We start from the raw sequence: 56387 nt of genomic DNA, 5'->3' as shown, positions 1-56387 counted from the left end.
AAAAGAAGCATTGAAAAAATCAGAAGAAGCTGTGAAAGAGTCTCAGGCTGCAGTTATGCAGGCTCAGGATGCTGCAAAAAAAGCTCAGGCTGCAGCAGAAACATCTAAAAAAGCTTTTGAATTACAACAAAAAAAGTAAATTTGACATTTTAACTTAATAAGTATTAAATTTTTTGATTGTGAAAAATCAGTTTATCCATTCCCTATGGATAGGAGTTCTTGCTGGCTGTTTTGGCGGACTTGTTGGACTTGGTGGCGGAGTGGTTATGATTCCACTAATGGTGGCTGTGCTTAAGATTACCCAGCACAAAGCACATGGAACAAGTTTATTCGCTCTTGTATTTACAGGTATCACAGGTGCTGTTACTTACGGAATGAAGGGTTCTGTAGATGTTGTTGCTTCTTTGATCCTTGCAGTAACAGCGATTTTTACTGCCCGGGCAGGTGCACGATTTGCACACAGTCTTGCAGAATGGAAACTTAAAAGAGCCTTCGGTGCTTTTTTAATTTTTGCTGCCCTAATTCTTGTTGCAAAACCTTATCTTACTGAGCTGTATCATCTTGAAATTGAAGGAATTGCGAAGATTATCACACTTCTTATAATAGGTATTTTTGCAGGTTTTCTGGCTGGAATGATGGGCATAGGTGGAGGCACTGTTATGGTTCCTGCCCTTGTTATTATATTAAATTATGGTCAGCACATAGCACAGGGCACATCTCTATTATGCATGGTTCCTGCTGGCGCAGTTGGTGCTTATACACATTTAAGGCTTGGTAATGTCATTAAAGGTCTCCTTCCCGGATTGATTTCTGGTATTATTGTTGGAACTTACATTGGCTCTAACATTGCCCATGTTCTTAGTGATGCTTATTTGAGAGTAATATTTGCCTTGATTATAATATGGACAGGAATAAGATTCTTAAAAACACCAAAACCTGTTAAATGATTAAAAAAACTGTATTTATAATTTTAGTTTTGTCTATTTTATCAACAGCCTTAGCTCAGGAGACTGCTCAAAAAATAGTTTTAAAATACGGAAAACATCAGGATTTTTATAGATTTGTCCTGGTATGCGAAACAATTGAGACTGCACATTCAATAAATGTAAAATTGCTGAATGATGGTAAATTAAAATTAAGCTTTCTAAATTCATTTGAAATTGAATTTGAAGGAAAAGTTTTATCCGATCAAGATAAAGTAAATAATCTAAAAATTTTTAAAAGTGATAGTAGTCTAATTATCAGCACTTCAAACATTAATAAAATAAAAATTTCAAGACTTGAATCCCCACCAAGACTTGTAATAGATGCATTTTTTGAATCGCCTCCACAGGAAGAAAAATTTAAATCAGCATCAATACTCCTTGATCCAGGACATGGCGGGCTGGATTCAGGAATAAAGGAAAAAGATAGCAGTGAAAAAGAGCTTGTGCTGTATATCTCCAAGGAAATAGCATCAAGGCTTGCACAAAAAGGAATAAAAACATCACTTACAAGAGCTACTGATGAAAATTTATCCCTTAAAGAAAGGTCAAAAATTGCAAATACCTTAAAACCTTCTGTTTTGTTAAGTATTCATCTTTCAAGCGAAGAAAGTTTCATTATTTATACATCTCCAAAGAAAATAAACATATCAAAAGATGATCCATCAAAGATTTTTCTTAAAGAAGACAGTTTAGTAAAAATTTTTGTAAAAAAAATAAAAGAGAAATTTTCAGAACCTGTTTATACAGAAAAACTGCCTGCCACTCTTCTTAAAGAAGCTTGTCAACCAGCTTTGATGATTGAAATTCCTAAAAGAGCTTTATTTTCTGAGAAAAGTTATGTAAACAAAATTATAGATGTCCTTGTTCAGGGAATTCTGGAAAACTTTAAAACAAAAGTGCAAAAAACAAACGATGAATAAAAAATTAATTACAATTTCAGCTTTAATACTGGTTGCAATATTAACGACTATAGTTTATTTCACTTTATTTAAACACGAGAAAAAAACTTTTGAAAAATTTCAAACAGAGCAAGCCATGGTAAACTTTAAAATATACCTGCCTTCTTCAAATTCTATAGTTATAAAAGAAATATATCTCGAGAAAGAAAGCTCAGAGTTAAAAAATATTGAAAGAATTCTTGAAATTTTTTTATCAGAACTACCTTCAAAAGAAACGAAAATTCTTGGCATATACAGAGACAAAGAAAATGTCGTTTATATAGATTTATCAAAAAATTTTGCCATACCTCAAAGTATGCTTGAGGAGTATTTTTTGCTCAAATCCCTCTATAAAACATTAAAAGAGAACTTTCCGTGGATAAAAGATATTAAAATATTGATAGAAAGCCGAGAAATTGAAACTATATCAGGACATATCTCAATTGCATCATCTTTAAAAGAAGCAGTGGAGGAAAATTAATGCAAGAAAAACCGATAGGTATTTTTGACTCTGGAATTGGAGGCTTAACAGTTTTAAAAGAAATTGCAAAGCTACTTCCAAATGAAAACCTCATGTATCTTGGTGATACTGCACGAGTTCCCTATGGAATTCGTTCTGCTGAAACTGTTATTAAATATTCTCTTGAATGTGCAAGCTTTCTTTTTAAAAAAGAGATTAAAATGCTTGTCGTGGCTTGTAATACCTCTTCATCTGTAAGCCTTGAAATTCTGAGAGAAAAATTACCAGTACCTGTTATTGGTGTTATTGAACCCGGAGTTAGGGCAGCATTAAAAGTTACAAAAAACGGCAAAATCGGCATAATTGGAACAGAAGCAACTATTCAGAGTGAAGCCTATCCTAAAAAAATTAAGACACTAAAACCCGATACAGAGGTTATTTCAAAAGCCTGTCCTTTATTCGTTCCATTAGTGGAAGAAGGAATTTTAGAGGGAAGCATTGCAGAACTGGTAGTTGAAAAATATCTTAAAGATTTGAAACACAGTGGAATTGACACTTTAATTCTCGGTTGCACCCATTATCCTTTGCTAAAAAAAACTATTCAGAAATATATGGAAGGAATAAGGCTTGTGGATTCCGCTCAGGAAATTGCTCTGGAAGTAAAAAATCTACTTATCCATCAAGAGCTTATAAATAAAAGCTCTGAGCATGGTTTAAAAACCTTTTATGTAACTGATTCACCAGAGAGATTTAAAAAGATAGGTGAAATATTTTTAAACTATGAAATTAACAATATTTTTAAAGTATCTCTTGAGGAGGAAAAGTAAATGAGGCCTGATGGACGAAAAAATGATGAACTCAGAAGTTTAAAAATTGAAAAGAACTTTATTAAAAACGCTGATGGTTCAGTTTTAATTGAACTTGGTAATACAAGAGTAATATGCACAGCATCAATAGAAAATAAAGTTCCACCTTTTTTAAAGGATCAGAAAAAAGGATGGATCACAGCTGAGTACGGAATGCTTCCTCGGTCAACTCCAGTAAGAATGTTAAGAGAGTCCACTGCTGGCAGAGTTGGTGGAAGAACTCATGAAATTCAAAGACTCATTGGAAGATCATTGAGAGCAGTTGTTGACCTTGAAAAACTTGGAGAAAGAACAATATGGATTGACTGCGATGTTATTGAAGCTGATGGAGGAACCCGAACAGCCTCAATAACTGGTGGGTATTTAGCTTTAAGAGAAGCTATTAAAAAAGCAATGAATGCTGGAATGATTACTGAAGATCCTTTGAAAGACAGTGTTGCTGCTATAAGTGTTGGAATAGTCTCAGGTGAACCCCGCCTTGACCTCTGCTATCAGGAAGACTCTCAGGCAGAGGTTGACATGAATATAGTGATGACAGGGTCTGGAAAGTTTGTAGAAATTCAGGGAACAGCAGAATTAATGCCTTTTTCTAAGGAAAATCTGCTTCAACTAATTTCTCTGGCAGAAAAAGGAATAAGGGAGTTATTGAGGCTTATAAATGCTCTTGATTGAGTATGTATCATGTATTGATACTGCATTTTGATGATACATACTTTTATCAGCGCAATTTAAGAAAAAAAGCTTTTGCAGAGATAGATCTGCGCTCTCTTAAAGAGACAAAATTCATGTGTCCTGAAGATCGTCTGAAACTTATTGAAAAAAGAATTCCTCTACATCAGTCTTTAATAACTTTTATCGGTAAAGGAGATTATCATTACATCTCCTTTCTTTTTCTTAAAAGAATAAAAGAACACTTTGCCCTTTTAGTCATTGATAATCATCTTGATATGAGAGCCTTTAATGGAGATATTATAAGATGTGATTCATGGATTTACAGGGCAGGTTTTCTTAAAAATCTTAAAGAAATCTTTTACATAAACTCTTCAAACATTGGAAAAATCTTTGAAGTAAAACTTCCAATTTATTTGAGCATAGACAAGGACATAATTGATAAAAAACATTTAAATACAAGATGGACACAAGGCAGTATATCTCCACAACAACTTTTTAATTTTTTATTTAACCTTCTTTCTAATAACAAAATAATTGCTGCAGATATCTGTGGAGAACCAGAGCTTGATATAGGAGAATTAAGAAAAAGTGAAAAAATTAATCTCAAGATTGTTGAAATTTTACAATCATTAAAAATGAAAAAATCCGCATAATTTACTAAAATTAACTTAATCATATATAATACTCAACATGAAGGTTGCGATTGGGTCTGATCATGCAGGTTTTGAATTAAAAGAAACTGTCTCCCATATGCTGAAAAACATAGGATACGAAGTTGTTGATATGGGCACAGGCTCCTCATGCTCTGTTGATTATCCAGACTATGCAGAGGCTGTTGCAAAAGCTGTATCTGAGGGTGCTGTTGAAAGGGGAATTCTGATATGTGGCACTGGTATAGGCATGTCAATTGTTGCAAATAAGTTTAAAAATGTCCGAGCAGCTCTCTGTAACGATCTTTTTACAGCAAAGATGTCAAGACTTCACAATGATGCCAACATTCTCTGCATTGGCGGAAGAGTTGTAGGAAAAGACCTTGCAATGGAAATAGTAAATGTCTGGTTTAACACTTCTTTTGAAGGTGGAAGACACATAAGAAGGCTTGAAAAAATAAATCTTATAGAAAGGAAGGTTCTTGATAAATGAAATGGAAATCTTTAAAAGACACTGATCCCGAAATTTATTCATTAATACTTAAGGAAAAAAAGAGAGAAAACAACAAAATCCTTATGATTGCTTCAGAAAATTATGCAAGTAAAGCGGTTATGGAAGCTCAGGGCTGTCTTTTTACAAATAAATATGCTGAAGGATATCCTGGCAGAAGATATTATGGAGGTTGCGAATATGCTGATGAGGTTGAAAGACTTGCTCAAGAAAGATGTAAGCAACTTTTTAATGCTCAGCATGTAAATGTTCAACCCCACTCTGGCACACAGGCAAACATGGCTGTTTATTTTGCTATGCTTCAACCTGGAGACACAATAATGGGAATGAGTCTTCCTCATGGTGGACATTTATCCCATGGTTCAGCTGTAAATTTTACAGGAAAACTTTATAAAACCGTATTTTATGGAGTAAATAAAGACACTGGTTACATTGACATGGAGGAAGTTCGCAAACTTGCTCATGAACATAAACCTAAAATAATTATCACTGGTGCGAGTGCATATCCAAGAATTATTGATTTTAAAGCATTTGCTGAAATAGCAAAAGAAGTGAATGCCTACTTGATGGCAGACATTGCTCATATAGCTGGACTGGTTGCTACAGGAATTCATCCTTCTCCTGTTCCCTATTCTGATTTTATAACAACAACAACTCATAAAACTCTTAGAGGACCAAGAGGCGGTATTGTTATGTGTAAAGCTGATTATGCAAAAGCTATTGATAAAGCAGTTTTCCCAGGGATTCAGGGTGGTCCCCTTGTTCATGTAATTGCAGCTAAAGCTGTTGCCTTTAAAGAAGCTCTAACAGAGGAATTTAAAGAATATCAGAAAAAAGTTGTAAAAAATGCAAAAACCCTTGCAGAGGCATTAAAAAGAAGAGATTTTAAATTAGTCTCTGATGGAACAGACAACCATTTGATGCTTGTTGACCTTACTAATTTTAACATTACAGGGAAAGAAGCTGAAGAAGCTCTTGATAAAGCTGGTATAACTGTAAATAAGAACACCATTCCCTTTGACACAAAGCCTCCAACAGTTACTTCTGGTATAAGAATAGGCACTCCATGTGTAACAACAAGAGGAATGGGAGAAGAAGAAATGGAAGAAATTGCTGAAATTATTGAAAAAATCATAAAAAACATCAAGAATGAATCAGTAATAAAAGACATGAAAAAAAGGGTAGAGAGGCTCTGTAAAAGATTTCCAATTTATTGATTTCTCAATTCCTTAAAAAATCTCTGCAAAACAGCACGGCATTCTTCTTCAAGAATGCCTGATGTGATTTCAACCTGATGATTTAGTCTTGGATCCTGAAGAATTCTGTATAAACTTACGGCTCCTCCACCTTTTGGATCACTACATCCATAGACAACTCTTTTTATTCTTGCATGAACTATAGCACCAGAACACATTATACATGGCTCTTTTGTTACATAAAGAGTTGCCTCTGTAAGTCTCCATGCACCAAAAACATTTGCTGCCTGCTTGATTGCCAGCATTTCTGCATGGGCAGTAGGATCATGGGTTGTTTCTTTTATGTTATGAGCTCTTGCAACAATTTCACCATTCAAAACAATAACAGCACCAACAGGAACTTCACCTAATGCATATGCCTTTTCCGCTTCTTTTAACGCTTCCTTCATGAAATATTCGTCAGAAGCCAGTTCGTCCACTCATCAATACCCTGCCCTGTTTTGCATGATACTTCAAATATCTTTATATTTGGATTGAGAAATTGGGCATCCTTTTTGATTTTATCAATGCTTACATCAAGTAAATCTCTGAGGTCAATTTTGTTAATAATCAAAACAGAGGATTCCTGAAACATGAGAGGATATTTAAGAGGTTTGTCATCTCCCTCAGTAAGACTCAAAATCATTACTTTAACATCTTCTCCAACTTTAAATTCTGCAGGACATACGAGATTTCCCACATTTTCAATAAATAAAACATCCAGATCTTTAAGTGGTAGCTCTTTAGCTGCATCAGCTATCATGTTTGCATCAAGATGGCACGCACCTTCTGTATTGATTTGAACAACAGGAACACCAAGGCGATCAATTCTTTCAGCATCTCGAGTTCCTGTTATATCACCTTCAATAACACCAACTCTTACTTTATCCTTGATTGCTGCAATTGTTCTCTCAAGTAAAGAAGTTTTCCCCGCACCAGGAGAACTCATGAGATTTATTACATAAACCCCTGCTTCTTTAAACATTTTTTTGTTTTCTTCTGCTATTCTCTCATTTGCATCAAGAATTTTTGTTGTCAACTTAACTTTCATCACTGACCTCCATTTCAGTTATATTAAGTTCTTTACCTGAAATCAAATTTATTGAGAAACTGCCACAGTATGGGCATTCAAAAATAATATAATTTTCGTTACTTTCAAACTCTTTCCCACAGTCCTTACAAACTCCTCTCACAGGAAGTTCCTCAATTATCAGTGTGGCATTCTTTGCAATTGTGTCTTCTTTTAGGACATTAAAGGCGAAAAGCAGAGCATCAGTCATTACGCCTGTTGCTCTGCCTACTACAACTTTTATTGTCTCTATCTTACTGTATCCATTTTTAGAACACTCATTCACTGCAATATTGAGCAATTCATAGGCAATGGATGCCTCATGCATCAGCTTTCTTGCTCCTTATCTTTGGAAAGTTCCTTTTCATAAACTTCTTTCCCTGCTTCAACTGCTTTTGTAATAGCTGATTTTTTCTCTTCAAGAGTTTCTTTAGCTTTATCAAGAGTTGAAGCTATCTTTTCTTTGGCTTCCTTTATATAGGAAGTTGCCTTTTCCTTTACATCTTCTGCTGTCTCTTTAATCTTAGTTCTTGTTTCCCTTCCTGACTGTGGAGCTAAAATCAAAGCCAGGCCTGCTCCTACAATACCACCAAGCAAAAAGGATAAAAATACTGATTTTGCACTAAAACCTCTTTCCTCATCCATTTTTATTTACCTCCTTTCTTTAAGTTTTCTAAAAAAACATTAGCTGCCACAGTTGCTGCTGTTTTCAATGCACTGGTTCTTAAAGAAACCGAACTCTTTAGCTTTTGAACAGTTGTTAAAACTTCAGAAATAATAAAACTCAATTTTTCTATAGCTTCTGAAAGTTCTCTCACCTTGCGGGTCACTTCATTTACATCATCAACAGAACTCTTTACACCCTGAATAATCTTCTCAGTCTCTAAAATTGCAGGATCTAACTTCGTTTTTGTTGAATTGATAAATTCTTTGATAGCATTTATACCTCTTCTTAATTCAATTGCTACCACAATAAGAAAAATAAGTGCAGAAATCAGACTCACTGTAGCAAGAAAATATCCAATGCTCAACAGAATTATTAGAGTCTCATTCATTTTTCCCTCCTTTTTTAAAGGATAACATTTTAGCCATTACTGGAGCAAATTTTTAATCTGCTTTCTGGCATAAAAAATTCTTTGAATTACTGTTATCCAGCTAAGAATTGTAAGAATAACCAATACAGGATAAAGCAAGCCTGTTAAACATCCAAAAGCGAGGGAAATCAGTCTTTCAGGCCTTTCTATTATGCCTACACTGCAGCATGCTCCTACTGCCTCTGCCCTTGCTCGGACATATGATATTAAAAAAGAGGCTATCATACATAATACAGTAACAATAAAAGCAACCTCGTCATTAAGTCTGAAAAAATACCACGATATTCCGAGAAATATAAATCCATCGGCAATTCTATCAAAGGTAGAGTCAAGAAGTGCACCAAATCTGGTTGCTCTTCCATTAACTCTGGCAACTATTCCATCAATAAGGTCAAAGGCTCCTCCAGCAAGTATAAAAATTCCTCCCAGAAAGAGATTAAAGGGGATTATAAATCCTGATGATGATGTAATAAGCATTCCTATAAAAGTAATAACATTTGGATTAACAGGTAAGGCTTTTGCTAAAGGTGTTAATGGTTTGTCTAAAAAATGACTGAATTTTTCACTGAGCAAGTTATCGTTCCCTCTTGCCTTCTATAAACTCCTCCAACATAGTTCTTGCCACTTCGTCAGGATATTGAACTCTTGGATGTTTCATAAAGTAAGCAGATGCTGATATGAGCAACCCACCAATTTTTCTATCAAGGGCTAATTTACAGCATCTTATTGCATCAATTACAACACCTGCACTGTTAGGAGAATCCTCTACAGAAAGCCTTAATTCAAGATTAATCGGAACATTTCCAAAAATTTCACCTTCAATTCTTAAAAAGCATATTTTATTGTCATTTAACCATGGAATATAATCAGAAGGTCCAATGTGAACATGCTCATTGGTAATCTCGTGAGAAATCTGACTTGTTACAGCCTCTGTTTTTGAAATCTTTTTTGAAGCAAGCCTTTCTCTGTTAAGCATATTGAGAAAATCAGTGTTACCCCCAACATTAAGTTGGTAGGTATTTGTTATTTTTACTCCTCTGTCCATGCATAGCTTTGTAAGGACTCTATGAACAATTGTTGCACCAATCTGGCTTTTTATGTCATCACCAATTATTGGAATATTTTTGCTTTCAAATTTTTTGATCCATTCATCATCAGAGGCAATAAAAACAGGAATGCAGTTTATAAAAGCAATGCCTGCATCCAGAGCTGCCTGAGCATAAAAACAAGTTGCCTTTTCTGAGCCAACAGGTAAATAACTTACCATTATCTCAGCACCTGATTGTTTCAGAACCTTAACAACATCTACTGGTTCTGCTTTTGCTGGAATAAATCTTTTTTCTTCTGGATAATTATTCATGTGTTCAGCAACTCCATCAAGAACAGGACCCATACATACTTTTACAGGATAATCAGGCAGGTCTGGATAAAATATTTTTGTGCAATTTGGCTTAGCAAATACAGCTTCCCTGAGAGGTTTATTTACCTTTCTTTCATCTATATCAAATGCTGCTACAACTTCTATATCTCCTGGGACATAACCTCCTAAATTAAAATGCATAAGACCGGGAACATCAGTTCCAGAATATGTTTTATAGTATTCAATTCCTTGAATTAAAGCACTTGCACAATTACCTACTCCAACAATAGCAATTTTTATTTTACCCATTTCAATCTCCTGTCTTTAACTTGTAAAAAAAATGTTAAAACAAATTTTTATAAACTAATAAATGCCTTTATGTCAAGAATTAAACTGTTGATTTAATTTATCATTGGATTTTACAATATTTTTTAAATGATGAATAAAACCGAATCTTGCATAAATGATTTTTTAAATTATATAAGACTTCAAAAAGGAGACTCTATCCATACCATCAGAGCTTACAAAAAGGATTTGGAAGAGTTTTTTAACTTTGCTAAGACAGAGCCTGAGCAGGTTGAACCCGTTACAATCAGAGGTTTTATTTCAGAGCAGATATTAAAAGGCAGATCAAAAACAACGGTAGCAAGAAAACTTTCCACATTGAGATCATTTTTTTCTTATCTTTACTCTGAAGGAATAATAAAAATCAATCCTGCAAGAGTTGTTCCCTCAGTTAAAACAAAAAGAGCTCTACCAAAATTTCTCACAGTTGATGATGCTTTTAAGCTTGTTGAAGCACCTCAGGAAGACAAATTTATATCGCAAAGAGACAGAGCAATCCTTGAACTTTTTTATGGAAGTGGAATAAGAGTAAGCGAGCTTTGCGGATTAAACATAGAGGATATAGATTTAAAAGAAGGATTAATAAAAGTAAGGGGAAAAGGAAAGAAAGAAAGAATTGTCCCTGTTGGACAGAAAGCAAAGGAAGCATTGAAAAAATATCTTGCAATGAGACAAATTTTACGAATTAAGAAAAAGCTTTCAGCTGAGGAAGCTCCACTTTTTATAAACAATCGGGGTAAAAGAATTTCTGACAGGCAGGTAAGAAGAATTGTTGAAAAATATGCAAAAATCATAGGAGTTCTTGAAAAAATTGGGCCTCATACATTAAGACATACCTTTGCAAGCCATCTCTTAATGGAAGGTGCTGACTTAAGAGTAATACAAGAATTACTTGGTCATGCATCTCTTTCAACAACCCAGATTTATACCCATGTTGATCTAAAACATCTGATGGATGTATATGATAAAGCTCACCCACTTTCAAAAAAGGAGGAATAAATGAATTTACATGGAACAACAGTATTATGCATAAGAAAGAATGACTCAGTTGTTATTGCCTCTGATGGACAGGTTACAATGGGAAATACTGTACTAAAACATAATGCAAAAAAAATAAGAAAACTATACAATGGTCAGGTTCTCACAGGTTTTGCAGGCTCAACTGCAGATGCTTTCACACTTTTTGAGAGATTTGAAGGCAAGCTTGAAACATACAAAGGGAATCTGCTAAGGGCTGCTGTTGAGCTTGCAAAGGACTGGAGAACTGATAGGATCCTTAGAAGGCTTGAAGCATTGTTAATTGTAGCAGACAGACAGCACATCCTAATTATTTCCGGAAATGGCGATGTTATAGAACCAGAAGACCCTGTAGCAGCCATAGGCTCTGGAGGTCCCTATGCTTACGCAGCAGCAAAGGCACTTTATGAGAATACTGAACTTAATGCAAAGGAAATTGCTATAAAAGCAATGGAAATTGCTTCAAAAATCTGCATTTATACAAACAATCAAATCATAATGGAGGAATTAAGCTGATGGAAAATCTTACGCCTAAGAAAATAGTTGAAGAGCTTGATAAATTCATTATTGGACAAGTTGAGGCAAAAAAAGCTGTTGCAATTGCCTTAAGAAACAGATTTCGCAGACAAAGGCTTCCAAAGGAGCTGAGAGATGAAGTTTTGCCCAAAAACATTCTCATGATAGGACCTACAGGAGTTGGAAAAACTGAAATTGCAAGAAGACTTGCAAGACTTGTAAATGCTCCATTTATAAAGGTTGAGGCATCAAAATTTACAGAAGTAGGATATGTGGGAAGAGATGTTGAATCAATAATCAGAGATCTTACAGAAGTTGCAATGAACATGGTAAAACAGGAACACACACAAAGAGTTCAAGAAAAAGCTAAACAGATGGCAGAAGAAAGAGTTCTTGATATACTTTTACCTCAGCCAAGATACTCAAGAGAGATGAATGAAGCAGCAGAAGAAAAAACAAGGTATAAAGAAACAAGGGAAAAACTAAGAAAACAACTGAGAGAAGGAGTTCTTGATGACCGTTACATTGAGATTGATTTAAAAGAGAAAGTTGTGCCTTTCGGCATTATATCAAATGTTGCTATGGAAGAGATAGAAATAAACCTTAAAGAAATGCTTGGCAGTTTTCTTCCAGAGCGTGTAAAAAGAAAGAAGGTAAAAATTTCAGAAGCCCTTCATTTATTCACTCAGGAAGAGGCAAATAAACTTATTGATATGGAGAAGGTAACAAAGGAGGCAATTGAAAGAGTTGAACAAACAGGAATCGTCTTTATTGATGAAATTGACAAAATTGCATCTCGTGGAAGCTCCTATGGTCCTGATGTATCCAGGGAAGGTGTTCAAAGAGACCTTCTTCCAATTGTTGAAGGTTCCACAGTCACAACAAAATATGGACCTGTAAAAACAGACCATATTCTTTTTATTGCAGCTGGAGCTTTCCATGTGGCAAAACCATCTGACCTTATACCTGAATTGCAGGGAAGATTTCCAATAAGGGTTGAGCTCAGCTCTCTTGGTAAAGAGGAATTTGTAAGAATTCTTACAGAACCTGACAATGCACTTATAAAGCAATACATTGCCCTTTTGGCAACAGAAAATGTGCATCTTGAGTTTACCAGTGATGGAATTGAAGAAATTGCAGAAATAGCCCAGCAGGTAAATGAAAAAACAGAAAACATTGGAGCAAGAAGGCTTCATACTGTAATGGAAAAACTTCTTGAAGATATATCTTTTAATGCTTCAGAACTTAGCGGGCAGAAAATCGTGATTGATGCAAAATTTGTTAGAGAAAAACTGAGTGAAATAATCAAAAGTGAAGACCTCAGCAGATACATATTATAAGTTAAAAATATTAATGCTGTTACTGATACTGTGTTCATGCGCTCCTCAAAAGCCTCCTCAAATAGAGTATGTTCCAGAGGGAACACGGAAAGTAGTTGCATCCTGGTATGGAGCAGAGTTTCACGGAAGACCAACAGCATCAGGACAAATATACAACATGTATGATTACACCTGTGCACATAGAGAATATCCTTTTGGAACAAGGCTGAGAGTTGTAAACCTTCAAAACAGTAAAGAAGTTGTGTGCACTGTTAATGATAGAGGACCTTTTATCCCGGGAAGAGACCTTGACTTGTCCTATGCATCGGCAAAAAAAGTTGGTTTAATCGGACCAGGCACAGCAGAAGTCTTAATACAACCTGTTGGAAGAGACATGAGCTATGTAAGATATGTAAAATATACTCCTGTTTATGGAACATTAACAATTCAGGTAGGTGCTTTTCGTGAAATTGAAAATGCAATGAGATTAAAGCAGGCTTTGAACCTTAAATATCAAAATGTTTATATAAATAAAGTAGTGCTAAGAGGAGAAACCTTTTATAGAGTCAGAGTTGGAAAGTTTACAAACTATGATGAAGCATACAATTTAGCAAAATTAATGGGACAAGAAGGATATAAGGTGATTATCACCAATTTTACAGGAGGAAAAGATGAAATTTGAAGATGTAGTAAAATTTCACGGACATAGCTGCCCCGGGCTTGCCCTTGGATATAGAGTTGCCACTGCAGCGCTGGAAGAACTCGGAGTCCAAGACCGCTCACATGATGAAGAAATTGTATGCATTGTGGAAAATGATTCCTGTGCTGTTGATGCCATTCAAGTTATTACAGGATGCACCTTTGGTAAAGGAAATCTCATATTCAGAGATTATGGGAAACAGGTTTACACATTTTTTGACAGAAAAACAGGCAAAGCTGTAAGAATCTCAATTGATTTTGAATTCAAGGAAACTGAAAATGAAAAAGCACTATGGCAGAGATTTATGCAGGGAGACAGCTCCACTGAGGTTGTTGAATTCATCAATAAAAGAAAGGCAGAGAAAATAAAACAGATTCTCAATGCAAAAAAAGAGGAAATTCTTAAAATTACCTATCCAAAGATTAATCCACCAAAGCAGGCAAGAATTTTTAAAAGTTTGAGATGTGCAAACTGTGGAGAAAAAGTTGCAGAGGCAAAAGCAAGAATACTTAATGGGAAAATTCTCTGCATCCCCTGCTTTGAGGAGATGTTATGAAGGAGATAGAAATTCATCTTACTGGAATCGCCCATCTTGGTGAAGCAATTGGTAAGTATGATGGCAAAGTGGTATTTGTTCCATATGGAATTCCTGGAGAAACTGTAAAAGCAAAGATAATAAAAGATGAAGGTGATTATCTAAGAGCAGAGATTGTTGATTTAGTTGAACCTTCATTTTTTAGAGAAGACCCTCCGTGTAAACTTTTTGGAGTGTGTGGCGGCTGTAGTTTTCAGCATGTGACATACAGCTATCAAATAAAATTGAAAGAAATTGTTGTGATGGAGCAGCTTAAAAGAATTGGAGGTTTTGAAAATCCTGAAGAATTCACCCTTCTCACAATAAAAGCAGACTATCCCTATAATTACCGTAACAGAGCTGATTTCTCAATAAATAGGCAAAAACTCCTGGGATTTAAAATGCGAGCAAGTCATAAATTTATTCATGTAGATTACTGTCACCTGATGCATCAAAAAATAAATGAAATTCTTAATGTTCTTCAGGGTAAAACACCAAAGAGGAAAACCCATAATGTTACAATACGATATGGAGTAAACACTGGGCAGTGGCTTGTTCAACCTGAAATGGATACTGAAGAAATTGAAACAGGACAGAAAAATTATACTGAAAAACTTTTGGGGCATGAATTTCTCATATCAGCACCTTCATTCTTTCAGGTAAATACCTACCAGGCTGAAAAACTTATTGAAACAGTCCTAAAATACATAGATGGAGATGACAGAGTAATCATAGATGCTTACGCTGGAGTTGGCACATTTACTGTGTTTTTAGCAAAAAAAGCAAAAAGAGTGATTGCCATTGAAGAGAGTCGGTCTGCATGTAAAGATGCTCAGATAAACATTAAAAACTTTGACAACATCATATATCTGTGCAAAAAAACTGAAGAAGCTTTATATGAACACAGCATTGATGCAGATGCTATAGTTCTTGATCCACCAAGAGTTGGATGTATGAAAGAAGTCCTTGAAGCCATTTCGGAAAAAAGAATTAAAAAAATAATCTATGTATCCTGCGAACCTTCCACCCTTGCAAGAGACTTGAAATATTTAGGACAAAAGGGATACAAACTTATAGAAGTTCAACCAGTTGACATGTTTCCCCAGACATATCATATTGAAAATGTAGCTTTAATGAAAATTGAATAAAGGAGGAATTTGGTATGGCATTAAAAATCAATTTAAGTGAAGTTCAGATGAATCCCCATCCTAAATTTAATGGAGTAAAAGTTGGTTATGTAGTTACAAAGGACAAACACCCTGAATTAAGCATCATAATACTTGAACTCGATTCAGGAGTTGAAATCCCTTTGCACACACATGAAAAAGAAGTAGACAGCATCTTTATAATTGAGGGTGAAGGCCAGATGTATATAAACAATGCATGGCAAGCAGTAAGAAAAGATGATATCATAGCCATTGGCAGTAAGGAACTGCACGGACTTAAGGCTAAAACACCCTTAAAATGCTATGTTGTTCACGCTCCGGGCTTATGGTAGAATTTTAACACCGGAATTATTTAAGAAGCTTTAGTATTGCTATTGCAAAAGCTTCTGCTGCATGAGGACCGGATGCAGTAACAATTTTCCCATCTACTGTAACATCCTGTCCTGTATATATTGCTCCTTTTGCTTTTAAAGCAGAAGCCTCTGAACTCCAGACAGTAGCTTTTCTATTTTGAAGAACACCTGCTTCAGCTAAGATTCTTGGTGCAATGCATATAGCTGCTACTACTTTGTTTTGTTTTACCGCTTCCTGAGCAATTTTTAATGCTACAGAATTATTGAAATATTCAGTTGCACCTGTTCCACCAACAAATACAACTGCATCATAATTTTTAATATTCACATTATTAATCAATAAATCTGGTTTAACTTTTGCTCCAAGCATTCCTGTAGCAGTATGCAAGGAAGACGAAGCGATTGTAACTTTAAATCCTTTTTTTTCAAAAATTTCCTTGGGCTTTAAAAGTTCTTCATCTCTGAAGTTTTGTGAGGCAATAATCATAAGAATAATTTTACTCTTTTCAGCTAAAGCGAGATTAATTAGAATGCAGAGAAGTAAAAATCCTATAAAAAATTTTTTCATTATTGATAAAGAATATCAAAATTTAATGGACTCTGTCAATTACCTGAAATCTCCTTAAGTTTTTTATTTCTTTATATTTTCTTAGCCTGTTGGCTTAAAAAGGTATGTTGAAAACTTTCATCAAAACAGAGACAATCTTAGAAACTTTACTGAAATGTTATAATTTTGCTACATTAAATAAAGAAGAATGAACACTGATGGAGGACTCTTAAAAGATGGATAGAATTCCTATGACCCCTGAGGGTTATGAAAAACTGAAAAGTGAGCTTGACAGACTAATAAAAATTGAGCGTCCTGCAATAATAAAGGCAATTGCAGAAGCCCGTGCTCACGGCGATTTATCAGAAAATGCTGAGTATCATGCTGCTCGTGAAAAGCAATCATTTATTGAAGGAAGAATTCAAGAACTTCAGGCAAAGCTTTCCCGTGCCTATGTAATTGAGCCAGCAAAGATAAATCAAAACAAAGTTGCCTTTGGTGCAAAAGTAAAAGTGGTTGATCTTGATACAGATGAAGAAAAAGAGTTTCATCTTGTTGGTCCTGATGAAGCAGATGTAAAAAACGGAAAAATTTCAATTACTTCACCTGTAGGAAAAGCTTTAATAGGGAAGGAAGTTGGCGATCAGGTTACCATAAAGGCTCCTGCAAGAACAATTAATTATGAAATTATCTCTATAAGCTTTGAATAAGCTATTTAAGTCAAAAATAATAAGTAACGAAGCACTTACAGAGGAAATTTATTTACTATCCCTTGAATTTCCTGAGAGTATTGAAACAAAACCAGGACAGTTCTGCATTCTTAGATTAAATGAGAGACTTGATCCCCTTCTTGGAAGACCTTTTAGCATTTTTGACCATGTACCGGGTGAAATCAAATTTTTATACAGAGTAAAAGGAAAGGGAACAAAGATACTGAGTCAACTTAAAAAAGACCAGCTAACTATTACAGGTCCGTTTGGAAAATGGTATCCTTTCCCTCAGGGAGATTTTATAGTAATTGCAGGAGGAATCGGGCTTGCTTCAGTTTATTATCTGATTAAAAAATTTCCTAAAAAGGCACATCTTTTTTACGGAGTAAGAAATGAAAATGAGATACTCTTTTATGAAGAGTTAAAGGAGTTTGCAAAGCATGTTTATATTTCAACTGAAAAAGAAACATCATATACATACAGAGGTGTTGTTACAGAGCTATTTAAAGAAAAAGGCAAAAATTTATCCTTACCCATTTATGCCTGCGGACCTATGGTAATGATAAAAGAACTTAAAAAGATAGTTAACGAAGCCCAACCATGTTATGTAGCTACAGAGGAGAGAATGGCTTGCGGAGTTGGTGCATGCCTTGGCTGTGTAATAGCAACAAAGCAGGGATTTAAAAGAGTTTGCACGGATGGACCTGTTTTTGAGATTAAGGAGCTTTTGTTATGATGCCATCCTTAGAGGTTAAAATAGGTAATGTTACTTTTAAAAATCCTGTTTTAACAGCTTCTGGCACCTTTGGATACGGACTTGAGTATTCTCAGTTTGTCGATCTCAATCTTTTAGGCGGAATTGTTGTAAAAGGGCTTTCACTACAGCCAAAACAGGGAAATCCTCCCCCAAGAATTTATGAGACTGCATGCGGAATGATTAACTCAATCGGGCTACAAAACATAGGCTTTGAAGCATTTAAGAAAGAAAAACTTCCATTTTTGAAAAAGTTTAATACTAACATAATAGTTAATTTTTTCGGTGAAGATCTTAATGAATACATTGAAATGGCTCGTTTACTTGATTCCCTGGAAGAGATTAATGCTCTTGAGATGAATGTTTCATGCCCTAACAAAGACAGTAAATGGAGAAGAATGGGACTGGAACCACAGCTGTTGAAAAAAGCTGTAAAGGAAGTTAGAGCCAGTACAAAAAAAACACTAATTGTAAAACTCAGTCCTCAAGGAGATGTTGCTTTAATGGCAAAAATCTGTGAGGATGAAGGTGCAGATGCTGTTTCTCTGATTAATACATTTCCTGCAATGGTTATTGATATAAAAACACGTAGAAGTATGTTAGGAACCTCTACAGGAGGTCTTTCAGGTCCTGCAATAAAGCCCATAGCATTAAGAGCAGTATGGGAAGCTTCACAGGCTATTAAAATTCCAGTAATTGGAATAGGAGGAATTGTTACTGCAGAGGATGCATTACAGTTTTTAATTGTAGGAGCAAGAGCTATTCAAGTGGGAACAGCTAATTTTATAAATCCTCAGTCAACAATAGAAATAATTGAAGGAATTAAACAATTTTTGATTGCAGAAAAAATAAAAGATATAAATGAAATCATCGGAAGCTTTATCCAGTAAAATAATTACGCTTTTAACAGATTTTGCTCTAAAAGATCCTTTTGTCGGTCAGATGAAGGGAGTTATTTTAAGTATAAATCCCCATGCAAAAATAGTTGATATTACTCATGAAATTGAACCTCAGGCAGTTGAAGATGCTGCTTTTGTTCTGTATGAAAGTTTCCATTATTTCCCTGAAGGAAGCATTCACATAGCAGTTGTTGATCCAGAAGTTGGCTCGCAGAGAAAAGCTTTAATAGTGAAATCACAGGGGCACTATTTTGTTGCACCTGATAATGGTATTCTCAGTTATGTTTTAAAAGAGCCTTTTTATGCCGTGTGCATTGAAAATGAAAGGTATTTTTTAAGAAAAAGTCCTACTTTTCAGGGTAGAGATGTTTTTGCCCCGACTGCTGCATGGCTTTCAAAGGGTATTGAAATAAATGAATTTGGAAGCCCTGCAAAGGATATTAAAGTCTTCAAAACTCTTTATGATACTGAAAAATCTGATGATAAAATTGTCGGTAAAATAGTTTATATTGACAGATTCGGTAATGCGATAACCAATATAAAACCAGAAGGTAAAAAAATAAGACAAATAAAAATTAAGGAGTTAATACTTCCAGTGGTAAGCTTTTATTCACAGTATCCCCATAAACCTGCAGCTGTTATAAACAGTGATGGATTTATTGAGATATTCATTTACATGGGTAATGCTAAAGAAACTCTAAACTTAGAGAAAAAACAGACTGTGGAGGCTTTTTTAGATGGATGAAGTTGTAAAGGGATTAATAAAGGATGAGCATGTTTTAGTTGTAGCAACGATCTGCACAGAAACAGTTGAGTATGCAAGAAAAATTCATGATACCTGGCCCACAGCAACTGCAGCTATGGGAAGGGTTATTGCGGGAAGTCTTCTTTTAGCATCAACACTTAAGGACAGACAAAAAGTAATGATTCAGATAAAGGGTGACGGACCGCTTAAAGAGGTTGTTGCTGAGGCAGACTTTCTTTACAGAGTTCGTGCCTATGTTAAAAGACCTCATATTTATATGGGATTGAAAAATGAAAAAATTGATGTGGGAAGAGCAATAGGTAAAGGTTTTTTAAATGTAATAAGAGACCTCGGGTTAAGAGAATACTACCAAAGCAGTGTGGCACTTCAAACAGGTGAGATTGCAAGAGACCTTGCCTATTATTTGAATGTTTCTGAACAGATTCCTTCAGCAGTCTCTCTTGGAGTTTATGTAGAACCAGACAATTCAGTTAAGGCTGCAGGTGGATTTATGATTCAGACAATGCCTGAAACAAAAGTTGAGATAATTGATTTTCTTGAAAGAAAGCTTTCTCAAACTCCATCAGTTTCATCAATGATACTGCAGGGAATGGATTGTCTAAAAATTCTTGAAGAAGCCGTAGGACTTCCCATTGAGGTTATTCATAGAGGCACTGTGGCATACTTCTGTCCATGTACAAAAGATAGAGTTATCAGTGCAATTGTTACTCTTGGAAGAGAAGAAATTCAAAAAATGATTGATGAAGGTGAAACAGTTGAGGTTGAATGCTATTTCTGTAAGAAAAAATATAAGGTAACAGTAGAGGAATTACAGAGTCTTCTCAGGGAGATTTAAGTTTCAGTTTAAAATTATAATCAGCAAATCTGTCCTTTTTCTTAATAAAAAGCCACTCATCTGATTTTCCTTTAAGTTTCACCAGAACAAAGTTTCCTTTTAGAATCTCACCTTCCATAAAAATCTCCCACTGCCCCTCTTCAGGAGAGCCTTTTACAGTGCTGTAACTGCCTTTATCCCAGATATAGACTTCTCCAGCTCCATACTGCCCTTCAGGAATAACACCTTCAAAATTACCATACTCCAGTGGATGATCTTCCACCTGAATTGCAAGACGCTTCTGCTGAGGATTCATTGAAGGACCTTTTGGAATTGCCCATGATTTGAGTACTCCATCCTTTTCAAGTCTTAAATCAAAGTGAAGCTTTTTTGCATGATGCTCATGGACAACAAAATAAGGCATGCCCCCTCCTATTTCTTCGCAAAAATTCTTTTAATAACCATTGTGGCATAGGAGCCTCTTGGAAGAATAAATCCGAGAATGAGTTTCTTTTTACCTTGGTAAACTTCATCATCTTCAATTTTATACTGTATCTTCGGAATAACAAGAACTACTCTGAGAACTGATTTAAAAAATGACTGCCTTATTTTTTTAAGATTAAACTGTGCAGGTCTTATCTGCCTTTCTGAAAGTATCTCATTGTATATTTCTTTAACAACAGTATCTGATATTTCTGTTTTTGAAGAAGCTAAAGGAATTTCCAGGTTCTTAAAATATTCGAAATTTTTGTCATCAATTTCATCAAAAAATATGTATTTTCCCGCGATTCCTTTATGATAAAGGAGATTCTCCGGAGGTAATAACCTTTTTATAAGCCTTCTTACTGTTTCATTCCAGATAAAGCTTTGATAGGCAGCAAAAAACATTGACATTTCTTCTTTTGGAATTTTTTGCAAGGGCAAAATATAATCCTTTGGATGCTCTTTAAGATATGTGAATGTAAATTTTTCAAACTTTGTTTTTGCTAAGCTCAGGCAGATACTCCAGTTTCCCCAGTTTTCAAAAATCTTTCTTTTTCTTTCCTTTGCTAATTTTTTATCTTCAGGATATATGTGAGTAAGATAAATTTTGAGTGCACCATTGTAGTGACCTTTAACGATTTTTTCAGCAATAAATCCCTGATCTGGATCATAGCTTCCAAAACGCTGATCATCAAAGTAGTTTATAAATCCTTGTGTTTTAACTTTTTCTATGCGTGGGATGATAAGATCAATCATTTTTTCTGATATTGCTCTTACAGTTAGTTTAAACACATTGTAATCAATCAGCAGTGGAGTCATTGGTTGGTCTGAAAATCCAACATGTTTGAGTTCAAAATGGTCTTCTTTTAAATCAATTTTACGAGGCAGATTCTTTATTGTTATAAACTGTTCTGTAATGCCGTGTCTGTCTTTTTTACCACCATAGGAGATGTTGTCCAGGGGAATTTTCAACTTTCGTGCAATTTTTTTTAATAGATCAAAGGTATTCCATCCTATCTTCTTTAAAATAAAAACATTGTATGGACCTTCTTCTTTCAATGGTATTGAACTTATCTCTTTTACAATGAAGTCTTCAGGTTTTACTTTAATTTTATACGTCATTTTTTAATTTTATTTTTGAGCCTTTTTGTTTAACCCAGCTTTCTTTTTTAATTCCTCTATTTCCTCTTTTGTCAATGCCCGGTACTCACCTGGTTTAAGTTCTCCTAATTTAATACCGTCAATGGAAATTCTTATAAGTCTTATCACAGGATGTCCTACTCTTTCAAGCATTTTACGAATCTGTCTTTTTCTTCCTTCATGAAGTGTGATTTTAATCCAGGAGTTTGCCTTAAGTTTTTTGATAAAATTGACACTCACAGGAATTGCAAGTTTTCCCTCAATTTTTATACCTTTTCTCAGTTTTTCAATTGTTTCAGGTTCAATTATTCCATCAACTTTTACCAGATAGGTTTTTTCAATCTCTGAACTTGGATGCATTACACGATATGCAAGCTCTCCATCATTGGTAAGAATTAGTAAACCTTCAGAGTCATAGTCAAGCCTTCCAACTGGATAAACCTTGAATTTAATACCTTTTAAAAAATTTTTTATTGTTAGTCTTCCCTGGGGATCAATTAGTGAAGTTATTACTTTTCTCGGCTTGTAAAAGGCATAATAAACTTTTGGCTCAGGTCTTATGAGAAGTTTTCCATCAACCTTTATGTAGTCTTTTTCAGGATCTGCCTTCTGTCCAAGTTGAGCAATCTGACCATTTACAGTAACTCTTCCTTCTTTAATTAATTCTTCTGCTTTTCTTCTGGAGGCAATTCCAAAGTCAGAAAGAATTTTTTGCAATCGCTGCATCATAGACTAATCCATAATTTCAATATAAGCTCTCTGACGAAGTCCTCTTATCCAGAGTTTATATTCCTTTTTGAATTTTTCATCTTCTAAAAGATTTCTTACATAATTTACAAGCTCTTGCGAGCCTTTGCTGAAACAGACTCCATCAAGCTTAAAAATAAAAACTCCATGCTCTGTCATCATTGGTTCGCTTATCTGCCCTACGCTCATTTTTGAAAAAAGGTTCGAAAGTTCTGGGGCAATTTCATTTTTTTTCAAAAGACCGATTGCTCCTCCTAATTTGGCTGATACATCCTCACTCAGCTGAGAGGCAACTTTGCTAAAGGATTCTCCCTGAATAAGTCTTTTAAAAATTTCATTGATTTTTGCCTTCAATTCCTCTGTATTTTCTCTTTTTTTGATAACTATCTGACTAACATAGTATCCATCATCAACACAACTTAATTCAGGATGAGCTTTGATGTATCCATTTATCTCAGCATCAGTAACAACGATTTTGCTCCTTACAAGAGAGTTCAATGCTCGCCCAATTATTATCTGTTCCTTAAGCATCTTTTTGTAATCATTAAGGGTCATACCTTCCTTTTTAAGGGTTTCTATGAAACCTTCATCAGTGAGATTGTATTTTTTCTTTATATCATTTATTGCTCCCTCTATCTCACTATCACTAACAAAAATTCCATATCTTTCTGCTTCCTCAATCTGAAGTTTTGTATCAATAAGTTTTTCAAGGAATTCTTCCTCATGAGCTTTGAAGTATTTGAATTTTTCATCGGGATTTAATGCTTTAAAATCATCCTTTGCATTGAACTCCATAAATTTGTAAAGTTCACTCCATGTAATAACTTCTTTATTAACCACAGCTACTATTTTGTCAACAAAAAATTTATTTTCCTCTGCCCAGCCTGATTCAATTAAGAAAATCAGTGATAAAATAAAAAAAACAAAAAATTTGAGCAATTTTAACTCCTCCTTAACCCTTAAATTTAACATATTCTTGGTAATTGCTCTCCCGGAAGCATATCAACTATTCTTGTGCCTCCAATGGATGTTTTAAGTAAGACTTTACCACTCTCACCAGTCACCTCTCCAATTATAGCAGATTCCTCTCCGAAAGAGTGAGATTTCATTAATTCAATTATTTTATCAGCCACACTGGATTTCACAATAGCTATAAAAATTCCTTCATTTGCCACATAGAGAGGGTCAAGCCCTAATAGTTCACAGGCTCCTTTAACAGTATCATAAAGGGGAATCATATTTTCATAAATTAAGATGTCTTTACTTGATTCAAGAGCCAATTCTTTAAGTGTTGTTGCCACTCCTCCACGGGTTGGATCACGCATTACTTTAATATAGGGAGCAAATTCTTTTAAAATTTCTGATATTAATCCATTTAAAGCCCTTGAGTCGCTTAGCACAGGAGGATCAAAAACAAAGCCGTTCCTTTCAGTCATCACAGCAATTCCGTGATTTCCAATAGAGCCACTTATTATGACTTTATCTCCAACTTCTATTTTAAGAGGTGAAAGCTCAATTCCTTCTGGAACTATGCCAATGCCTGAGGTGTTTATAAAAATTCCATCACCCTTTCCTTTGTCAACTACCTTTGTATCTCCTGCAACTATTTTTACCCCTGCTTTTTTGGCTGCATTTGAGATGCTATTTAAAACTCTTTCAAAATCCGATATTGGGAAGCCTTCTTCAAGAATAAAACCAACAGTAAGATAAAGAGGAATAGCACCAACAACAGCAAGGTCATTTACTGTTCCATTAATTGCAAGGTCTCCAATGTCTCCACCAGGGAAAAATATGGGAGAGACTGTGTAGGAGTCAGTTGTTATTGCCAGTTTTCCTGAGTGATTAATGGAGACTATAGCAGAATCCATTAAAGAATGTAGCTCAAATACAGGAGCAATATATTTTTTTATAAGCTCATGCATAAGCTTTCCACCACTTCCATGTCCAAGAAGAATTCTATCCATTTGGCACCTCCACTTTTATTTCAATAGGTTCGCTTTCCTTAAAAGGACCTGCTGAAGAAATTCTATAAAAAACAGGTGATTTCAAATTATTAATATTATACTGCACATCAAAAAACAATGGAATCATAGTCTCACCAATCAGGATAAAGTCTGAATCAGTAGCTGTTTTACGATAAACCTTGTATCCCTTAATCCATTTTTCAGGAACTTCTTTCCAAGAAATATAAACACCATTTTCATTGATTGTCCAAAAAACCTCTTGAGGTTTTGATGGAAGGAAATCTTTCAAAGGAACTTTTACTTCGCTTCCTTTTCCTTCAATGTAAACATTGGGTTCAGATACATAAGGAGTAACCAGATAAGTTAAAAATTGAGATGTAAGATCATCTTTAAATCTCTCTTCAATCAAGAAATAGTTTTTTTCTGTAGAGCCTATTTTTTGTATCTGACCGCTCTGTATCCTATAAATGTTGTACATAACTGAATCATTTGAATCCCATGAAAGTAACACTCCTTGTTCTGTAATTTTATATTTTAACCCTTTAATTTCTGGTAGTTTTTTCAGAGTTATCTGACTTTCTATAGGTTTACTATAAATCCCTTTTTTATTTATGGCAAAAATTCTATATTTGTATCTCTGCCCGAAAATAAAATCTTTGTCTTCCAATGAAGCTGTCTCAGGGCTAAAAAATCCCAAGGTTTTTATTCCTCCAACACTTTCTCTTTCCAGGAGAAAACTGCTCAATTTTGCTTTATTTTTTTCTGGATAGCTCCATGAAATCACAATTTTATCATAATAGGCTGTTAAATTTAACCCAGTTGCAGGCTCTGGCTGAAGATAATCCTCAAGTGTAGGGTCCATCTTTCTTCCACAACCTGTGAGGAGAAAAATCAATGATATAAAAATTACTAAAAAGGATGAGATCCCTCGCTTCGCCTGGGATGATCTCTTTTTTGTCATTCCCTCGATACCCCTCTTCATTCCCTCAATCTCTTTTTCAACAGCTTTATCTGCTCCTTTACACTCTTTTTTGAACTGCTTCCGTAGGAGATTTTTGCCTCAATTGAACCTTCCGAAGTCAGTATTTCGTAAACATCTCTGTCAATTTTGCTGGAAAACTTTTTAAATTCCTCCATACTTAAGTCTGTGAGGTTCTTTCCCTCTTCAATGCAGTAAAGCACAATTTTTCCTGTTATTTCATGAGCATTTCTGAAGGGAACCCCCTTTTTTACAAGATACTCTGCAAGGTCTGTAGCAGTGGTAAAGCCTTTCTCTGAAGCCTCTTTCATCTTATCTTTAATGAACTTTATCTCAGGAAGCATCTCATTGACTATTTTAAGGCTCATGCTCACTGTTTCAACTGTATCAAAAACAGGTTCTTTGTCTTCCTGCATGTCTCTGTTGTATGTAAGTGGAAGTCCTTTCATTGTTGTAAAAAGAGAAAGCAGATTTCCATAAACTCTGCCTGTTTTACCTCTAATTAATTCTGCGGGGTCTGGATTTTTCTTCTGAGGCATCATGCTTGAACCAGTTGAGAATCTATCGGGAAGCTCTATGAATTTGAACTCATCCGTTGCCCAAAGTATTAGCTCTTCAGCAAACCTGCTTAAATGCATCATGACCATTGCTCCACAGTATAAAACATCAAGGACAAAATCTCTATCTGAGACAGCATCAATGCTGTTTGGAATAACTCCTTCAAATTCAAGCTCTCTTGCAGTGAATTCCCTATCAATTGGAAGGCTGCTACCAGCTATTGCACAGGCACCAAGGGGACACTGATTTATTCTTTTTAATGCTTCTTTAAGTCTTTCACGGTCTCTTTCAAACATCCATGCATAGGCGAGAAGATGATGAGCAAGAAGCACTGGCTGAGCCTTCTGAAGATGGGTGTAGCCAGGCATAATTGTATCTATATGTTTTTCAGCAATGGATATGAAGGTTTTCTCAATTTCTGTGAGTTGTTCAATAAGTTTAGAAACTTTTTTCCTGAGATAGAGTCTCAGGTCTGTTGCTACCTGATCATTCCTTGACCGTGCGGTATGAAGCTTTGCACCTGCAGAGCCAATCTTTTCAATAAGAGCTCTTTCAATGTTCATATGAACATCTTCAAGCTCCTCTTTGAATTGAAATTTACCCTGCTCAATTTCTTTAGCAATCTCTTTAAGTCCCCGAAGTATCTGCTCAAGCTCAAAGGCATTAATAATACCCTGTTTATGGAGCATCTTTGCATGAGCAATGCTTCCATCAATGTCCTCTCTCCAGAGTTTATGGTCAAAAGAGATGGACTGGGAAAACTCTTCAAGAGTCTTTGCTGTCCCTTCCTTAAACCTTCCACCCCACGGCTTTTTCATTTATTTATCCTTACTCCTCTGCCTTTGCTTGACGCTCTTTCTGCCTCTCAGCAATTATTTTCTGTGCAATATGAGAAGGAACTTCTTCATAATGAGAAAACTCCATTGAATAAATTCCTCTTCCAGATGTCATGCTGTGAAGCTGATTGGCGTATGTAAGCATCTCTGCCATTGGAACAAGAGCAATTATTTTTTGATTTCCTCCTGCCTGAGGTTCAACCCCCTGAACCTTTCCTCTTCGGGCATTGAGATCTCCAATTATTGTGCCAAGAGTTTCATCAGGAACAATAATTTCAGCTTTCATAATTGGCTCAAGAAGTACAGGCTTTGCCTCCATAAAAGCTTTTTTTAGAGCAAGGGCTCCAGCAATTTTAAATGCCATTTCTGATGAATCCACAGGATGATAGGAACCATCATAAAGGGTTACTTTTATGTCAATGATTGGATAATAGGCAAGAATTCCCTCTTTCATTGTTTCAATAATTCCCTTCTCAACTGCAGGACGATACTGCTGGGGAATTACTCCACCAACAATTTTGTCAACAAACTCATAGCCTTTGCCTCTTTCCAGTGGTTCAATCTGAATCCAGCAGTCTCCATACTGCCCACGGCCACCTGACTGCTTCTTATACTTACCCTGTGCTTTTGCAGAGGCTTTTATTGTCTCTCTATAGGGAACCTTTGGTGCCATAAGATTAACTTCAACTCCAAATTTTCTTTTTAATTTCTCAAGAGCTACTTCAATGTGAACCTGTCCCATTCCACTGAGAATCATGTCCTTTGATTCTTCATCTCTGGAAAATCTCAGTGTCGGGTCTTCTTCAAGAAGCTTATGAAGTCCTGCACTAACTTTTTCCTCATCTCCACGAGTTTTTGGTGCAATTGCATAAGATATGATTGGTTCAGCAAATCTAACTTCAGGTAGCTGAACTGGATTGTTTTCATCGCATAGAGTATGCCCTGTAAGTGTATCCTTAAGTTTAACTGTTGCCACAATCTCTCCAGGACCTGCTTTCTGACAGGGTATTTGAGATTTCCCGAGAATATAATAAATCTGACCAATTCTTTCCTTTGTCCCTGTATTTGGATTAAGCACCGTTGAGTCAGCCTTGAGCAAACCAGAAAAAACTCTTATGTAGGAAATTTTTCCAGCAAAGGGGTCAATCGTGGTTTTGAAAACATAGGCAGCAAGTGGTTCAGTTTCAGAGGGCTGTCTTATGACTTCACTTCCATCCTTTGGATTGATACCTTTTATAGGATATATATTTGCTCTTTCCTTTGGGTCAGGTAGAGCAAGTATGATGCTGTCAAGTAATGCTTCTATGCCAACTCCAACAAGTGCTGAACCTGCCAGTACAGGGATGAATCTTCTTGCTAAAGATGCATCATGCAATCCCTTCCTTAACTCTTCTTCAGTAAGCTCACCACCTTCAAGATATTTTTCAAGAAGGCTGTCATCAAGCTCTGCAATCTTTTCTACAAACTTTTTTCTATATTCTTCAACAGTTGAGGAAAGATACTCTGGAATGGATGCCTCCTTTAGTGAGTTTCCTTCATAAATGTAGGCTTTTAATGAAATCAGATCAACAAATCCGTTTAATCCTGGACCTTCACCAATTGGAAGTGTCAGAGGTATTGCTTCCTGTCCGAAGACTTTTTCAATCTCAGCAACAGCTCTATCAAAGGAAGCATTTTCTTTGTCAAGTTTGTTTACAAAAACAACTCTTGGAAGGTCATACTCATCGCAGTATTTCCAGATTCTCTCAGTTTCAGCTTTTACTCCTGAAATTGCACTTACAATAACTACAGCACCATCAACAACTCTAAGAACTCCTTTTGTATCTTCAAGAAAGTTTACAAAACCTGGAGTGTCTATTATGTTGATCCTATAATCTTTGTAGTCGCAATACACAGCTTTGGAGCTTAATGTCATGTTTCTTGCAAGCTCTTCTGGTTCATAATCAATTACCTTGCCTGTTGTCTCTCCAGTTGTAACCCTGTCAATCTGCCCTGTTTTAAAAAGGATTTGCTCCGCAAGCTTTGTGTTACCTGCACCTGCATGGGCAACGATTGCAATATTTCTGATTTTACTGATATCTCTGCTCATACTCCGCCTCCTTTTTTTATTTTTTAAATTTTCCTTCGGCTAAAATTAATTTCCCATCTTACTTACCTTTAGTTTTAATCTTCATCTCCAAAAACTCTTTTGTAAATAAATTCTATATTTCTTGTGTAATAGTTTAGCTCAAAAATGCTCTTTATTTCACCTTCAGTGAGATATTTTCTCACCTCACTATCATTAAGCAAAAGATCCATGAAAGGCTTGCTGTCTTTCCAGCTCTGCATGGCATTTGATTGAACAATTCTGTATGCTTCCTCCCTTGTAAGTCCTTTTTCAATCAATGCAAGAAGAACACGCTGAGAATTATAAAGTCCAAAACTTAGTTCAATATTTTTAAGCATTCTTTCAGGATAAACTCGCAAATCTTTAATTATTTCATAAAGTCTGTTTAGCATATAATCAACCAAAATGCAGTTGTCAGGGATTATAACTCTTTCCACTGAAGAATGAGATATATCTCTGTCATGCCATAAAGCAATATTTTCAAAGCTTGCGAAGGCATTTGAACGAACCAGCCTTGCAAGCCCGCTAAGATTTTCACAACCCACTGGATTTCTTTTATGTGGCATTGCTGATGAGCCTTTCTGTCCAGCAGTAAAGGGTTCTTCTGCCTCCAGCACCTCTGTTCTCTGAAGGTGTCTTATCTCAACAGCAACCTTTTCAATCATTGCAGCAATCAATGCAAGAACACTTAAAAATTCAGCATGTCTGTCCCTCTGGACTACCTGAGTTGCCACAGGCTCTGGTTTAAGCCCAAGTTTTCTTAGCGCAATTTCTTCAATTTGTGGTGGAATATTTGAAAATGTTCCAACAGCACCTGAGATTTTACCCACAGAGATTCTATCAATTGCTGAGACAAGCCTGTCAATGTTTCTTTTTGCCTCTTCATACCACAGAGCAAATCTCAATCCAAAAGAAGTTGGCTCAGCATGAACTCCATGACTGCGCCCCATGCATATTGTGTCTTTGTATTGAAATGCTTTTTCACGGAAAAGCTCTTTGATTTTCTCCAGATCGTTCATTATTAGTTCTGCTGCCTGCCTCATCTGCAAAGCCAGTGCAGTATCAACAACATCAGATGATGTAAGCCCCATGTGAATGTAACGTGATACTGGTCCAACCTTTTCAGCTACAGCAGTTAAAAAAGCTATTACATCGTGTTTGACAGTTGCTTCAATTTCATCAATTCTTTTGAGGTCAAAGTCAGCTTTCTCTTTTATTTCCTTTAAAGCATCTTTGGGAATTTTTCCAAGCTCTGCCCATGCCTCGCAAACAGCAATCTCAACTTCAAGCCATTTTCTGAATTTGTTTTCAGGACTCCAGATTTCACCCATTTGTTGTCTTGTGTATCTTTGTATCATAAATCCTCCTCCCATATAATTCTTTCTGGTTTTATGATTACGCCATTACCAAAGCCTATTCCAAGTATTTTCCCTGTTTTATCCTTAACCTTTACCCATCCTGCAGGAACAATGCCTGAGAGAATTTTTATAGAGTTGCCATTAATAAATCTTTTAACCAGCCTATCATCTACTGTCACAGATGGGATAAAATATAAAGCCCTGTCAATATTTAATATTGATGAAACTGAACTATCTAACCCTTTTTCATATAGGGCTTTCAATCCATCAATATCAGTTGAATTTTCAATCTTAAACTGTCCCACCCTTGTTCTCTCAAGTTCTACTATGTGAGCACCCATTCCCAGTTGTTCACCGATGTCATGACACAGAGCCCTGACATATGTGCCTTTGCTGCATACCACCCTGAATGTGACAAATGGAAGAGCAAATTCTTCAATATTAAATGAGTGGATGAAAACCTTTTTTGGTTTTCTTTCTATCTCAATTCCTTTCCTTGCAAGTTTATGAAGAGGCTGTCCTTCCACTTTAACTGCTGAATACATTGGCGGAGTCTGCATTATTTCACCTTTGTATTTTCGAATTATTTTTTCTAATTCTGTTCTATTAAGTTCAAAATTATCAACCTCTTTTATAACTTTTCCTTCAGCATCATGAGTATCCGTTGAAATCCCGAATCTTGCTTTAAAAATATATTCCTTTTCAAGTTCCATAAGAAGCGGCGCTATTTTGGTTGCCTCATTAAGACATACAAGCAAAACTCCCGTTGCCATTGGATCAAGTGCACCAGCATGTCCTGCTTTTTTAGCTTTTAAAATCTTTTTTACTTTTGTAACAGCATCCTGACTTGTAAATCCCTTTGATTTATTAAGAACTACCACTGCGTTCATAAATCCTTATTGGACCTATTCCCTTTAATTCAAAAATTATAAGGAAGCTGAATTCAGAGGTTTTTCTTCCCTGTATTTCCACAGGTCTTCTTGTTATTGAAATATTCGCTGCCCAGCAAGACTCAGCATATCTTATATTTAATGAACTATCTCTTAATCCAGCTCCTTTAGCATCATAGTTTACATTTGCTGTAAATGACCATTTTTCTGACAGTTTTTTCACTACTGTCATTGCATAGGTTTTTATTTTTCCCTCTTTTTCCTGAACATTGTACTGATCCCTTAATGTAGGAGACCACAGATAGGCAGGAGAAAGTGCTTCATTTCTTGTATATCGCTCACTTAATGATAGAGATGTTGTTTCATCCGGAGAAAAGCTTATATAACTGTTAAATCTTTCAATTCTTTTTTTCGATATATTCTGATATGTATCAAATCCAAGACTTATTTTCCAAAATGAGATTCTTCCTTCCAGAAGAACAGGATAAAGTTTATCCCATTCATTTTTTGCCCTAAAGTCATATACCTGCGTAATTCTTGCCTCAGCATTAAAGCTTTTCAGGTTTAATTTATTATAAACTCCAGCCCTTAAAAGTGCTGTATCATCAATTATCTCAGAACTCTTTAAAATTGGCGGCTTACCATTGACTCCAATAAAAATTCCTTCTACAAAAGGTTCAATGAGATGAGTAAAACTTTGCTGTGTTTTGTAAATTTTCATAAAGACTTTTGCATTATACTGAATCATTTCCCTGTGAGAAGTATTCTCATAGGGAGAGGTTTTTTCAAGATTGTAAAAGATTTCATTTAATCCGAGCGTTTGCGTTAATTTAATAGCATCTCCCATTGTATGACTTATTTGAGGAGCTATCTCAAATCTCTGTCCTTTAAGTCCATCTTCTTTATAAAACTCAGCCACATTGGTGTTAAAATTTACATTAAATTGTCCAAGCCTGTATGGATAGACCACATATCCAAGCTCTGTTTTTACTGGAGGACTTGTGCTTCCCTCTTTTAGATCCTTCCATCCCTGTCCAAGTAAATAAAATCTTGATTGAACTCCAGGAACAGAAAGCTCTACAGAGGACTGTAAAAATCTATCATATCTTGCTGAAAGGTCTTTGCCGTATTCTTTAAAAAGAAATGTATTGGAAGCTGAACGAACATCCCCGTATTCCCTGTAAAAGTCATTTTTATTAACATAGTTTAAATCTACAAGCAAGTCAAAGTTTTTAAATCTTTGAAGATGAATTCCTCTTAATTCAATATAATCTTTGTTAAGTTTTCTATCTTTAATCTGATAGGCATACCACATTCCTTTTGTGTCAAAGTCAAGGTATCTGTATTCAATTGCCTTGCCAACCCCGATTTTTGAAAAATAGTCAATATAAAATGTTGCATCTTTATTGCTGTCAATTACAAGATAATAAGCAGGACTGAAACGAAATCCACGAGTATTTGAGTTTCCGAATTTTAATGGTAAAAAACCTGACTTTTTAGTTTTTCCTCCTGGTCCCCAAAACACTGGAGTAAAAAGAATGGGCACATCTTTTACTTTAAAAGTTGTGATTTTTGATGTTAATGAATCATCAACTATAAGGTCAACAAACTCTCCTGTAAAACACCATGGTTGAGCACTGTCTGGCTCTGGTTCACATGTGGAGAATGTAGCTTTTTTTGCCTTATATTTTATTTCACTTAATCTTTCAATTTCTTTAGCTTTTATCCACATATCCTGTTTTTTTATGTGAAGAAGGGCATTTTTTAAAAAACCTGTTTTTTTGTCTCTGTTAAATTTTCCTTCCTCTGCCCAGGTAGTAATTTCATCGTCATCATAATAAAGGTCTCCATAGGCTTCTATATCAGCAGTGTTTTCATAATAAATTACTTTCTGAGCTTTAAGATCAAAAGTTCCATCACTCATATAAACATCGCCGATTGCAATGATTTTTTTGTCTTTTTCAAATCGTTCCAGTGTGTCAGAGATTATCTCCATAGCGAATAAAGCAGAAACATTTAAAAAAATGGTTAAAGCGATCAATAAACTCATTATTAACCAGCTTTTGAATCTGCCTGTGTTATATTTCATGTAAGCTCTCCAAGTCTTCTATGCAATGTTTTCTCACCAAGATACTCTTTCAGTTCACCTATTAAATAAGTTGAGCCTGTGCAAAGAAGGAACTTATGGTTATTTTTACATATGGAAAGCCCCTTTTTAAAAGCTTCTGTCGGGTTAGGCACAAAGAAATCAATCATTGAAGTACAATTTTGATTTAATTCTTCATATGTGATAGCTCTTTCATAGTGAGGCACTGTAAAGATTATTTTATGAGCATAAGTTTTAAAACAATCAATAAATCCTGATACATCTTTATCTCGCATCATCCCAAAAACTATCACAGGTCTTTCATCTGTAAGAGCTTTTAGTGATTTTACTAAAGCCTCCGCAGCAGGTGGATTATGGGCTATGTCAAAGATTATAAGAGGTTGCTTTGATACAACTTCAAGTCTTCCCTGTAATCTGACATTTTTAAGTCCTTCTTTAATAAAATTTTCATTCCATTGAGGATATACGCTCATAAAAGCTTTTAATCCTACAGAGGCATTTTCAAGTTGATGAGGTCCTGTAAGAGGTAAAAATAAGGCTAAAGGCTGAATCTTGAAGCCTGAAGCCTGAAAAACAAAGCTAATTCCATCTAAATCAATTGATTTAAGCTCAGCTGAAAACTCTTTCCCATATGTAAAGACTGAACAGCCGAGTTCACTGGCTTTTTTATAAATCTCTTGTTCTGCATAAGGATTTTGCTTTGATGTAACAACAGGAACTCCTTTTTTTATAATCCCTGCCTTTTCTCTTGCAATAGAGCTTATATCAGCTCCGAGAAAATCCTGATGATCAAGTCCAATACTGGTAATTACAGAAATAACAGGTGTTACCACATTTGTAGCATCAAGCCTTCCTCCCATACCTGTCTCAAGGACTGCGTATTCAATGTTTTTTTCTTTAAAGTAAAGAAAAGCCATTATAGTAACATATTCAAAAAAAGTAAGCTCCTCTGCAAAAGGTTTAATTTTTTCAATTAATCTTACAACTTCATCTTCAGAAATTTCTCTATCATTAACAATTATTCTCTCTGTAAATCTTGTAAGATGCGGAGAAGTGAAAAGTCCTGTATTTAATCCGTGCGTCCTTAAAAGAGTGTAAATTATTTTAGAAACAGAGCCTTTTCCATTTGTACCTGCAATATGAATTGATTTAAAACTTTGATGGGGATTGCCAAGCTTTTCCAACACTGAGAAGACTCTTTCAAGACCAAACTTTATGCCATTTGTTCTTTTTCTATAAAGTTCGTTTATCAATTCTTTATATTTCTTTGTCTCTGTCATACTTCAGAAACACTGTCCTGAGGAAGGTTAGACGAATTATTAAGATTATAGGAGCTTGATGCTGGCATAATAATTTCAATTAGCTTATAAATAGTACTTTTTAATTCTTTTCTTTCTACAACAATATCAACCATTCCGTGTTCAAGCAAAAACTCGGCTCTCTGAAATCCTTCGGGAAGTTGCTGTTTTATTGTTTCTTGAATAACCCTCGGTCCTGCAAAGCCTATAAGACTGCGGGGCTCTGCAATGATTATGTCACCAAGCATAGCAAAAGATGCAGTTACACCTCCAAAAGTGGGATCAGCTAATACAGAAATATAAAGTATGCCTGCTTCTTTAAGTTTACCTATTGCCTGTGCTGTTTTAGCCATCTGCATCAATGAAAACATTCCTTCCTGCATTCTTGCTCCACCAGATGAAGATACGATAATTAAAGGAACTCTTCGCTCCAATGCTCTCTCAGCAGCTCTTGTTACTTTTTCTCCAACAACTGTTCCCATGCTTCCACCCATGAAGGAAAAATCAAGAACAGCGATTACTACATCTCTTCCATTGATTTTTGCATCACCATAAATGGCTGCTTCTTTGAGCCCTGTCTTTTTTTCATTTTCAATAAGCCTTCCTTTATATGGCATCGTATCTTTAAAGTCAAGAGGATCAGGACTTTTAAGTTCAGGGTCTAATTCTATAAAGGTTCCGTTGTCTGTTATAAGGGAAATTCTTTCTTTTGCTGAAATTCTAAAGTGATACTGACATTTAGGGCAAACCTTAAAATTGTTCTCAAGCTCTTTGCGATAAATTATTTCTTTACAGTTTTCACATTTTACCCACAATCCTTCAGGAATTTTTACCTTTTTCTCTATTTTTGGTTCTTTTCTTTTAAACCATGCCATTTATTGCCTCTCTGAGTGATTTAATAAAATCATAAGCCTTTTCAGGCACTTCATGAAAAATCTTTACAATGGCACTTCCCACAATTACTCCATCAGCGAATTGGGCTACATATTTAGCCTGCTGAGGTTCACTGACTCCAAAACCTACGCAAACAGGTTTTCTAAAACTTTTAACGAAATTTATATGCTCAGTGAAAGTGTTGTCAAGTCTGAGTTCAGTGCCTGTTATGCCTGTTATTGACACATAGTAAACAAACCCAGTTGAAGCTTTTACAACTTTTTTAACTCTTTCTGGAGTTGATGTGGGTGCTACGAGGAAAATTGTATCAATACCGTATGCTTTAGCAAAATGTCTATAAATTTCCGATTCATCCACTGTAAGGTCAGGGAAAATTACTCCTGACACACTGGCTTTGCTTGCATCCTGAAAAAACTTTTCTATTCCGTATCGGAAAACAGGATTTAAATAGGTCATTAAAATTATGGGTGTATCTATGCTCCCCTTGAAATCGTGTAGAAAACTGATTATTTTTCTTAGAGTTACACCAGAGTTTAATGCCCGTTCTGCTGCTCTCTGTATTGTTGGTCCGTCAGCAAGAGGATCTGTAAAAGGCACACCAAGTTCAATAAGGTCAGCACCAGCCTCACTTAAAAGCTTTAGCCTCTTTGCAGTCTCATCAAGGCTGGGATCTCCTGCCATAATGTAGGGTATAAATGCTTTTTTGCCTTGTTTTTTTATATATTCAAGCTTTTTTCTAACAGCAAACCCATTCATAAAGATATTCCTTTTATCCTCGCTACTTCCTGAACATCCTTGTCTCCTCTTCCAGAGAGGTTTACAATAATTATTGAATCTTTTGGCATCTCAGGTGCAATCCTTACTGCCCAGGCCACTGCATGGGCAGACTCCAAAGCAGGAATAATTCCTTCGAGTCTGCTTAAAAGCTCAAATGCTTCTAAAGCTTCATCATCTGTTGCGTATGTATAGTTTACCCTGCCTGTGTCTTTTAGATAGGCATGTTCAGGACCAACAGAGGCATAATCAAGGCCTGCACTTACAGAGTGAGTTTCAAGAATATTTCCATCTTCATTTTCAAGAACATAGCTAAGGCAACCCTGAAAAATTCCCTTTGCTCCTCCTGCAAATCTTGCTGCATGAAGCCCTGTATCAATACCTTTACCACCTGCTTCAACACCAATCATTTTTACATCTTTATCCCCCAAGAAAGCACTGAAAAGTCCTATGGAGTTACTTCCACCTCCAACACAGGCAACTAAAACATCGGGAAGTTTGCCTTCTTTTTGAATTATTTGCCTTTTTGCCTCTCTACCAATAACACTTTGAAAATATCTAACAAGAAGTGGATAAGGATGAGGACCAAAAACAGTGCCTAAAACATAATGAGTTGTCCGCACATTTGTGGTCCAGTCTCTTAAGGCTTCATTTATGGCATCCTTTAAGGTTTTTGAACCTGTATCAACTGGAATAACCCTTGCACCAAGAAGATTCATTCTGAAGACATTGAGCTTTTGCCTTCTTATATCCTCAGTTCCCATGTATATGTCACAGCTTAGTCCGGCAAGCGCAGCACCTGTTGCAGTAGCTACACCATGTTGCCCTGCTCCTGTTTCAGCAATAATTCTTTGTTTTTTCATTAATCTTCTTGCAAGCAGTGCCTGCCCAAGAGCATTGTTTATTTTGTGAGCACCTGTATGGGCAAGATCTTCTCTTTTTAGATATATCTTTGCTCCACCAAGATATTCAGTTAATCTCTTGGCAAAGTAAAGAGGTGTCGGTCGCCCCACATAGTCTTTAAGTAAGGCTTCAAATTCAGCATTAAAATTTTTATCTCTTTTTGCCCTTTGAAAAGCTCTCTCAAGCTCTTCAAGTGCAGGCATTAAGGTTTCAGGGACGAAGCGGCCTCCATACTCTCCAAAGTATCCTCTTTTTTTACCCATGAAAAGTATTATAGCATGAAGATTTTAAGTTTTGCATTTGATAACAGGCTTACATAATTTCTTAAAATGCCTTTCTTGAAAGGATTTCTTCCGCTTCCCTGTCTAACTTTTTCCCTCATTGCCCCATGAGGAATTAAAGCTAAATAATAATAACCATTGCTACAGTGTATTTTTTTTCATGAGAGAGGGATACAAAAATTTTCCTATTCAATCCTTCTATTTTAACCTCTGGTGAACCATCAGAATTGTTTTTTACTTCAATATGCTTTAAAGTTAAACCTGAAGGTTTTTTCAGTGCCTTAATCACTGCTTCTTTTACAGCAAAACGAGCTGCAAGATGGCAGAAAGGATTTGAATAACTAAAGCTGTAAGCAATCTCTCCTTCAGTAAAAACTCTATCTAAAAATTTTCTTCCAAATCTTTCGTATATTTTTTTTATTCTTTCAACGGAAACAATATCAACACCAATCCCTTCAATCATTGGACTGCCCAGCTCTTGGGTATAAATATTTTTTCAAAGGTATAAAGGGCATATCTGTCTGTCATTCCTGCAATAAAATCACATATCTTTCTGTGAAGTTCCTTTTCTTCAAGACCCTGAGCATCTATTGCTTGAGGATTTTCAAGGTAATAATTATAAAGACTTTCAAGTATTCTCTTTGCTTTTTTAAATTCCTGAATAACCCGCTCATTGTAATAAACTTTTTCAAAAAGAAAATCTCTAAATTCAGAAACCATTTCTTCCATTTCATAAGACATGGAGATTTTTTTATAATCTTCTTTTATAGTGGTAAAAATAACATCTCTGACCATCTTATCAATTCTCTTTGAATGTCTATCACCAAAAAATTTTAAAAACTTTTGCGGAATATCATTTTTTTTGATAATTCCAGCTCTCAGTGCATCATCAATGTCATGGTTCAGATAGGCAATAACATCTCCTACTCTAACGATCTGACCTTCAAGAGTCACTGGCTCGTCACTTAAGATCTTTCCCCTACCTTTTGAATGTTTAAGTATTCCGTCCCTTACTTCAAATGTAAGATTAAGTCCTTGTCCATTTTTCTCAAGAACATCAACTACTCTCAAACTCTGCTCATAATGTTCAAATCCTCCTGGATGAAGTTCTCTGAGGATTGCTTCTCCTGCATGTCCAAAAGGAGTGTGTCCCAGATCATGCCCAAGTGCAATGGCTTCTGTAAGGTCTTCATTAAGTCTTAAGGCTCTTGCAATTGTTCTGGCAATTTGAGAAACTTCAAGCACATGAGTTAGTCTGGTTCTATAGTGGTCACCCTGAGGAGAAAAGAAAACCTGAGTTTTATGCTTCAGCCTGCGAAAAGCTTTGCTGTGAATAATTCTGTCTCTGTCACGCTGAAAGGCTGTTCTAATATCATCCTCTGGTTCAGACTTCAGCCTTCCCTTTGTTTGACAGCTTAAACATGCCCTGGGATGTAGAACACTTTTTTCTATTTCCTCATATTGTTTTCTAAGGTTCATATAAACATTATTCCATGATTTGTTTTACAGCTTTCACAAGCAATGGAATTTCTCTTTCCTGTATGGTTCTCGCATCAAAAATAACAAAATCTTCCTTTATTCTCCCAATAACTGGAGGCTGAGTTTGTCTTAATTTTCCTGAGAATTCATCAGGCTTATCTGTCCTGATAGCAATAACATAGGTTTTAACTCCACTTTCAGGAAGTGAGCCTCCACCTGGCATTGATACATCTTCTTTGAGCATTGCCTCAATTCCGTGCTTTTTAAACAATTTCAATATCTTAGCTGCTCTTCTTTTAATTTTTTCTGGTGGTTCAAGAATCATTCTCAATGTGGGAATTTTTTCAATAGCTTCTTTTTCATCAAGATAAAACATTAAAGTTGCCTCAACAGCTGCAAGCGTAAGTTTATCAACTCTTAATGCCCTCATAAGAGGATTTTTTGATATTCGTTCGATAAGCGCAGATTTGCCAATTATAAATCCTGCCTGCGCTCCTCCGAGAAGTTTATCTCCACTGAAAGTAACAATATCAGCTCCTTCATCTACCACTTCCTGAACTGAAGGTTCTCCATAAAAGCCGTATTTTTTTAAATCAATAAAACATCCACTGCCAAGATCAACCATTACCGGAATTCCTCTCTGTTTTCCAAGTTCACATAGTTCTTTTACTGAAACTTCTTCGGTAAAGCCGATAATCTTAAAATTTGATCTGTGCACTTTCAGTAACAGGGCTGTATTTTCATTTATTGCTCTTTCATAATCGCTTAATCTGGTTTTATTTGTTGTTCCCACTTCCCTTAAGATGGCACCTGATTGAGCCATAACATCCGGAATTCTAAAAGAACCTCCTATTTCAACGAGTTCTCCACGAGAAACGACAACTTCTTTATCTTTAGCAAGTGTGTTAAGACAAAGGAAAACTGCACCTGCATTATTATTTACAACAACAGCTGATTCTACATTCACAATTTTTCTAACAGCATCAACTATGTGAACATATCGTTTGCCCCTCTGCCCTTTTTCTAAATCATACTCAAGATTTGAATAACTTTGCGCAATTTCAACAACATGTTTTATTGCCTCTTCTGGAAGTATTGCTCTTCCAAGATTTGTATGAATCACAACTCCTGTTGCATTTATAACAGGCTGAAGAGAATACTTTTTATTTAAAGAATTCTTTATCTTTTCAATTATGCTGTCTTCATCAATCTCTAAAACATTGCCTTTTAAAACCTTAGCTCTCAAACTATCAAGAACCTTTCTTACTGCTTCCCTGACCAGTGAGTAAGAATATTCTTTAAAGAGAACTTTTATTTTTTCATTCTTTAGAATTCTGTCAACTGACGGGATCTTTCTTAAAATATCGGGTTTATCCATAATAGATTTTCAATTATTCTTTCAATTTTTCTTCAATCTTTGTAATCCTTAGATTCATTTCATTTATCAGAGCTTTCATGTTTTCAATCTCATCTTTTGTTGCTAAATTCATCCCCTGAAGTGTCTTTTGAATCATTTCTTTAAAGTTTTCTTTAAAGCCCTCCTTTGCTTCTTCAGATTTTGAGATGAATTCATTAATTATTTTTGCAGCCTCAGACTCGCTCATCTTGCCTCTTTTTACAAGGTCATTGAGAAATTCTTTAAGTATTTCCTGCATTCCAAGACAGGCAAAAATCATATTTTTAAACAAATCCTGTAATGCCATTTTTTCCTCCTTATTAAATAGTTCAATTGTTCAAGGGTTCAATGTTGTTTAATTAATTCATAAAATATTTCTACTGCTTTGTCAATGCTTGCAGCATCAGGACATCCACCCTGAGCAGAATCAGCCCTTCCCCCACCTTTACCACCAACAGCCTGAGTTATGTTTTTTAAAAGTTTTCCAGCATCATATTTACTTGTAGCATCTTTTGTAACTGAAAGAATCAGAATCCCCTGCCCATCAGTCTTTGATGCAAGTAAAATTACTGCTGGATGCAGTTTTTCTCTAAGTTTGTCTGAAAGTGCTCTTAAGGATTTTGTATCAACCCCTTCAAGTTTTACTGCCAGTGCTTTAACTCCGTCTATGTCTCTTGCCTGTTTTACAAATCCGTCAATACTGTGACTTAAGAGTTTGTCCTTCAAGGCTTCAATTTCCTGTTGCTTTGACTTTAATTCATTAATAAGTCTTTGTATTGCTTTTACAGGTTCTGCTGATTTAAGAATTTGAGAGATATTTTTTATCTGCTCTCTATATCTGTTAGCATATTCAAGGGCAGAGACTCCTGTGACAGCTTCCAGCCTTCTGATTCCCGAGGCAACAGAGCTTTCTGAAATAATATAAAAACTTCCTATTTCACCAGTAGATTTACAGTGAGTGCCACCGCAAAGTTCTTTACTGAATCCGAGAATTTTTACAACCCTGACAGTATCTTCATATTTATCTTCGAAAAGGGCTATAACCCCCTCATTCAAAGCCTCATTAAGGGATTTTACCTCTACTATGACAGGTAAATTTTCAAGTATTTTTTCATTGACAATGCTTTCAATTTCCTGTAACTCAGCGTCACTCAAAGCATCAAAATGGGTAAAATCAAAACGAAGTCTGTCTGGTGCAACAAGGCTTCCAGCCTGCTTTACATGCTCCCCGAGAACAGCTCTTAAGGCAGCGTGAAGAAGATGAGTTGCTGTGTGATTTCTCGCAATTGCCTTTCTTCTTTCTATGTCAATCTTTGCAAAAACTTTTTCATCCTTTTTTATGCTTCCTTCAATAACTCTTACTTTATGACAGTGAAGTCCTGCTATCTTCTTGGTATCAAAAACCTCTGCCTTACCTGAGCCTGAAATTATTATCCCTGTGTCTCCTACCTGTCCACCTGATTCTGCATAAAAGGGCGTTTCATAGAGGAAAACTTCTCCTTCTTCGCCTTTTTCAAGTATCTTCACAGTCTTTCCATTTTTTATGATGGCATGAATGATTGTTTCTGCTTCATAATCAGTGTAACCCGTAAATTTAAAATCATGATTCCCGCTTCTTAACTCTTTATATACTTCATCTATTCCGATTTCCTGAGCCTTTGAAGCTGCTCTTGCCCGCTCACGCTGTTTATTCAACTGTCTGTGAAAACCTATCTCATCAAGCTCCAAGCAAGAATCTTGTGCCATTTCCTTTATTAAATCAAAAGGCAAACCAAAAGTATCATAGAGTCTGAAGATTTCTTCTCCGGGAAGAACCTTTGAACCTGATTTCTTAAGATTTTCAAGAATCTCATCAAAAATCTGCTGTGCCCTTTCAAGGCTTCTAAGAAATCTTTCTTCCTCCACTTTTATGATCTTTTCAATTCTTTTTCTTTCAGAAACAATCTCAGGATAAATTGTTCCAAGACTTTCTATAACAGGTTCAACAAATCTATAAAAAGCCACTCTATCATACTGAAGTAGCTTAATGTGTCTCAATGCCCTCCTTATAATTCTTCTTAAAACATAGCCTCTTCCCTCATTGGAAGGAATGAGTCCTTCAGCTATCAAAAATGTGGAAGCTCTTATGTGGTCTGCAATAACTTTTATTGAAACATCAGTTTTCCTTTCCCTACCGTAGCTTACATTTAAAACAGAACAAATTTCAGAAATAATTGGCTGAAAAAGGTCTGTATCAAAATTTGTTTTCTTCCCCTGTAGAACTGCTGTAATTCTTTCAAGTCCCATTCCTGTATCAATACTTGGCTTAGGAAGGGCTGTCAATTTCCCCTCTTCATCTCTGTTGTATTGCATAAAAACAAGATTCCACAACTCAAGAAATCTGTCACAGTCACATCCTACAGAACAGTCAGGCTTTCCGCATCCAAAATCCTCACCCTGATCAATTATTATCTCAGAGCATGGTCCACATGGACCTGTATCTCCCATCTGCCAGAAATTATCTTTTTCACCAAGGCGCACTATTCTTTCAACTGGCATGCCTACTTCTTTCTCCCATATATCTGCAGCTTCATCATCGTCTTTATAGATTGAAACCCAGAGTTTTTCTTTCGGAAGTCTAAAATGTTCTGTTAAAAGTTGCCATGCGAAAAATATTGCTTCCCTTTTAAAATAATCTCCAAAGGAAAAATTACCAAGCATCTCAAAGAAAGTATGATGTCTTGCTGTAAATCCAACATTTTCAAGATCACTGTGTTTTCCACCTGCACGCATACATTTCTGACAGCTGGTGGCTCTACTGTAAGGTCTCTGTTCTTCACCAAGAAAGACTCTTTTAAACTGAACCATACCTGCATTTGTAAATAACAATGAGGGGTCATCCTTAGGAATGAGTGGAGAACTCTTTACATGTTCATGTCCATGGGAAACAAAGTAGTCCAGAAATAGATTCCTTATTTCAAAACTTTGCATTTACTACTCCTCACCTATTATTCTCTGCTCATTGCTTATTATGTAGGTGAGCTTGCCATCAACAAAAATAAGCCTTGATTTTAAAAGTCCTAAAGAAGAAGAATAAATCCATTCTTCTCTTTGCTTTCCTTTCTCAGGTGTAAGAACCCTTACAGAAGAAGGATTCCCCCATGCAAGTCTTACCTGCTCCTTTGTCATCCCAAGTGCTATCTCTCCTTTTGTAATTCTTTCCTGAATCTCTGGTGGATAATTTTTAATCTCATCATAGGTATATCTAACACCCTGCGAAGCACATCCAAATATAAATAACGCGATAAACAAAGCAATTAAAACTCTCATTTCAACTCCTCCTTTAAATTGTCATTGTCTTGAGACTCTATATCTCCGGGGAATTTTTCATTCAAAAATTTATTTATAGTGTCCCATGAAAATCCTCTTCTGAGAAGAAATCCTGCTATTTTAGCCATTTTTTTATCCTCTGGATCATTTTTTATTAAATGAATTTTTCTCTGGATAAGTTTCTGAGCAAGGGAAAATTCGTCTATTTCCGGAATGCTGTCAAGTAATTCTTTATCAATGCCCCTTCTTGTAAAGTAGTTTTTTAAACCCATATTACCAAGAAATCTGTCTTGTGCAATTTTTTCTGCTTTCTGGATAAATCTACTGTCATCTATAAATCCATTCTGCTTTAAATAGGCAACCGCATCATCAATATCCATTTGAGAAAATCCTTTTCTGTAAAGTCTATCTCTTAATTCAGCCTCTGTTCTATCTTTTTTTGTAATTAACCTCAATGCACATTTTAATACTTCATTGTTCCGATTTTTCACCTTCTATGACCTTTGGCTTTAATCCATAAGCATCCATAACTTTGGAATAAATTTCATTGAAGATTTCTGGATGACTTTTTAAATATTCTTTAGCATTTTCTCTACCCTGAGCAAATCTTGTTCCGTTGTAACTGTACCATGCTCCAGATTTTTCAATAATTCCTTTTTCCACTGCAAGATCAAGAACCTCGCCTGTCTTTGATATTCCTTCATTAAAGTAAATATCAAAGTGAGCCTCTTTGAATGGCGGTGCTACTTTATTTTTCACAATTTTAACTCTTACTCTACCACCTGTTGTATCCTGTCCTTCTTTTAATGTGTCTGTTTTTCTTATATCCAGCCTCATTGAAGCATAAAATTTTAGTGCGGTTCCTCCAGGAGTTGTCTCTGGATTTCCAAACATTACTCCAATTTTCTGTCTGAGCTGATTTATGAAAATAACAACTGTCTGAGACTTTGATATAGCTGCTGTAAGCTTTCTTAAAGCCTGACTCATAAGCCTTGCCTGAAGACCTGGAAGAGAATCTCCCATTTCTCCTTCAATTTCAGCCTTTGGAACAAGAGCAGCAACTGAGTCAATAACAATAATGTCAACTGCTCCGCTTCGGACAAGGGTTTCTGTTACTTCCAGAGCTTGCTCTCCAGTATCAGGCTGGCTTATTAGTAAATTTTCCACATCAACACCTAATTTTGAAGCGTAATTCACATCAAGGGCATGCTCAGCATCTATAAATGCTGCAACACCTCCAAGCCTCTGAGCTTCTGCAATTGCATGGAGTGCAAGGGTTGTTTTACCTGAAGATTCAGGCCCAAAAATTTCTATAACTCTTCCGCGTGGATATCCTCCAACACCTGTTGCTATATCAAGGGATATTGAACCTGTAGGAATTACACTTATTCCTTCTGCTTGAGCCTTTGTTCCAAGACGCATTATTGCGCCCTTGCCAAAATTTCTCTCAATCTGGGATATAGCAATCTCCAATGCCTTTAATTTCTCCTTATTCATAAATCACCTCTTAAGCTTTTTTTTATTATACCATTAAACTATTTGAGCAAAGGAAATCTCTCCAAAACTGAATAAATTGAACCTTTTGGAGTCAATATGCTTTTCATTAAAACAAACTCTTTAACCTCAAATTGAAAATCAAAAGACTTTTCAGAAAATTTCTTTAAAATCTTCTCAAAAAAATATTTCCCATTCCTGTAATTCTTCACTCTTGCTAAGGTTATGTGAGACTTAAACTGTCTTTCTTCCCTTTGAAAACCAAGACTGGAAGTCTCCTCGTCAATCCTTTTTGTTAATCTCTTAAGTATCTCTGTATTTTCTGTGCCAATCCATATGACTCTTGGTTTTATTTTATCCGGGAAAACTCCAGGAGTAGTAATTTTCAATGTAAAATTAGAAAACTCATTTGATAAGGATTTCAAAGTGGATGTTAAAGAAGGGATAATTTTTTCTTCAACTTCACCAAGAAATTTTAATGTAATATGAAAATTTTCTTTCGGAACAATATTAACTCCATCAATTGATGATTTGAAATTAGTCAAGTCTGCAAGAAATTCTCTAACTTGCTGAGGAAGTTCTATTGCTATAAAAAGACGCATAAAATATCATAACAGAAGAAAAATTCTTATTAAAAGATTGCTAAGAAGTCCTGCCAGAAAATCATCAATCATGATACCAAATCCACCATCTATTCTTTCAGCCTGCCTTATAGGAGGAGGTTTTATAATATCAAAAAACCTGAAAAGCACAAATCCTGCAATCAGAACATTCAAGTTTAACGGAAGAAACATAACTGCTGTAAGATAGCCTGCAAACTCATCTATAACAATGCAGGAAGGATCTTTAATACCCAGATGCTTTGCCACTTTTTCTGAAGAAATTGTTCCCAGAATAAATGAACTCAGTAACATTGATAACATAATCGTATCATGGGGTTTAAAAATCCATAAAAGAGCCATTGCAAAAGCAGAAGCCACTGTACCAGGTGCAAAAGGACAGTATCCAATAAAAAAAACTGTAGCAATAATCTTTGAAAGCATTAAAAATTTCACTTTTTTATTATGCTTAACAGTCTTAGTTTAGTCAACAATGCAAGGGGATTCCTGAAACTGCCCGATGGACCTGTTCTCAGGGTAGCGAGGAGTCTTCAGAAAGCACTTCTGTCCTTCAGGATTACCTAACATTAGATAGAAATGACATTTTCTATCGGCATTTTTAGAAAATTGAATTGTTATTGACAAATAGGTTACACTTCATTATAATTCACTAAAAAAGTCTATGGAGGGTAAGATGGACACAGCACTGGTAGTAAGTGAGAAAAAAGCAGGTGGAGATACAAAAATTCTCCAGCTTGTTACATTTACTCTTGGTGGTGAAGAGTATGCTGTTGATATTCTCAAAGTTCAGGAAATAAACAGAATGAAAGAAATTACAAGAGTTCCAAATGCTCCATACTATGTTGAAGGCGTTATAAATCTTCGTGGGAAGGTTATTCCTGTTGTTAGTCTGAGAAAAAAATTTGGACTTCCTGAGGAAGAAGAAACAGCAAAACAAAGAATTATGATAATGGATATTCAGGGTATAACTATTGGATTGATTGTTGACTCGGTCTCTGAAGTTCTAAGAATATCCACTGACATCGTTGAACCACCTCCAGCTATGACTTATTCTGTAAGTTCAGAATTTATATGGGGAATTGCAAAACTTGAAGACAGACTTATTATTCTTCTTGATATGGACAGACTTATTGGTAAAGAAGAAAGTGAAGGAATGGTTGAGGCCACAGAGAAGGCAGCTATTGAGGAATAAACTTCCAGTATCTCTTTTTGTGCTGTCTTCCTCCACTCCAGCAAGGCTTCATATTCTCATCGCGGAATGAATAAATTTTGGCTGTTGATATATTATGGATTGATCTTGCAATAATAAAAAGCTCACCCTTTTTGGAAAAAAACTTAGCGCCATGAACAACCACCTCATCTCCAAGATTGAATTCTATTTTTTCCTGTTCAATATACCATCTCGGTGCTGTAATAATATTGTAGATTTTATCATGCTTTGTAATTCCTATTACCACAGGTCCATAATCTCTATAAATAATTTCAGCAATTTTCCCCTTAATAGCAATCTCTGTGTTTGGATCATAACTTTCTTCCCATTCCTGAGCTTCTGCAATCTGTCCTATGGTTATCAGAAAAATCATTATAACTATGCTCCATTTCATTGCATTAATCCTTAAAAAAGGGGGCACAAGCCCCCTTGATTTTTACCATCCACAGATTCTTCTGATGTTTAATCCTCTTTTCCCGGCTGGTGCATAGGGAAGTCCCATTTCATAGGCTTTTTTGTGCATCTCCACTTTTAAACTTGCTCTTTCCTGTTCTTTGTGTTTGATTGCATTCCAATCAGGGTTTGGCTGTGCCCAGAGGGTCAAAAGCTCACCCCTTAGCTGTAAATCCTTCTGATAAAGTGGTTGAATTTCCTTGCAATACTGTTGCGCCTTAGCTGAATCAACTCCTATTGGATACTGAGGACCCATTCCTCGCTGCGCAAAAGATACACCTGCAAATACTGTTAGTGCTGTTAGTAATGCAAATACCGTTAAAAACTTTTTCATTTCTTTCACCTCCTTTTTGTGACTTTTCTTTACTTCTTTTAAATATCAATTACCATGCCAGAATTGAAATATATTGATTTTATGAGGTTTTATATGAAACTGTTGCCTTTTTTTTGCAAAATTTGCATTATTTTTTGCAAAATTTGCAAAGTTCATTAGTAATGTAAGCAAAATCCTCAATTGAAAGCTCTTCTGCTCTTTTTAAGGGATTTATGCCGATTTTATTTAGAAATTCCTTAGGTTCATCAACGACTGATTTTAAAGAGTTGGCTATCATCTTTCTGCGCTGGCCAAAGGCTGATTTAACGATTTTAAAAAATATTTTTTCATCAGCTACTTTTACAGCTGGCTCAGTTCTTCTTTGAATTTTAATTACTGCTGATTCAACCTCTGGTGGAGGGCTAAAAAATTTTGCAGGAATATAAAATTTTATTTCAGCAGTCGTATAATACTGGACAATAATGCTTAAAGCAGAGTATGCTTTTGAACCAGGAACTGCAATAAACCTCTGGGCAACTTCTTTCTGCACAGTAAGAGTCATTGAAATAAGATTTCTCACTTCAATTAATCTGAAAATTATAGGTTTTGTTATGTAATAGGGAATATTAGCAACAACTTTAAACTGTCCAATCTCTTCATAGGGAAACTTGAGAGCATCCTGATTGAATAGCTTCAAATTTTGTCTTTGACGGAATCTTTCTTTTAAAATTCTAAAAAGCGCTGGATCAATTTCAATTGCTATAACTTCCCTCGCCTGCTCAATTAACAATGCTGTTAAATCGCCCATTCCTGCACCAATTTCAACAACTTTGTCCTGAGGCTCAATTTCTGCAACATTGACAATTCTTTGAAGAATCTCCTTATTTCTTAAAAAATGCTGCCCGAGCTTTTTTTTAGCCATTTATCAGTTTTAATTTTTCTATGTTGATTTTTAAGGTTCTATTTTTGTAATAAACAATAATTCTGGAAGGCATTATGAGGTTAGTTTTATCTTCAGTCTGAAACTGTTTAAAGTCATTATAAGTTATTAAAATTTGCTGATTTTCAAAGGTAAAACTCTGACTTACAGGCATAAATCCTTTTTTATTTAGCAATACTTGTCTGTCACTATTTTTTTCCTTCAAAATAAAATTATTGTCTTTTTCTCCAATCTCAAAATCACCAATCCACCACATAAAACCCTTTCTTACCCCGGTTAAAATTTGCTTTACCTTATCTTTTTCTATTAGTAGGGTTGATGATACTTCTTCATTTTTTTCATAAATTTCACCTGCAGGAAAGCCCATATAGTAAATGCGAAGAAGTGTTTCATTTTTACTAATTTTAAGTAAAGCATCTCCACTGAGAAAATTTCCTTTGCTTTCATAATCAATAGCTAAGGAGCTTTCAATGCCCTGATAATTCTGCATTTTTTTTATAAAATCCTTTACATCCTCAGCATAAAACTCTTTCAAAATCTCTGGTTTCTTTTCTGCACAACCAGAAAATAAAAAAATAACCAGACTAACTGTTAATAACCTCAATAAGTTCATTAATTGATGTCACTCCTTTTATGTTTAGATCATAATCTTCTTTAAGCCTTTCAAGATTGCTTTTAGGGATAATTGCTCTTTTCATACCTATTCTGGAGGCTTCTTTTAATCTTAACTCAGTTTGAGATATTGCACGAATCTCGCCACTTAATCCAACTTCACCAAAAATAACAGTTCTATCAGGCAAAGGCATATCTCTAAAAGAGGAAACAATGGCAGAAATTATTGCTAAATCCGAAGCAGGCTCTGTAATTTTTAATCCTCCAACAACATTTACAAATATATCTGCACTGGCAAGATTTACTTTCCCGCGTTTTTCAATAACAGCAATTAAAAGATTTACTCTCTGATAATCAACTCCAATAAAATTTCTTCTTGGCATTCCAAACTGTGAAGGTGAAACCAGTGCTTGTATTTCAGTGAGAATTGCTCTTGTTCCTTCAATTGTTGCTGTAATGGCTGAACCACTTGACACTCCATGTTCAGAAAGAAAAATTAAAGAAGGATTTTCAACCTCTGTAAGTCCCTGTGAAGTCATCTCAAAAACACCTATTTCATTGGTTGGACCAAAACGGTTTTTTACACTTCTCAGGATTCTATAGGCATATCCCCTGTCTCCTTCAAAATAAAGAACTGTATCCACAAGATGCTCAAGCACTCTTGGACCTGCTATTGCTCCTTCTTTTGTGACATGACCGATTAGAAAGACAGGAATCCCTGTGGATTTTGCAAAATTCATAAATTTTGCTGCGGAATCTCTAATCTGACTTACAGAACCAGGTGCTGAAACTGCTTCTTCAGTGTAAACTGTCTGAATTGAATCAACAATTAGTGTAGCTGGTTGAGTTTCTTTTGCACATTCAATAATTTTCTCAACAAGGGTTTCACTAAGAAGCAAAATTCCTTCTGAAGTAATTCCGAGTCTTTCTGCTCTAAGTTTTATCTGTGTAAGAGATTCCTCTGCTGAAACATAAAGAACTTTACCATACTGCAATGAAAGGTTATTGGATGCCTGCAGTAGCAGTGTTGATTTCCCAATACCAGGGTCTCCTCCAATAAGAATAAGAGAGCCTTTAACTAATCCGCCACCAAGAACTCTGTCAAGTTCTGCAATTCCAGTTAAAAATCTGTCCGATACTGTAATTTCAATTGAACTAATGGAAACAGGCTGAACAGTTTCTGATAAAATTTTTCTTTCAGTTCCTGCTTCTATAGTTTCCTCAACAAAGCTGTTCCATGCGCCACAATCAGGGCATCGGCCAATCCACTTTGGTGAAATATATCCACAGCTTTGGCACTGAAAAACTTGCTTAATCTTTGCCTTCATTCATTAATGATAATTCATTTTTTTATAAATAAACAATTATCATAGTCATTGCACCTGTTATGGCACACATAAGTAAAACTGGAACTAAAACTGCTTTTATAAACTGTGCTTCTTCTCTACCGCCCACACCAATTGTAGCAGCAGCATTTGTAATCTTAGAAGGAGTTATTGCAGAGGCTATTCCACCACCAACTGCATGGGCTGCATAAATCCACATGAAAGCATTTGCTCCGACTGTTGAAAGAGTTGCTTCCCATTGAATTTTTGCAAAAAGAACATTTGAGGCTGTTTCACTTCCTCCAACAAATGCACCAAATAAACCAAGAAAAGGTGCAATGAATGGATAAGCAGGACCAAAAACATTTGCAAGTGTTATTCCTATAATTCTGTCCATGTTATACTGGGCAAAATATTGAGATGGGACAAGCTTTCCATTTACAACTTCCATTGCAGACCATGCCATAATAAATGCCACAGCAAAGAAAAGTGAGTAAGCAAGAAAAGGTCCCCATATTCTTGTTATCCAGAGCTTGAAAACATTCCTTAATTGTTTACCTGATGGTTTAAGTATAAATATTGAAATAAAAGAAACAACCATTATCCAGAACCAGACATTCCCAAGAATGTTCAAATCTTCTTTTTTATCAGCAATAATTCTAATTACTTCAGTCTGACCCAGAACATTTTCAAGTTTCATTTTAATAGTGGGGATATTTACAATGAGTGAGATTATTATTAACAGGATAAATGGTAGGCAGGCTATAAAAACTTCTTTATTAAAAATAGATTTACTTTGCTCCTGAGTGTTATTCCTGCGATAAATAAAATAAACTGTGAGCATGGTAATCAATCCAGAGATAATTCCTATAATTTCTACTGGAAGAATTCTGAAACCGGCAATTACAAGGGCAGAAACTGAAAGCATAAGACCTGAAATCATTGCAGCTTTCCAATTTTTCTTTATAGCTTCTTTACCTCCAACAACTTTGAGCATCAAAAAAGCAAAAATCACTGAGATTACAGGCAATAAAACAGTTACTTTGAAAGTATAATCCCAGATAAAATCATTAAGGCTTTCTATGTTAGGAGGCTTTATTCCAAAAGCCATTGCAACTTTTGAAGGCAGTGTTAGAGGAATTGTAAATAGAGCAAAGGAAGTAAGAGGGTCATAGCAAAGAATGCTTATGCCAATTGCAGCAATAGGAGAAAATCCTAATAACAAAAAAATCGGTGGAAACATTGCAGGAGTTACCATACCAAGTGATGTGCTTAAAGAGCCAAATCCCATTCCGATGAAAAGGGTTTGTTCTTCTTTGTTTCGAGCAATTCCTTTTACATAATCAATAATTTTCTTTAATGCACCGGTTTCTCTCATTAAAAATATTAAAAACATTGTAAAAATAACTGCCAGTGAGATCCCAAATGCTTTAACAATTCCAGTAAGTGTAGCACCCCATACAACATTCCATGGAGTTTTAAAGTAGTAAACCGCTACAAACATAGCAAGGATCCATCCTACTACAGAAACAAAACTCCCTGAACGATAAAAAACAAGCATACCTATTAAAACCACAAGAATTGGGAAAAGGGCTAAAAAGAAATCCATTTTAACCTCCTTTTAGAGTTGAAAAATTTAAAAAAAGCTTAATATTTTAAACAATTTTTCATTATAAAAATCAACCATGTTATAATTTTAAATAAACAAATCTGGAGGATTTATGAATCGAACACTTATTGCTATCTTAAAAATTCTTGCAAAGGAAAACAAAATAATAGGTTCAAAAGAAATTGCAAAAAGGCTTAAGATGTATGGAATAAATCTATCAGAAAGAACAGTAAGATATCATCTGAAAATTCTTGATGAAAGAGGCTTAACAAAAATTTTTGGTAAAGAAGGCAGAATTATTACTGAAAAAGGAAGACAAGAGCTTGACACTGCAATTACAGTTGAAAAAGTTGGATTTATAATAAATAAGATTGAAACTTTGAGTTATCTTTCTGATTTTGATATAAATTCCTGTAAAGGCAAAATTATTGTCAATCTAAGTTACATTCCAAAGAACAAACTAAAAAAAGCTCTTAAATCAATGGAAAATGTTTTTAATTCATCCCTTGTAATGAGTAACAGGATTGTTTTTATTGAAAAAGATGATGAAGCTGTTTTGCCTGACGAACATGTTTGTATAGGAACAGTATGCAGTGTTACTCTTAATGCTATTTTATTAAAACATGGAATACCTGTTATTTCAAAATTTGGCGGAGTCCTTGAAATAAAAGATGGATTGCCTTATAAATTTAGTGCTCTTATAAGATATGATGGAACATCTCTTGATCCGCTGGAAATATTTATAAGAGGTAAGATGACCAATGTTTCAGGTGCCATAAAAAACGGTTATGGAAGAGTTCTTGCAAGTTTTAGAGAAATTCCAGCAGTATGTCTTAACAAAGTAAAAGAGATTTATTCAACCATGCAGGAAAAAGGCTTTCAGGGAATTCTTGTGTTTGGTGAGCCAAATCAAACTCTGCTTGACATTCCTGTTGGAATAGACCGTGTTGGCATTATAGTGGTAGGAGGATTAAATCCCATTGCAGCAGTTGAAGAAACTGGTATTCAAACATACACTTCAGCTATTTCAACTCTTTATGATTATCAAGCAATGATTGATTTCAAAGAACTTAGCAACGAACTTAAATAATGCAGATAATAACAACTCACCTTAATGCTGATTTTGATGCCCTTGCCTGTTGCATGGCAGCAAAGAAGCTCTATCCAGAGGCAGATATTGTATTGCCAGGGTCGATGGAAAAGAGGGTTAAGCTTTTTTTTGAAACTTTTAAACCATTTGAAATAAAAAAATTAAAAGAAATAGATTTAGATAAGGTTAAAACCTTAATAGTTGTTGATACAAGAAGTGTTCATAGGATAGGAGAGCTTGCTCAATTATTAAAAAAGCCAGTAAAGGTGCATCTTTATGATCATCATCCGAAGACAGAGGATGACATAAAGGCAGATTTTGAGATAACAGAGCAGGTTGGTGCCCTTGCATCACTTTTTACAGAGATCTTTCGTAAAAAAAATATTCCTATTACTCCTCTTGAAGCAACTCTTCTTTGTCTTGGAATTTATGAAGAAACAGGATGCCTTGTCTTTCCATCAACAACTGAAAGAGATGTTTTAGCAGTAGCATATTTGCTAAAAAGAGGTGCAAATTTAAATATAGTGTCTCAATTTCTCAAAGAAGAACTTTCACGTGAAGAAGTATCTCTTCTTAATGAACTTTTAAATTCACTGCAGGAATACTTAATCAATGGAATAAGAGTTAACATTGCCCATGCAGTAAAAGAAGAGCCTCAGGATGTTTCTCACATTGCTCACAAAGTAATGGATCTTATTGACACAGATGCTCTTTTTCTTATTATTGAGATGGAAGATAAAATTTTGATAATCGGAAGAAGTAACACTCCACAGGTTGATGTGGGTTCAATTTTAAGTGAATTTGGAGGAGGAGGGCACTGGGCAGCAGGCAGTGCTACTTTAAAAGAAAGACCTGTTAATTTATTAATTGATGAACTCATAAAAATTATTAAGCAACAGGTAAAGCCTGAGAAAATCGCAAAAGATTTAATGACAACTCCAGTAATCTCTGTTCAATGGGACAGAACAATTAAGGAAGTTGAAGATATGATGACAAAGTATGGCATAAATGCCATGCCAGTAATTAAAAACAATAAATACATTGGTGTAATTACAAGAGGCGTTGTTGAAAAAGCAATTTTTCACGGTCTGAAAAAATCAAGAGTTGGAGATTTTGCCACAACAGATGCTTACACTGCAGAACAAGACACTCCTTTATGGGAAATAGAAAAGAACATGATTGAACTTAATCAAAGATTTGTTCCAATTCTCAAAGATGATAAAGTTGTTGGAGTTATTACAAGAACTGACATATTGCGTAATTTATATGAGGAGCTGATAAGAAAGTTCAAGATTTCAAAACCTAAGGAAGAAATTGAAGAATCTAAAAAAAATGTAGCAAACTTGATGAAAGAGTTTCTTCCTGAAGAAATTTATAAAATTCTCCTCACTGCAGGAAGTCTTGCAGAAGAAATGGGATACGGAGTTTATTTAGTAGGCGGTTCAATAAGAGACCTCCTTATGAGAAAACCAAGTCCTGACATAGATATTGTAGTTGAAGGAGATGGAATAGCTTTTGCTCAAGAACTTTCAAAAATAATAAACGGCAAAGTAATTCCTCATCGAAGGTTTGGCACTGCCAAGATTTTAATAGAAATTGAAAAAAATGGCGAAGTTAAAAGATTCTCCATAGATATTGCTACTGCCAGAACAGAATATTATGAGTCTCCTGCAGCTTTACCAAAGGTAGAGACTTCATCTATAAAAAAAGATCTATACAGAAGAGATTTTACGATAAATGCTCTGGCTGTTAAACTTAATACAAAAGATTTTGGTTTGCTTTTAGATTTTTTTGGTGGACAAAGAGATATAAAAGATAAAAAAATCAGAGTGCTTCATAATTTAAGCTTTGTAGAAGACCCTACAAGAGCCATAAGAGCCATAAGATTTTCAGAAAAGTTGGGATTTAAAATATCTAAACATACTGAAAATTTGATAAAACTTGCAGTTAAAATGAGCATTTTTGAGAAACTTAAAGGACCAAGACTTTATGAAGAGCTGATTTTACTTTTAAAAGAAACTTTACCTCATTATTCAGTAAAAAGACTTGCAGATTATGGCTTGCTCAAAATTCTTCATCCCTCTTTTGATGAAAAGCTTTTTAATGAGCTTGTTAAAGCTCATGAAACTGTTCAAGGCATGGAACTACTTTTTTTGAAAGAAAAATATAGGAAAGAATTCATTTACTTAATGGTGCTTTTGTGGAATCTTAAGTCGCACGAAAGGGAAGAATTTCTTAAAAGAATATGCGCTCCAGAGAATGTAAAAAAACAACTTATTGAAAACATTACTTCAGCTGAGAAAGCCTTACAGAATTTTCCTTCTGAGGAATCCTTTTTAGAAGTATATAAGCTTTTAAGCTCTTTAAATATAGAAACAATAATTTTGATGATGATTTATGCAGAGGAGCAACAAAAAAGGGCAATTTCAATTTATCTTACAAAATTAAAAGAAATAAAACCTCTTTTGCGGGGAGAAGATTTAAAAAAACTTGGAATTCAGCCAGGTCCTGTATACAAAAAAATTTTTGATGAAATTTTAAAGGAAAAACTTCAGGGCAGACTTCTTTCAAAAGAAGAAGAGATAGAATTTGTAAAAAAGTTTGGAAAATAAAAAAGATTGTATGATATCATAAGTTATGACAACAACTAATCTTGAAGAGATCAAAAAAATTATTAAAAATGAACTGCCAACAATTTTAAAAACAGATCCTTCTTTTCGCAGATATATTCTTCAAATAACAAAAGCTTACTATCCTCCAAAGAAAAAAACAGAGGACAGAATTGAGCAGCTCTATCAACAACTTTTGCAGATGCAAGAAAAATCTGACAGAAAATGGGAGGAATGGAGCAAACGCTGGGAGCAAACACAGGCAGAGTGGAACAGAAAATGGGAAGA

The 56387-nt window shown here is 35.3% G+C and carries 63 protein-coding genes and 1 pseudogene (1 of these 64 cut by a window edge); 25 read left to right on the top strand and 39 right to left on the bottom strand.

Going from position 1 to position 56387, the window contains the following annotated elements; genetic code table 11:
* The 9 genes in view from ACP5O9_RS02210 to glyA are tightly spaced (at most 40 nt apart) and all read left to right on the top strand, a layout consistent with a single transcriptional unit that may run on beyond the window.
* Nucleotides 1-139, top strand: partial view of an alanine-zipper protein gene (locus ACP5O9_RS02210; RefSeq protein ID WP_353685821.1) — the 3' portion only. The gene continues 209 nt to the left of window position 1, outside the view; only the last 139 of its 348 coding nucleotides appear in the window; the start codon falls outside the window, past its left edge; the stop codon is at nucleotides 137-139.
* A 40-nt stretch (nucleotides 140-179) separates the two neighbouring features.
* On the top strand, nucleotides 180-947 hold the full coding sequence (locus tag ACP5O9_RS02205; protein ID WP_353685822.1) for a sulfite exporter TauE/SafE family protein: 768 nt from the start codon (nucleotides 180-182) through the stop codon (nucleotides 945-947).
* On the top strand, nucleotides 944-1906 hold the full coding sequence (locus ACP5O9_RS02200) for an N-acetylmuramoyl-L-alanine amidase (protein ID WP_428723360.1): 963 nt from the start codon (nucleotides 944-946) through the stop codon (nucleotides 1904-1906). The genes ACP5O9_RS02205 and ACP5O9_RS02200 overlap by 4 nt, the downstream gene beginning before the upstream one ends.
* A complete protein-coding gene (locus tag ACP5O9_RS02195; protein ID WP_353685824.1) occupies nucleotides 1899-2405 on the top strand; it encodes a GerMN domain-containing protein in 507 nt (168 codons plus the stop codon). Before ACP5O9_RS02200 ends, ACP5O9_RS02195 begins: the two co-directional genes overlap by 8 nt.
* Nucleotides 2405-3211 carry a glutamate racemase gene (gene racE, locus ACP5O9_RS02190; RefSeq protein WP_353685825.1) on the top strand — a complete coding sequence of 269 codons (807 nt, stop codon included), beginning with the start codon at nucleotides 2405-2407 and terminating at the stop codon, nucleotides 3209-3211. Before ACP5O9_RS02195 ends, racE begins: the two co-directional genes overlap by 1 nt.
* The gene (gene rph / locus ACP5O9_RS02185) at nucleotides 3212-3922 is read left to right on the top strand and encodes a ribonuclease PH (RefSeq protein ID WP_353685826.1); all 711 of its coding nucleotides are present in this window, start codon (nucleotides 3212-3214) and stop codon (nucleotides 3920-3922) included.
* 2 nt (nucleotides 3923-3924) lie between these two features.
* Nucleotides 3925-4575, top strand: a complete 651-nt coding sequence (locus ACP5O9_RS02180) for a hypothetical protein (RefSeq protein ID WP_428723359.1) — start codon at nucleotides 3925-3927, stop codon at nucleotides 4573-4575.
* A 37-nt stretch (nucleotides 4576-4612) separates the two neighbouring features.
* Complete coding sequence (gene rpiB / locus ACP5O9_RS02175) at nucleotides 4613-5065, top strand: ribose 5-phosphate isomerase B (protein WP_353685828.1); 453 nt, start codon at nucleotides 4613-4615, stop codon at nucleotides 5063-5065.
* The gene (gene glyA, locus ACP5O9_RS02170) at nucleotides 5062-6300 is read left to right on the top strand and encodes a serine hydroxymethyltransferase (protein WP_353685829.1); all 1239 of its coding nucleotides are present in this window, start codon (nucleotides 5062-5064) and stop codon (nucleotides 6298-6300) included. Before rpiB ends, glyA begins: the two co-directional genes overlap by 4 nt.
* Here the strand turns inward: glyA and tadA are convergent.
* The 7 genes from tadA to ACP5O9_RS02135 are packed head-to-tail and all read right to left on the bottom strand — an operon-like array spanning nucleotide 6294 to nucleotide 10150.
* Nucleotides 6294-6758, bottom strand: coding sequence for a nucleoside deaminase (gene tadA / locus ACP5O9_RS02165; protein ID WP_428723358.1), 465 nt, complete (start codon nucleotides 6756-6758; stop codon nucleotides 6294-6296). The two genes, glyA and tadA, sit on opposite strands and share 7 nt — an antisense overlap.
* Entirely contained in the window at nucleotides 6725-7369 is a 645-nt protein-coding gene (hypB, locus tag ACP5O9_RS02160; protein WP_353685831.1) for a hydrogenase nickel incorporation protein HypB, read from the bottom strand. The genes tadA and hypB overlap by 34 nt, the downstream gene beginning before the upstream one ends.
* Entirely contained in the window at nucleotides 7359-7715 is a 357-nt protein-coding gene (hypA, locus tag ACP5O9_RS02155; RefSeq protein WP_353685832.1) for a hydrogenase maturation nickel metallochaperone HypA, read from the bottom strand. Before hypA ends, hypB begins: the two co-directional genes overlap by 11 nt.
* The gene (locus ACP5O9_RS02150) at nucleotides 7715-8032 is read right to left on the bottom strand and encodes a YtxH domain-containing protein (protein WP_353685833.1); all 318 of its coding nucleotides are present in this window, start codon (nucleotides 8030-8032) and stop codon (nucleotides 7715-7717) included. The genes hypA and ACP5O9_RS02150 overlap by 1 nt, the downstream gene beginning before the upstream one ends.
* A gap of 2 nt (nucleotides 8033-8034) precedes the next feature.
* Nucleotides 8035-8442: a DUF948 domain-containing protein gene (locus ACP5O9_RS02145; RefSeq protein WP_428723357.1), complete on the bottom strand. Its 408-nt coding sequence runs from the start codon at nucleotides 8440-8442 to the stop codon at nucleotides 8035-8037.
* 36 nt (nucleotides 8443-8478) lie between these two features.
* Nucleotides 8479-9054: a CDP-alcohol phosphatidyltransferase family protein gene (locus ACP5O9_RS02140; RefSeq protein ID WP_424904896.1), complete on the bottom strand. Its 576-nt coding sequence runs from the start codon at nucleotides 9052-9054 to the stop codon at nucleotides 8479-8481.
* A gap of 1 nt (nucleotide 9055) precedes the next feature.
* Nucleotides 9056-10150 carry an inositol-3-phosphate synthase gene (locus ACP5O9_RS02135; RefSeq protein WP_428723356.1) on the bottom strand — a complete coding sequence of 365 codons (1095 nt, stop codon included), beginning with the start codon at nucleotides 10148-10150 and terminating at the stop codon, nucleotides 9056-9058.
* A 126-nt stretch (nucleotides 10151-10276) separates the two neighbouring features.
* Between ACP5O9_RS02135 and xerC the strand changes: the two genes are divergently transcribed.
* The 7 genes from xerC to ACP5O9_RS02100 are packed head-to-tail and all read left to right on the top strand — an operon-like array spanning nucleotide 10277 to nucleotide 15810.
* Complete coding sequence (xerC, locus tag ACP5O9_RS02130; RefSeq protein WP_353685837.1) at nucleotides 10277-11185, top strand: tyrosine recombinase XerC; 909 nt, start codon at nucleotides 10277-10279, stop codon at nucleotides 11183-11185.
* Nucleotides 11186-11719 (top strand): ATP-dependent protease subunit HslV, encoded by a 534-nt coding sequence (hslV, locus tag ACP5O9_RS02125; RefSeq protein ID WP_428723355.1) that lies wholly within the window; start codon nucleotides 11186-11188, stop codon nucleotides 11717-11719.
* Nucleotides 11710-13059, top strand: a complete 1350-nt coding sequence (gene hslU, locus ACP5O9_RS02120; protein WP_424904909.1) for an ATP-dependent protease ATPase subunit HslU — start codon at nucleotides 11710-11712, stop codon at nucleotides 13057-13059. Before hslV ends, hslU begins: the two co-directional genes overlap by 10 nt.
* A gap of 13 nt (nucleotides 13060-13072) precedes the next feature.
* On the top strand, nucleotides 13073-13720 hold the full coding sequence (locus ACP5O9_RS02115) for a septal ring lytic transglycosylase RlpA family protein (RefSeq protein ID WP_353685839.1): 648 nt from the start codon (nucleotides 13073-13075) through the stop codon (nucleotides 13718-13720).
* Complete coding sequence (locus ACP5O9_RS02110; RefSeq protein ID WP_428723354.1) at nucleotides 13710-14294, top strand: FmdE family protein; 585 nt, start codon at nucleotides 13710-13712, stop codon at nucleotides 14292-14294. Before ACP5O9_RS02115 ends, ACP5O9_RS02110 begins: the two co-directional genes overlap by 11 nt.
* Nucleotides 14291-15460, top strand: a complete 1170-nt coding sequence (gene rlmD / locus ACP5O9_RS02105; RefSeq protein ID WP_428723353.1) for a 23S rRNA (uracil(1939)-C(5))-methyltransferase RlmD — start codon at nucleotides 14291-14293, stop codon at nucleotides 15458-15460. The genes ACP5O9_RS02110 and rlmD overlap by 4 nt, the downstream gene beginning before the upstream one ends.
* Nucleotides 15461-15474: 14 nt before the next feature.
* The gene (locus ACP5O9_RS02100; RefSeq protein ID WP_353685842.1) at nucleotides 15475-15810 is read left to right on the top strand and encodes a cupin domain-containing protein; all 336 of its coding nucleotides are present in this window, start codon (nucleotides 15475-15477) and stop codon (nucleotides 15808-15810) included.
* A gap of 16 nt (nucleotides 15811-15826) precedes the next feature.
* On the opposite strand, the gene ACP5O9_RS02095 is transcribed toward ACP5O9_RS02100, so the two are convergent.
* Nucleotides 15827-16399: a DJ-1/PfpI family protein gene (locus ACP5O9_RS02095; RefSeq protein WP_353685843.1), complete on the bottom strand. Its 573-nt coding sequence runs from the start codon at nucleotides 16397-16399 to the stop codon at nucleotides 15827-15829.
* Nucleotides 16400-16614: 215 nt separating this feature from the next.
* On the opposite strand from ACP5O9_RS02095, the gene greA reads away from it, so the two are divergent.
* From greA to hslO, 5 genes are read left to right on the top strand one after another with little or no spacing between them, the layout of a single operon-like run.
* Entirely contained in the window at nucleotides 16615-17088 is a 474-nt protein-coding gene (greA, locus tag ACP5O9_RS02090) for a transcription elongation factor GreA (protein ID WP_353685844.1), read from the top strand.
* Nucleotides 17081-17824 carry a dihydroorotate dehydrogenase electron transfer subunit gene (locus ACP5O9_RS02085; RefSeq protein ID WP_428723352.1) on the top strand — a complete coding sequence of 248 codons (744 nt, stop codon included), beginning with the start codon at nucleotides 17081-17083 and terminating at the stop codon, nucleotides 17822-17824. The genes greA and ACP5O9_RS02085 overlap by 8 nt, the downstream gene beginning before the upstream one ends.
* On the top strand, nucleotides 17824-18732 hold the full coding sequence (locus ACP5O9_RS02080; protein WP_428723363.1) for a dihydroorotate dehydrogenase: 909 nt from the start codon (nucleotides 17824-17826) through the stop codon (nucleotides 18730-18732). Before ACP5O9_RS02085 ends, ACP5O9_RS02080 begins: the two co-directional genes overlap by 1 nt.
* Nucleotides 18704-19486 carry an SAM hydrolase/SAM-dependent halogenase family protein gene (locus tag ACP5O9_RS02075; RefSeq protein WP_353685846.1) on the top strand — a complete coding sequence of 261 codons (783 nt, stop codon included), beginning with the start codon at nucleotides 18704-18706 and terminating at the stop codon, nucleotides 19484-19486. Before ACP5O9_RS02080 ends, ACP5O9_RS02075 begins: the two co-directional genes overlap by 29 nt.
* Nucleotides 19479-20342 (top strand): Hsp33 family molecular chaperone HslO, encoded by an 864-nt coding sequence (hslO, locus tag ACP5O9_RS02070; protein WP_353685847.1) that lies wholly within the window; start codon nucleotides 19479-19481, stop codon nucleotides 20340-20342. The genes ACP5O9_RS02075 and hslO overlap by 8 nt, the downstream gene beginning before the upstream one ends.
* Here the strand turns inward: hslO and ACP5O9_RS02065 are convergent.
* The 25 genes from ACP5O9_RS02065 to ACP5O9_RS01945 form a co-directional block, all read right to left on the bottom strand.
* Nucleotides 20329-20745, bottom strand: coding sequence for a DNA polymerase ligase N-terminal domain-containing protein (locus ACP5O9_RS02065; RefSeq protein ID WP_353685848.1), 417 nt, complete (start codon nucleotides 20743-20745; stop codon nucleotides 20329-20331). The genes hslO and ACP5O9_RS02065 overlap by 14 nt on opposite strands.
* Before the next feature lie 8 nt (nucleotides 20746-20753).
* Nucleotides 20754-21926 (bottom strand): tRNA pseudouridine(13) synthase TruD, encoded by a 1173-nt coding sequence (truD, locus tag ACP5O9_RS02060; protein ID WP_428723351.1) that lies wholly within the window; start codon nucleotides 21924-21926, stop codon nucleotides 20754-20756.
* 9 nt (nucleotides 21927-21935) lie between these two features.
* Nucleotides 21936-22673, bottom strand: a complete 738-nt coding sequence (locus ACP5O9_RS02055) for a pseudouridine synthase (RefSeq protein ID WP_428723350.1) — start codon at nucleotides 22671-22673, stop codon at nucleotides 21936-21938.
* A 3-nt stretch (nucleotides 22674-22676) separates the two neighbouring features.
* Nucleotides 22677-23630 carry a peptidylprolyl isomerase gene (locus tag ACP5O9_RS02050; RefSeq protein ID WP_424904889.1) on the bottom strand — a complete coding sequence of 318 codons (954 nt, stop codon included), beginning with the start codon at nucleotides 23628-23630 and terminating at the stop codon, nucleotides 22677-22679.
* A 26-nt stretch (nucleotides 23631-23656) separates the two neighbouring features.
* Complete coding sequence (gene hypE, locus ACP5O9_RS02045; protein WP_424904888.1) at nucleotides 23657-24655, bottom strand: hydrogenase expression/formation protein HypE; 999 nt, start codon at nucleotides 24653-24655, stop codon at nucleotides 23657-23659.
* Nucleotides 24648-25517 carry a fibronectin type III domain-containing protein gene (locus ACP5O9_RS02040; protein ID WP_353685853.1) on the bottom strand — a complete coding sequence of 290 codons (870 nt, stop codon included), beginning with the start codon at nucleotides 25515-25517 and terminating at the stop codon, nucleotides 24648-24650. The genes hypE and ACP5O9_RS02040 overlap by 8 nt, the downstream gene beginning before the upstream one ends.
* Before the next feature lie 116 nt (nucleotides 25518-25633).
* Complete coding sequence (gene argH / locus ACP5O9_RS02035; protein ID WP_428723349.1) at nucleotides 25634-27010, bottom strand: argininosuccinate lyase; 1377 nt, start codon at nucleotides 27008-27010, stop codon at nucleotides 25634-25636.
* A 10-nt stretch (nucleotides 27011-27020) separates the two neighbouring features.
* A complete protein-coding gene (gene fusA, locus ACP5O9_RS02030) occupies nucleotides 27021-29117 on the bottom strand; it encodes an elongation factor G (RefSeq protein ID WP_353685855.1) in 2097 nt (698 codons plus the stop codon).
* A 74-nt stretch (nucleotides 29118-29191) separates the two neighbouring features.
* Nucleotides 29192-30493 (bottom strand): adenylosuccinate lyase, encoded by a 1302-nt coding sequence (purB, locus tag ACP5O9_RS02025; protein ID WP_353685856.1) that lies wholly within the window; start codon nucleotides 30491-30493, stop codon nucleotides 29192-29194.
* Nucleotides 30490-31383, bottom strand: coding sequence for a tRNA pseudouridine(55) synthase TruB (gene truB, locus ACP5O9_RS02020; RefSeq protein WP_353685857.1), 894 nt, complete (start codon nucleotides 31381-31383; stop codon nucleotides 30490-30492). Before truB ends, purB begins: the two co-directional genes overlap by 4 nt.
* Entirely contained in the window at nucleotides 31361-33472 is a 2112-nt protein-coding gene (locus tag ACP5O9_RS02015) for an LPS-assembly protein LptD (protein ID WP_428723348.1), read from the bottom strand. Before ACP5O9_RS02015 ends, truB begins: the two co-directional genes overlap by 23 nt.
* Nucleotides 33469-34770 carry a bifunctional folylpolyglutamate synthase/dihydrofolate synthase gene (locus ACP5O9_RS02010; protein ID WP_428723347.1) on the bottom strand — a complete coding sequence of 434 codons (1302 nt, stop codon included), beginning with the start codon at nucleotides 34768-34770 and terminating at the stop codon, nucleotides 33469-33471. Before ACP5O9_RS02010 ends, ACP5O9_RS02015 begins: the two co-directional genes overlap by 4 nt.
* Entirely contained in the window at nucleotides 34767-35663 is an 897-nt protein-coding gene (gene accD, locus ACP5O9_RS02005) for an acetyl-CoA carboxylase, carboxyltransferase subunit beta (RefSeq protein ID WP_353685860.1), read from the bottom strand. The genes ACP5O9_RS02010 and accD overlap by 4 nt, the downstream gene beginning before the upstream one ends.
* A complete protein-coding gene (gene trpA / locus ACP5O9_RS02000; protein ID WP_353685861.1) occupies nucleotides 35650-36438 on the bottom strand; it encodes a tryptophan synthase subunit alpha in 789 nt (262 codons plus the stop codon). The genes accD and trpA overlap by 14 nt, the downstream gene beginning before the upstream one ends.
* A complete protein-coding gene (gene trpB, locus ACP5O9_RS01995) occupies nucleotides 36435-37622 on the bottom strand; it encodes a tryptophan synthase subunit beta (RefSeq protein WP_353685862.1) in 1188 nt (395 codons plus the stop codon). The genes trpA and trpB overlap by 4 nt, the downstream gene beginning before the upstream one ends.
* A gap of 139 nt (nucleotides 37623-37761) precedes the next feature.
* Nucleotides 37762-38103, bottom strand: a complete 342-nt coding sequence (gene acpS, locus ACP5O9_RS01990; RefSeq protein WP_353685863.1) for a holo-ACP synthase — start codon at nucleotides 38101-38103, stop codon at nucleotides 37762-37764.
* Nucleotides 38100-39119 (bottom strand): deoxyguanosinetriphosphate triphosphohydrolase, encoded by a 1020-nt coding sequence (locus ACP5O9_RS01985; protein WP_428723346.1) that lies wholly within the window; start codon nucleotides 39117-39119, stop codon nucleotides 38100-38102. The genes acpS and ACP5O9_RS01985 overlap by 4 nt, the downstream gene beginning before the upstream one ends.
* A 7-nt stretch (nucleotides 39120-39126) precedes the next feature.
* A complete protein-coding gene (selA, locus tag ACP5O9_RS01980) occupies nucleotides 39127-40497 on the bottom strand; it encodes an L-seryl-tRNA(Sec) selenium transferase (protein ID WP_428723345.1) in 1371 nt (456 codons plus the stop codon).
* Between the two features lie 13 nt (nucleotides 40498-40510).
* Nucleotides 40511-40822 carry a phasin family protein gene (locus ACP5O9_RS01975; protein WP_353685866.1) on the bottom strand — a complete coding sequence of 104 codons (312 nt, stop codon included), beginning with the start codon at nucleotides 40820-40822 and terminating at the stop codon, nucleotides 40511-40513.
* 38 nt (nucleotides 40823-40860) lie between these two features.
* The gene (alaS, locus tag ACP5O9_RS01970; RefSeq protein ID WP_428723344.1) at nucleotides 40861-43485 is read right to left on the bottom strand and encodes an alanine--tRNA ligase; all 2625 of its coding nucleotides are present in this window, start codon (nucleotides 43483-43485) and stop codon (nucleotides 40861-40863) included.
* A 3-nt stretch (nucleotides 43486-43488) separates the two neighbouring features.
* On the bottom strand, nucleotides 43489-43824 hold the full coding sequence (locus tag ACP5O9_RS01965; protein WP_424904878.1) for a hypothetical protein: 336 nt from the start codon (nucleotides 43822-43824) through the stop codon (nucleotides 43489-43491).
* Entirely contained in the window at nucleotides 43821-44279 is a 459-nt protein-coding gene (locus tag ACP5O9_RS01960) for a regulatory protein RecX (protein ID WP_428723343.1), read from the bottom strand. Before ACP5O9_RS01960 ends, ACP5O9_RS01965 begins: the two co-directional genes overlap by 4 nt.
* A gap of 16 nt (nucleotides 44280-44295) precedes the next feature.
* The gene (gene recA, locus ACP5O9_RS01955) at nucleotides 44296-45321 is read right to left on the bottom strand and encodes a recombinase RecA (protein ID WP_353685870.1); all 1026 of its coding nucleotides are present in this window, start codon (nucleotides 45319-45321) and stop codon (nucleotides 44296-44298) included.
* Nucleotides 45322-45359: 38 nt separating this feature from the next.
* Nucleotides 45360-45920, bottom strand: coding sequence for an RNA 2',3'-cyclic phosphodiesterase (thpR, locus tag ACP5O9_RS01950; RefSeq protein WP_424904876.1), 561 nt, complete (start codon nucleotides 45918-45920; stop codon nucleotides 45360-45362).
* 6 nt (nucleotides 45921-45926) lie between these two features.
* Nucleotides 45927-46373 carry a phosphatidylglycerophosphatase A family protein gene (locus ACP5O9_RS01945; RefSeq protein WP_353685872.1) on the bottom strand — a complete coding sequence of 149 codons (447 nt, stop codon included), beginning with the start codon at nucleotides 46371-46373 and terminating at the stop codon, nucleotides 45927-45929.
* A 238-nt stretch (nucleotides 46374-46611) separates the two neighbouring features.
* On the opposite strand from ACP5O9_RS01945, the gene ACP5O9_RS01940 reads away from it, so the two are divergent.
* Complete coding sequence (locus ACP5O9_RS01940; protein WP_353685873.1) at nucleotides 46612-47130, top strand: chemotaxis protein CheW; 519 nt, start codon at nucleotides 46612-46614, stop codon at nucleotides 47128-47130.
* Here ACP5O9_RS01940 and ACP5O9_RS01935 read toward each other — a convergent pair.
* The 6 genes from ACP5O9_RS01935 to ACP5O9_RS01910 form a co-directional block, all read right to left on the bottom strand.
* Complete coding sequence (locus tag ACP5O9_RS01935) at nucleotides 47117-47521, bottom strand: hypothetical protein (RefSeq protein ID WP_428723342.1); 405 nt, start codon at nucleotides 47519-47521, stop codon at nucleotides 47117-47119. The genes ACP5O9_RS01940 and ACP5O9_RS01935 overlap by 14 nt on opposite strands.
* Nucleotides 47522-47584: 63 nt before the next feature.
* Nucleotides 47585-47935 (bottom strand): Spy/CpxP family protein refolding chaperone, encoded by a 351-nt coding sequence (locus ACP5O9_RS01930; protein ID WP_353685875.1) that lies wholly within the window; start codon nucleotides 47933-47935, stop codon nucleotides 47585-47587.
* Nucleotides 47936-48062: 127 nt separating this feature from the next.
* Nucleotides 48063-48836 carry a 16S rRNA (adenine(1518)-N(6)/adenine(1519)-N(6))-dimethyltransferase RsmA gene (rsmA, locus tag ACP5O9_RS01925; protein ID WP_424904874.1) on the bottom strand — a complete coding sequence of 258 codons (774 nt, stop codon included), beginning with the start codon at nucleotides 48834-48836 and terminating at the stop codon, nucleotides 48063-48065.
* Nucleotides 48829-49458 (bottom strand): hypothetical protein, encoded by a 630-nt coding sequence (locus ACP5O9_RS01920; RefSeq protein WP_428723341.1) that lies wholly within the window; start codon nucleotides 49456-49458, stop codon nucleotides 48829-48831. Before ACP5O9_RS01920 ends, rsmA begins: the two co-directional genes overlap by 8 nt.
* Nucleotides 49439-50794: a DNA repair protein RadA gene (gene radA / locus ACP5O9_RS01915; RefSeq protein WP_428723340.1), complete on the bottom strand. Its 1356-nt coding sequence runs from the start codon at nucleotides 50792-50794 to the stop codon at nucleotides 49439-49441. Before radA ends, ACP5O9_RS01920 begins: the two co-directional genes overlap by 20 nt.
* Nucleotides 50795-50816: 22 nt before the next feature.
* Nucleotides 50817-52400: an L-lactate permease gene (locus ACP5O9_RS01910; RefSeq protein WP_424904871.1), complete on the bottom strand. Its 1584-nt coding sequence runs from the start codon at nucleotides 52398-52400 to the stop codon at nucleotides 50817-50819.
* A 112-nt stretch (nucleotides 52401-52512) separates the two neighbouring features.
* Between ACP5O9_RS01910 and ACP5O9_RS01905 the strand changes: the two genes are divergently transcribed.
* From ACP5O9_RS01905 to ACP5O9_RS01895, 3 genes and pseudogenes are all read left to right on the top strand, one after another.
* Entirely contained in the window at nucleotides 52513-53490 is a 978-nt protein-coding gene (locus ACP5O9_RS01905; protein WP_353685880.1) for a DUF128 domain-containing protein, read from the top strand.
* Complete coding sequence (locus tag ACP5O9_RS01900; protein ID WP_428723339.1) at nucleotides 53490-56102, top strand: CBS domain-containing protein; 2613 nt, start codon at nucleotides 53490-53492, stop codon at nucleotides 56100-56102. Before ACP5O9_RS01905 ends, ACP5O9_RS01900 begins: the two co-directional genes overlap by 1 nt.
* 25 nt (nucleotides 56103-56127) lie before the next feature.
* A pseudogene (locus ACP5O9_RS01895) lies at nucleotides 56128-56387 on the top strand (PD-(D/E)XK nuclease family protein); the annotation flags it as partial.

This window comes from Thermodesulfovibrio sp., from assembly GCF_049969575.1.
Taxonomy (GTDB): Bacteria; Nitrospirota; Thermodesulfovibrionia; order Thermodesulfovibrionales; family Thermodesulfovibrionaceae; genus Thermodesulfovibrio; species Thermodesulfovibrio obliviosus.
This window is presented reverse-complemented; position numbering and strand designations above follow the sequence as displayed.

Bases quoted from the DNA above. Each gene is read 5' to 3' on its own strand.
- thpR (WP_424904876.1), bottom strand. From the start codon at position 45,920: ATGCGTCTTTTTATAGCAATAGAACTTCCTCAGCAAGTTAGAGAATTT.
- ACP5O9_RS02145 (WP_428723357.1), bottom strand. From the start codon at position 8,442: ATGAATGAGACTCTAATAATTCTGTTGAGCATTGGATATTTTCTTGCT.
- xerC (WP_353685837.1), top strand. From the start codon at position 10,277: ATGATGAATAAAACCGAATCTTGCATAAATGATTTTTTAAATTATATA.
- recA (WP_353685870.1), bottom strand. From the start codon at position 45,321: ATGAATAAGGAGAAATTAAAGGCATTGGAGATTGCTATATCCCAGATT.
- ACP5O9_RS02150 (WP_353685833.1), bottom strand. From the start codon at position 8,032: ATGGATGAGGAAAGAGGTTTTAGTGCAAAATCAGTATTTTTATCCTTT.
- hslO (WP_353685847.1), top strand. From the start codon at position 19,479: ATGGATGAAGTTGTAAAGGGATTAATAAAGGATGAGCATGTTTTAGTT.
- rph (WP_353685826.1), top strand. From the start codon at position 3,212: ATGAGGCCTGATGGACGAAAAAATGATGAACTCAGAAGTTTAAAAATT.
- ACP5O9_RS02080 (WP_428723363.1), top strand. From the start codon at position 17,824: ATGCCATCCTTAGAGGTTAAAATAGGTAATGTTACTTTTAAAAATCCT.
- fusA (WP_353685855.1), bottom strand. From the start codon at position 29,117: ATGAGCAGAGATATCAGTAAAATCAGAAATATTGCAATCGTTGCCCAT.
- rpiB (WP_353685828.1), top strand. From the start codon at position 4,613: ATGAAGGTTGCGATTGGGTCTGATCATGCAGGTTTTGAATTAAAAGAA.
- ACP5O9_RS01985 (WP_428723346.1), bottom strand. From the start codon at position 39,119: ATGAACCTTAGAAAACAATATGAGGAAATAGAAAAAAGTGTTCTACAT.
- hypA (WP_353685832.1), bottom strand. From the start codon at position 7,715: ATGCATGAGGCATCCATTGCCTATGAATTGCTCAATATTGCAGTGAAT.
- ACP5O9_RS02110 (WP_428723354.1), top strand. From the start codon at position 13,710: ATGAAATTTGAAGATGTAGTAAAATTTCACGGACATAGCTGCCCCGGG.
- hslV (WP_428723355.1), top strand. From the start codon at position 11,186: ATGAATTTACATGGAACAACAGTATTATGCATAAGAAAGAATGACTCA.
- trpB (WP_353685862.1), bottom strand. From the start codon at position 37,622: ATGGGTAAAAAAAGAGGATACTTTGGAGAGTATGGAGGCCGCTTCGTC.
- truB (WP_353685857.1), bottom strand. From the start codon at position 31,383: ATGAACGCAGTGGTAGTTCTTAATAAATCAAAGGGATTTACAAGTCAG.
- accD (WP_353685860.1), bottom strand. From the start codon at position 35,663: ATGGCATGGTTTAAAAGAAAAGAACCAAAAATAGAGAAAAAGGTAAAA.
- hypE (WP_424904888.1), bottom strand. From the start codon at position 24,655: ATGGATAGAATTCTTCTTGGACATGGAAGTGGTGGAAAGCTTATGCAT.
- greA (WP_353685844.1), top strand. From the start codon at position 16,615: ATGGATAGAATTCCTATGACCCCTGAGGGTTATGAAAAACTGAAAAGT.
- trpA (WP_353685861.1), bottom strand. From the start codon at position 36,438: ATGAATGGGTTTGCTGTTAGAAAAAAGCTTGAATATATAAAAAAACAA.
- acpS (WP_353685863.1), bottom strand. From the start codon at position 38,103: ATGATTGAAGGGATTGGTGTTGATATTGTTTCCGTTGAAAGAATAAAA.
- ACP5O9_RS02200 (WP_428723360.1), top strand. From the start codon at position 944: ATGATTAAAAAAACTGTATTTATAATTTTAGTTTTGTCTATTTTATCA.
- racE (WP_353685825.1), top strand. From the start codon at position 2,405: ATGCAAGAAAAACCGATAGGTATTTTTGACTCTGGAATTGGAGGCTTA.
- radA (WP_428723340.1), bottom strand. From the start codon at position 50,794: ATGAAGGCAAAGATTAAGCAAGTTTTTCAGTGCCAAAGCTGTGGATAT.
- truD (WP_428723351.1), bottom strand. From the start codon at position 21,926: ATGACGTATAAAATTAAAGTAAAACCTGAAGACTTCATTGTAAAAGAG.
- rlmD (WP_428723353.1), top strand. From the start codon at position 14,291: ATGAAGGAGATAGAAATTCATCTTACTGGAATCGCCCATCTTGGTGAA.
- glyA (WP_353685829.1), top strand. From the start codon at position 5,062: ATGAAATGGAAATCTTTAAAAGACACTGATCCCGAAATTTATTCATTA.
- ACP5O9_RS01965 (WP_424904878.1), bottom strand. From the start codon at position 43,824: ATGAGAGTTTTAATTGCTTTGTTTATCGCGTTATTTATATTTGGATGT.
- ACP5O9_RS01905 (WP_353685880.1), top strand. From the start codon at position 52,513: ATGAATCGAACACTTATTGCTATCTTAAAAATTCTTGCAAAGGAAAAC.
- ACP5O9_RS02075 (WP_353685846.1), top strand. From the start codon at position 18,704: ATGAAATCATCGGAAGCTTTATCCAGTAAAATAATTACGCTTTTAACA.
- ACP5O9_RS02180 (WP_428723359.1), top strand. From the start codon at position 3,925: ATGTATCATGTATTGATACTGCATTTTGATGATACATACTTTTATCAG.
- ACP5O9_RS01940 (WP_353685873.1), top strand. From the start codon at position 46,612: ATGGACACAGCACTGGTAGTAAGTGAGAAAAAAGCAGGTGGAGATACA.
- ACP5O9_RS02055 (WP_428723350.1), bottom strand. From the start codon at position 22,673: ATGATGCAGCGATTGCAAAAAATTCTTTCTGACTTTGGAATTGCCTCC.
- ACP5O9_RS01935 (WP_428723342.1), bottom strand. From the start codon at position 47,521: ATGATTTTTCTGATAACCATAGGACAGATTGCAGAAGCTCAGGAATGG.
- ACP5O9_RS02095 (WP_353685843.1), bottom strand. From the start codon at position 16,399: ATGAAAAAATTTTTTATAGGATTTTTACTTCTCTGCATTCTAATTAAT.
- ACP5O9_RS02010 (WP_428723347.1), bottom strand. From the start codon at position 34,770: ATGACAGAGACAAAGAAATATAAAGAATTGATAAACGAACTTTATAGA.
- ACP5O9_RS01910 (WP_424904871.1), bottom strand. From the start codon at position 52,400: ATGGATTTCTTTTTAGCCCTTTTCCCAATTCTTGTGGTTTTAATAGGT.
- selA (WP_428723345.1), bottom strand. From the start codon at position 40,497: ATGGATAAACCCGATATTTTAAGAAAGATCCCGTCAGTTGACAGAATT.
- ACP5O9_RS02015 (WP_428723348.1), bottom strand. From the start codon at position 33,472: ATGAAATATAACACAGGCAGATTCAAAAGCTGGTTAATAATGAGTTTA.
- alaS (WP_428723344.1), bottom strand. From the start codon at position 43,485: ATGCAAAGTTTTGAAATAAGGAATCTATTTCTGGACTACTTTGTTTCC.
- ACP5O9_RS02115 (WP_353685839.1), top strand. From the start codon at position 13,073: ATGCTGTTACTGATACTGTGTTCATGCGCTCCTCAAAAGCCTCCTCAA.
- rsmA (WP_424904874.1), bottom strand. From the start codon at position 48,836: ATGGCTAAAAAAAAGCTCGGGCAGCATTTTTTAAGAAATAAGGAGATT.
- ACP5O9_RS02100 (WP_353685842.1), top strand. From the start codon at position 15,475: ATGGCATTAAAAATCAATTTAAGTGAAGTTCAGATGAATCCCCATCCT.
- ACP5O9_RS02040 (WP_353685853.1), bottom strand. From the start codon at position 25,517: ATGGACCCTACACTTGAGGATTATCTTCAGCCAGAGCCTGCAACTGGG.
- ACP5O9_RS02195 (WP_353685824.1), top strand. From the start codon at position 1,899: ATGAATAAAAAATTAATTACAATTTCAGCTTTAATACTGGTTGCAATA.
- argH (WP_428723349.1), bottom strand. From the start codon at position 27,010: ATGAAAAAGCCGTGGGGTGGAAGGTTTAAGGAAGGGACAGCAAAGACT.
- ACP5O9_RS01900 (WP_428723339.1), top strand. From the start codon at position 53,490: ATGCAGATAATAACAACTCACCTTAATGCTGATTTTGATGCCCTTGCC.
- ACP5O9_RS02135 (WP_428723356.1), bottom strand. From the start codon at position 10,150: ATGGGTAAAATAAAAATTGCTATTGTTGGAGTAGGTAATTGTGCAAGT.
- hypB (WP_353685831.1), bottom strand. From the start codon at position 7,369: ATGAAAGTTAAGTTGACAACAAAAATTCTTGATGCAAATGAGAGAATA.
- ACP5O9_RS01975 (WP_353685866.1), bottom strand. From the start codon at position 40,822: ATGGCATTACAGGATTTGTTTAAAAATATGATTTTTGCCTGTCTTGGA.
- purB (WP_353685856.1), bottom strand. From the start codon at position 30,493: ATGATACAAAGATACACAAGACAACAAATGGGTGAAATCTGGAGTCCT.
- ACP5O9_RS01930 (WP_353685875.1), bottom strand. From the start codon at position 47,935: ATGAAAAAGTTTTTAACGGTATTTGCATTACTAACAGCACTAACAGTA.
- ACP5O9_RS02065 (WP_353685848.1), bottom strand. From the start codon at position 20,745: ATGCCTTATTTTGTTGTCCATGAGCATCATGCAAAAAAGCTTCACTTT.